Origin of the sequence: Ramlibacter sp., from assembly GCF_035548915.1 — a bacterium.
GTDB lineage: Bacteria > Pseudomonadota > Gammaproteobacteria > Burkholderiales > Burkholderiaceae_C > Ramlibacter.
On the sequence record NZ_DASZSE010000016.1, the window covers coordinates 55,269 to 104,541 of the forward strand.

General features: G+C 67.4%; 48 protein-coding genes. 31 read left to right on the forward strand and 17 right to left on the reverse strand.

Annotated elements, in window-relative coordinates; translation table 11 throughout:
• Positions 1-101: 101 nt before the first annotated feature.
• From rpsO to VHA82_RS03920, 3 genes are all read right to left on the reverse strand, one after another.
• Positions 102-365 carry a 30S ribosomal protein S15 gene (gene rpsO, locus VHA82_RS03910; RefSeq protein WP_325540466.1) on the reverse strand — a complete coding sequence of 88 codons (264 nt, stop codon included), beginning with the start codon at positions 363-365 and terminating at the stop codon, positions 102-104.
• Positions 366-480: 115 nt separating this feature from the next.
• On the reverse strand, positions 481-1,653 hold the full coding sequence (locus tag VHA82_RS03915; RefSeq protein ID WP_325540468.1) for a pyridoxal phosphate-dependent aminotransferase: 1,173 nt from the start codon (positions 1,651-1,653) through the stop codon (positions 481-483).
• 4 nt (positions 1,654-1,657) lie between these two features.
• The gene (locus VHA82_RS03920; RefSeq protein WP_414708619.1) at positions 1,658-2,935 is read right to left on the reverse strand and encodes a branched-chain amino acid ABC transporter substrate-binding protein; all 1,278 of its coding nucleotides are present in this window, start codon (positions 2,933-2,935) and stop codon (positions 1,658-1,660) included.
• Positions 2,936-3,095: 160 nt separating this feature from the next.
• Between VHA82_RS03920 and VHA82_RS03925 the strand changes: the two genes are divergently transcribed.
• Together VHA82_RS03925 and VHA82_RS03930 are read left to right on the forward strand one after the other, a co-directional pair.
• The gene (locus VHA82_RS03925; protein WP_325540470.1) at positions 3,096-3,482 is read left to right on the forward strand and encodes an Hsp20/alpha crystallin family protein; all 387 of its coding nucleotides are present in this window, start codon (positions 3,096-3,098) and stop codon (positions 3,480-3,482) included.
• A 100-nt stretch (positions 3,483-3,582) separates the two neighbouring features.
• Positions 3,583-4,662, forward strand: coding sequence for a hypothetical protein (locus tag VHA82_RS03930; RefSeq protein ID WP_325540471.1), 1,080 nt, complete (start codon positions 3,583-3,585; stop codon positions 4,660-4,662).
• Positions 4,663-4,689: 27 nt separating this feature from the next.
• Here the strand turns inward: VHA82_RS03930 and tsaD are convergent, their stop codons facing one another.
• On the reverse strand, positions 4,690-5,718 hold the full coding sequence (gene tsaD / locus VHA82_RS03935) for a tRNA (adenosine(37)-N6)-threonylcarbamoyltransferase complex transferase subunit TsaD (RefSeq protein ID WP_325540473.1): 1,029 nt from the start codon (positions 5,716-5,718) through the stop codon (positions 4,690-4,692).
• A gap of 49 nt (positions 5,719-5,767) precedes the next feature.
• Here tsaD and VHA82_RS03940 point away from each other — a divergent pair, with 49 nt between their 5' ends.
• The 15 genes from VHA82_RS03940 (at position 5,768) to VHA82_RS04010 (ending at position 22,329) form a co-directional block, all read left to right on the forward strand.
• Positions 5,768-7,000 (forward strand): nitrate- and nitrite sensing domain-containing protein, encoded by a 1,233-nt coding sequence (locus VHA82_RS03940; protein WP_325540475.1) that lies wholly within the window; start codon positions 5,768-5,770, stop codon positions 6,998-7,000.
• A 229-nt stretch (positions 7,001-7,229) separates the two neighbouring features.
• Positions 7,230-8,546 carry a CmpA/NrtA family ABC transporter substrate-binding protein gene (locus tag VHA82_RS03945; RefSeq protein WP_325540477.1) on the forward strand — a complete coding sequence of 439 codons (1,317 nt, stop codon included), beginning with the start codon at positions 7,230-7,232 and terminating at the stop codon, positions 8,544-8,546.
• Between the two features lie 13 nt (positions 8,547-8,559).
• On the forward strand, positions 8,560-9,423 hold the full coding sequence (gene ntrB, locus VHA82_RS03950) for a nitrate ABC transporter permease (protein ID WP_325540479.1): 864 nt from the start codon (positions 8,560-8,562) through the stop codon (positions 9,421-9,423).
• A gap of 12 nt (positions 9,424-9,435) precedes the next feature.
• Positions 9,436-10,278 carry an ABC transporter ATP-binding protein gene (locus VHA82_RS03955; RefSeq protein ID WP_414708620.1) on the forward strand — a complete coding sequence of 281 codons (843 nt, stop codon included), beginning with the start codon at positions 9,436-9,438 and terminating at the stop codon, positions 10,276-10,278.
• The gene (gene nirB / locus VHA82_RS03960; protein ID WP_325540481.1) at positions 10,275-12,716 is read left to right on the forward strand and encodes a nitrite reductase large subunit NirB; all 2,442 of its coding nucleotides are present in this window, start codon (positions 10,275-10,277) and stop codon (positions 12,714-12,716) included. The genes VHA82_RS03955 and nirB overlap by 4 nt, the downstream gene beginning before the upstream one ends.
• A 2-nt stretch (positions 12,717-12,718) precedes the next feature.
• Positions 12,719-13,192: a nitrite reductase small subunit NirD gene (gene nirD, locus VHA82_RS03965; RefSeq protein ID WP_325540565.1), complete on the forward strand. Its 474-nt coding sequence runs from the start codon at positions 12,719-12,721 to the stop codon at positions 13,190-13,192.
• A gap of 15 nt (positions 13,193-13,207) precedes the next feature.
• Positions 13,208-15,991, forward strand: coding sequence for a molybdopterin-dependent oxidoreductase (locus VHA82_RS03970; protein WP_325540483.1), 2,784 nt, complete (start codon positions 13,208-13,210; stop codon positions 15,989-15,991).
• Positions 15,992-16,028: 37 nt separating this feature from the next.
• Positions 16,029-16,934 (forward strand): DNA-binding protein YbiB, encoded by a 906-nt coding sequence (gene ybiB, locus VHA82_RS03975; protein ID WP_325540485.1) that lies wholly within the window; start codon positions 16,029-16,031, stop codon positions 16,932-16,934.
• Positions 16,934-17,701 carry a uroporphyrinogen-III C-methyltransferase gene (gene cobA / locus VHA82_RS03980; RefSeq protein ID WP_325540567.1) on the forward strand — a complete coding sequence of 256 codons (768 nt, stop codon included), beginning with the start codon at positions 16,934-16,936 and terminating at the stop codon, positions 17,699-17,701. The genes ybiB and cobA overlap by 1 nt, the downstream gene beginning before the upstream one ends.
• Before the next feature lie 46 nt (positions 17,702-17,747).
• A complete protein-coding gene (locus tag VHA82_RS03985; protein ID WP_325540487.1) occupies positions 17,748-18,965 on the forward strand; it encodes an NAD(P)/FAD-dependent oxidoreductase in 1,218 nt (405 codons plus the stop codon).
• Between the two features lie 225 nt (positions 18,966-19,190).
• Positions 19,191-19,412 (forward strand): hypothetical protein, encoded by a 222-nt coding sequence (locus tag VHA82_RS03990; protein ID WP_325540489.1) that lies wholly within the window; start codon positions 19,191-19,193, stop codon positions 19,410-19,412.
• Positions 19,409-19,798, forward strand: a complete 390-nt coding sequence (locus VHA82_RS03995; RefSeq protein ID WP_325540490.1) for a hypothetical protein — start codon at positions 19,409-19,411, stop codon at positions 19,796-19,798. The genes VHA82_RS03990 and VHA82_RS03995 overlap by 4 nt, the downstream gene beginning before the upstream one ends.
• 183 nt (positions 19,799-19,981) lie before the next feature.
• Positions 19,982-20,194: a 30S ribosomal protein S21 gene (gene rpsU, locus VHA82_RS04000; protein ID WP_104301834.1), complete on the forward strand. Its 213-nt coding sequence runs from the start codon at positions 19,982-19,984 to the stop codon at positions 20,192-20,194.
• Between the two features lie 80 nt (positions 20,195-20,274).
• Positions 20,275-20,721 carry a GatB/YqeY domain-containing protein gene (locus tag VHA82_RS04005; RefSeq protein ID WP_325540495.1) on the forward strand — a complete coding sequence of 149 codons (447 nt, stop codon included), beginning with the start codon at positions 20,275-20,277 and terminating at the stop codon, positions 20,719-20,721.
• Between the two features lie 213 nt (positions 20,722-20,934).
• Positions 20,935-22,329 carry a hypothetical protein gene (locus VHA82_RS04010; RefSeq protein WP_325540497.1) on the forward strand — a complete coding sequence of 465 codons (1,395 nt, stop codon included), beginning with the start codon at positions 20,935-20,937 and terminating at the stop codon, positions 22,327-22,329.
• 127 nt (positions 22,330-22,456) lie between these two features.
• On the opposite strand, the gene VHA82_RS04015 is transcribed toward VHA82_RS04010, so the two are convergent.
• The 6 genes from VHA82_RS04015 to VHA82_RS04040 all read right to left on the reverse strand — a co-directional run bounded on the left by VHA82_RS04015 (position 22,457) and on the right by VHA82_RS04040 (position 27,444).
• A complete protein-coding gene (locus VHA82_RS04015) occupies positions 22,457-22,819 on the reverse strand; it encodes a hypothetical protein (RefSeq protein ID WP_325540499.1) in 363 nt (120 codons plus the stop codon).
• Positions 22,820-23,075: 256 nt separating this feature from the next.
• Positions 23,076-23,444, reverse strand: a complete 369-nt coding sequence (locus tag VHA82_RS04020; RefSeq protein ID WP_325540501.1) for a response regulator — start codon at positions 23,442-23,444, stop codon at positions 23,076-23,078.
• 12 nt (positions 23,445-23,456) lie between these two features.
• Positions 23,457-25,268: an ATP-binding protein gene (locus tag VHA82_RS04025; protein WP_325540503.1), complete on the reverse strand. Its 1,812-nt coding sequence runs from the start codon at positions 25,266-25,268 to the stop codon at positions 23,457-23,459.
• Between the two features lie 4 nt (positions 25,269-25,272).
• Positions 25,273-25,593 (reverse strand): Hpt domain-containing protein, encoded by a 321-nt coding sequence (locus VHA82_RS04030; protein WP_325540505.1) that lies wholly within the window; start codon positions 25,591-25,593, stop codon positions 25,273-25,275.
• Positions 25,590-26,363 (reverse strand): response regulator, encoded by a 774-nt coding sequence (locus VHA82_RS04035; RefSeq protein ID WP_325540507.1) that lies wholly within the window; start codon positions 26,361-26,363, stop codon positions 25,590-25,592. The genes VHA82_RS04030 and VHA82_RS04035 overlap by 4 nt, the downstream gene beginning before the upstream one ends.
• A gap of 70 nt (positions 26,364-26,433) precedes the next feature.
• Positions 26,434-27,444, reverse strand: a complete 1,011-nt coding sequence (locus VHA82_RS04040) for a cupin-like domain-containing protein (protein ID WP_325540509.1) — start codon at positions 27,442-27,444, stop codon at positions 26,434-26,436.
• Positions 27,445-27,474: 30 nt separating this feature from the next.
• Between VHA82_RS04040 and VHA82_RS04045 the strand changes: the two genes are divergently transcribed.
• The gene (locus VHA82_RS04045) at positions 27,475-27,789 is read left to right on the forward strand and encodes a hypothetical protein (protein ID WP_325540511.1); all 315 of its coding nucleotides are present in this window, start codon (positions 27,475-27,477) and stop codon (positions 27,787-27,789) included.
• Between the two features lie 659 nt (positions 27,790-28,448).
• On the opposite strand, the gene pmbA is transcribed toward VHA82_RS04045, so the two are convergent.
• A complete protein-coding gene (gene pmbA / locus VHA82_RS04050; protein WP_325540513.1) occupies positions 28,449-29,825 on the reverse strand; it encodes a metalloprotease PmbA in 1,377 nt (458 codons plus the stop codon).
• A 56-nt stretch (positions 29,826-29,881) separates the two neighbouring features.
• Between pmbA and yjgA the strand changes: the two genes are divergently transcribed.
• Together yjgA and mog are read left to right on the forward strand one after the other, a co-directional pair.
• Positions 29,882-30,493: a ribosome biogenesis factor YjgA gene (gene yjgA / locus VHA82_RS04055; RefSeq protein ID WP_325540515.1), complete on the forward strand. Its 612-nt coding sequence runs from the start codon at positions 29,882-29,884 to the stop codon at positions 30,491-30,493.
• The gene (mog, locus tag VHA82_RS04060) at positions 30,486-31,061 is read left to right on the forward strand and encodes a molybdopterin adenylyltransferase (protein WP_325540517.1); all 576 of its coding nucleotides are present in this window, start codon (positions 30,486-30,488) and stop codon (positions 31,059-31,061) included. Before yjgA ends, mog begins: the two co-directional genes overlap by 8 nt.
• A 425-nt stretch (positions 31,062-31,486) precedes the next feature.
• Here the strand turns inward: mog and cysE are convergent, their stop codons facing one another.
• From cysE to VHA82_RS04075, 3 genes are read right to left on the reverse strand one after another with little or no spacing between them, the layout of a single operon-like run.
• A complete protein-coding gene (gene cysE / locus VHA82_RS04065) occupies positions 31,487-32,260 on the reverse strand; it encodes a serine O-acetyltransferase (RefSeq protein ID WP_325540519.1) in 774 nt (257 codons plus the stop codon).
• 28 nt (positions 32,261-32,288) lie between these two features.
• Positions 32,289-33,026, reverse strand: coding sequence for an RNA methyltransferase (locus VHA82_RS04070; protein WP_325540521.1), 738 nt, complete (start codon positions 33,024-33,026; stop codon positions 32,289-32,291).
• Entirely contained in the window at positions 33,023-34,015 is a 993-nt protein-coding gene (locus VHA82_RS04075; protein WP_325540523.1) for a hypothetical protein, read from the reverse strand. The genes VHA82_RS04070 and VHA82_RS04075 overlap by 4 nt, the downstream gene beginning before the upstream one ends.
• A 118-nt stretch (positions 34,016-34,133) precedes the next feature.
• On the opposite strand from VHA82_RS04075, the gene VHA82_RS04080 reads away from it, so the two are divergent.
• The 7 genes from VHA82_RS04080 to VHA82_RS04110 all read left to right on the forward strand — a co-directional run bounded on the left by VHA82_RS04080 (position 34,134) and on the right by VHA82_RS04110 (position 44,319).
• Positions 34,134-35,057 (forward strand): inositol monophosphatase family protein, encoded by a 924-nt coding sequence (locus VHA82_RS04080; RefSeq protein ID WP_325540525.1) that lies wholly within the window; start codon positions 34,134-34,136, stop codon positions 35,055-35,057.
• A 25-nt stretch (positions 35,058-35,082) separates the two neighbouring features.
• Positions 35,083-36,198: a mechanosensitive ion channel family protein gene (locus VHA82_RS04085; protein WP_325540527.1), complete on the forward strand. Its 1,116-nt coding sequence runs from the start codon at positions 35,083-35,085 to the stop codon at positions 36,196-36,198.
• A gap of 8 nt (positions 36,199-36,206) precedes the next feature.
• On the forward strand, positions 36,207-36,659 hold the full coding sequence (locus VHA82_RS04090) for an Rrf2 family transcriptional regulator (protein WP_325540529.1): 453 nt from the start codon (positions 36,207-36,209) through the stop codon (positions 36,657-36,659).
• A gap of 136 nt (positions 36,660-36,795) precedes the next feature.
• The gene (locus VHA82_RS04095) at positions 36,796-37,287 is read left to right on the forward strand and encodes a type III secretion system chaperone (protein ID WP_325540530.1); all 492 of its coding nucleotides are present in this window, start codon (positions 36,796-36,798) and stop codon (positions 37,285-37,287) included.
• An 18-nt stretch (positions 37,288-37,305) separates the two neighbouring features.
• Positions 37,306-40,755, forward strand: a complete 3,450-nt coding sequence (locus VHA82_RS04100) for a hypothetical protein (protein WP_325540532.1) — start codon at positions 37,306-37,308, stop codon at positions 40,753-40,755.
• Between the two features lie 46 nt (positions 40,756-40,801).
• Positions 40,802-43,495 carry a DNA mismatch repair protein MutS gene (gene mutS / locus VHA82_RS04105; protein ID WP_325540533.1) on the forward strand — a complete coding sequence of 898 codons (2,694 nt, stop codon included), beginning with the start codon at positions 40,802-40,804 and terminating at the stop codon, positions 43,493-43,495.
• Positions 43,492-44,319: a proteasome-type protease gene (locus tag VHA82_RS04110; RefSeq protein ID WP_325540535.1), complete on the forward strand. Its 828-nt coding sequence runs from the start codon at positions 43,492-43,494 to the stop codon at positions 44,317-44,319. Before mutS ends, VHA82_RS04110 begins: the two co-directional genes overlap by 4 nt.
• 12 nt (positions 44,320-44,331) lie before the next feature.
• Here VHA82_RS04110 and VHA82_RS04115 read toward each other — a convergent pair whose 3' ends face one another.
• The 3 genes from VHA82_RS04115 to VHA82_RS04125 form a co-directional block, all read right to left on the reverse strand.
• Positions 44,332-45,654 carry a protein kinase domain-containing protein gene (locus tag VHA82_RS04115; RefSeq protein ID WP_325540537.1) on the reverse strand — a complete coding sequence of 441 codons (1,323 nt, stop codon included), beginning with the start codon at positions 45,652-45,654 and terminating at the stop codon, positions 44,332-44,334.
• 156 nt (positions 45,655-45,810) lie between these two features.
• Entirely contained in the window at positions 45,811-46,635 is an 825-nt protein-coding gene (locus tag VHA82_RS04120) for an undecaprenyl-diphosphate phosphatase (protein ID WP_325540539.1), read from the reverse strand.
• A gap of 188 nt (positions 46,636-46,823) precedes the next feature.
• A complete protein-coding gene (locus VHA82_RS04125; RefSeq protein WP_325540541.1) occupies positions 46,824-47,315 on the reverse strand; it encodes a hypothetical protein in 492 nt (163 codons plus the stop codon).
• 61 nt (positions 47,316-47,376) lie between these two features.
• On the opposite strand from VHA82_RS04125, the gene VHA82_RS04130 reads away from it, so the two are divergent.
• The 4 genes from VHA82_RS04130 (at position 47,377) to VHA82_RS04145 (ending at position 49,232) form a co-directional block, all read left to right on the forward strand.
• Complete coding sequence (locus VHA82_RS04130) at positions 47,377-48,105, forward strand: RNA polymerase sigma factor (RefSeq protein WP_325540543.1); 729 nt, start codon at positions 47,377-47,379, stop codon at positions 48,103-48,105.
• A 3-nt stretch (positions 48,106-48,108) separates the two neighbouring features.
• Positions 48,109-48,570 (forward strand): cupin domain-containing protein, encoded by a 462-nt coding sequence (locus VHA82_RS04135; protein ID WP_325540545.1) that lies wholly within the window; start codon positions 48,109-48,111, stop codon positions 48,568-48,570.
• Between the two features lie 113 nt (positions 48,571-48,683).
• On the forward strand, positions 48,684-49,004 hold the full coding sequence (locus VHA82_RS04140) for a hypothetical protein (protein ID WP_325540547.1): 321 nt from the start codon (positions 48,684-48,686) through the stop codon (positions 49,002-49,004).
• Positions 49,005-49,007: 3 nt separating this feature from the next.
• Positions 49,008-49,232: a CsbD family protein gene (locus tag VHA82_RS04145; RefSeq protein WP_325540549.1), complete on the forward strand. Its 225-nt coding sequence runs from the start codon at positions 49,008-49,010 to the stop codon at positions 49,230-49,232.
• Positions 49,233-49,273 lie beyond the last annotated feature (41 nt).

Below are 49,273 nucleotides of genomic sequence, written 5' to 3' on the forward strand. Positions count from 1 at the left end.
GAATGACACAGCGCGTATTCGTGACCGGCCTCGTGAAAGTCGAAAGCGCCTGAGCTAGCGTGGAACCAACTCAGGCGCCTTCATGGTTTTTGCGCTTGCGCCTACTTGCGCAGGCCCAGCTTGCCGATCAGAGCCGTGTAGCGTTCGGCGTCCTTGTCCTTCAGGTACGCGAGCAGGCTCTTGCGGCGGTTCACCAGGCGCAGCAGGCCGCGGCGGCCGTGGTGGTCCTTGGCGTGCGTCTTGAAGTGCGGGGTGAGTTCGTTGATGCGCGCGGTGAGCAGCGCGACCTGGACTTCGGGGCTGCCGGTGTCGTTCTGCCCACGCGAGTGGGCGGCCACGATCTCGGCCTTGTTGAGGGCGGTCATTGGTTCTTCCTTGGGTGACTTGCGCTGTCGCGGGAATTCGCTGGCCCAGCGTGCGATCCGCAGGATGCGGAACCTGGGGATTATAGCCGGGGCCGCGCGACTTCGCCTCTTGCGCTCACCGCGCGAGCTCCCCTTGCCCCGCGAGCCACGCGGCCAGCCGATCCACTCCCTCACGAAGCCGCGCCACGTCCTTCGACGCGAAGCACCATCTGAACCACCCCTGCGCCTCCCGCGCGAAGGCATCGCCCGGCGCAAGGCCGAGCCCGGCTTCGGCCACCAGCCGCTTCGCCACCGCCAGCGAATCGTCGCAGCCGCTCAGCTTGAAGAACGCGTACATGCCGCCGCGGGCGGGCTGCACTTCGACGCCCGGCAGCGGCTGCAGCAGCGGCACCAGCGTGTCACGGCAGAGCTTCAGGTGGCTCACCACTTGCGGCGTCACGTCTTCGGTGCGCTCGATGGCGACCTGCGCCGCGCGCTGCGTGAACACGCTCGCGCACGACGTGTTGAACTCGATCAGCTTGCCCATGGGACGCGTCATCGCATGCGGCATGACGAGCCATCCCAGCCGCCACCCCGTCATGAGAAAGCTCTTGGAGAAGCTGTGGACGACGACGAGCCTGTCCTCGGCCGTCGCCAGGTCGAGAAACGAGGGCGCGCAGCGGTTCGGCGTTTCCTCGTAGTAGAGCCGCTCGTACACCTCGTCCGCGAGGATCCACGTGCCCGTCGCCCGGCAGTGGTCGAGGATCGCGCGCTGTTCCTCGCGCGCGAGCGTCCAGCCCGTCGGATTGTTCGGCGCGTTCACGATCAGGACGCGCGTCCGGGGCGTGACCGCATCCAGCAATTCCTGCAGGTCGAGCCGCCACGCGCCCTGCCGCGGCCGCAGCGACACGCGCCGCACGTTCGCGCCCAGGATCGCGGGCTGGGCCGTGAGGTTGGGCCACACCGGGGTCACCGCCACGACCTCGTCGCCAGCGTCCACTAGCGCCTGCACCGCGAGCATGAGAGCGTTCACGCCGCCCGAAGTGATGGCGATGCGCTGCGGGTCCACGCCGCCATGCAGCTTCGCCGTGTATGCCGCCACCGCTTCGCGCAGCTCGGGCAGCCCCAGGTTGTGCGTGTAGAAGGTTTCGCCGCGCCTCAGCGACTCGATGGCGGCCTCGCGGATGAATTCCGCAGTTTGCTCGTCGCTTTCGCCGAACCAGAAGGCCAGGACGTCGCCCCGTCCCATGCCGGCATTGGCGACTTCACGGATCTTCGACTCTTCGAGGTTCTGGATGGCGGTGCGCATGGCCTCAGTTTGAGGCAGGACGCACCATCCTGCACGTGTGGGGCATTTCCGCCTCGGACGCGCTCACCACCTTCACCACGCGAAAACCGTAGCCGGAGCCTTCGACGTCGAACTTCACCCCCGGCGTGCCTTGCCGGTCCATCACGCCCACCATGAGCTGCTGCTGGAACTGGTGGTCCGCCGCGCGCATGGCACCGGACTGCCCGGCCAGCGTGACCCTCGCGTGCTCGAGCGCCTGCGCGACTTCGACGGCGTCGGTCGATCCGGCCACTTCGATCGCCTGCGCGAGCGCTTCGATCATGAGCTGCATGCGCATGTGCACGTAGTCGTCGGCGGGATTGGGAAAGCGCTTGCGAAACGACTGGTAAAACGCCTCGCTCGCCGCACCCGGCGCGTTGGGCAGCCAGTCGGCGACGGCGATCACCTTGCCGATGCCGGCGTCGCCGATGGCCGCGGGAGCGCCCAGCGCGTTGCCGTAGAAGGTGTAGAACTTGCCGTCGTAGCCGGCGTCGCGCGCGGCCTTCACGAGCAGCGTGAGGTCGTTGCCCCAGTTGCCCGTGATCACCGCCTGCGCGCCGCTCGCCTTGATCTTCGCGGCGTACGGCAGGAAGTCCTTGATGCGTCCGACCGGGTGCAGTTCCTCGCCGGCGATGCGCACGTCGGGCCGCTGCAAGGCGAGCTGGCGCTTCGCCTCCCGCAGCACCACCTGGCCGAAGCTGTAGTCCTGCCCGATCAGATAGGCGCTTTTCACCGACTTGTCGTTCTTCAGCAACTGCATGAGTGCCGTCACGCGCATGTCGGAATGGGCATCGAAGCGAAAGTGCCAGAAGCTGCACTTCTCATTGGTGAGGCTCGGATCGACGGCCGCGTAATTGAGGAAGACGACGCGTTTGCCGGGCTCGCGCTCGTTGTGCTTTTCGATCGCTTCGACGAGCGCCGACGCCGCCGCCGAAGAATTGCCCTGCACCACGAAGCGCGCCCCGTCGTCGATGGCGGAGCGCAGCGCGGCCACCGACTCCTCGGCCTGATTCTTGTTGTCGTAGCGTACGAGCTGCAGTGCGCGCGCGCCCTCGCGCGTCTTCACGCCGCCGCGCGCGTTCACGCGCTCCACGGCCCACAGCAGGTTGCGAAAGGCGGCCTCGCCCGTGTTGGCGAACGGCCCCGAAAGGCCTTCGATCATCGCCACCTTGATCGGCGGCAACGCTGTCTGCGAGAACGCGAAAGCGGGCGCAAATAGCGCCAGCATCAGCGATTTCAATACCCACCTGCGCGCGAAATTCATCTCTCGATCTTCCTTGAAAAAAGACACCCGGCGCCCAACTGCCGTGCATGCGGCGATCACGTTCGAAAGCCGCGCAGTGTAAGGGACGTGCCGGTACGAATCCGTGCCGCGAATCCGTGCCGAGTCCGCCGCCCAATTTTTGCCAACAAAGGAGCAACCCATGTCGATGTTCTTCGCCCCCGCCCTTCGCAGCCGTTCCTACAGCCCCGCCCTGCGCGGCTTCGACCGCGGCTTCGAACGCTTCCTGAACGATGCGTTCTTCACGCCCGCGTACTCGAGCGTGAAATTCACCCAGGACGATGCGGCCTACACCGCCACGCTCGACCTGCCCGGTGTGGCGCGCGATGAGCTCGTCGTGAACATCGAAGGCGCCGTCGTGAGCATCGAGACCGCGGCCGCCGCCAAGCGCCAGTTCAAGGGCTCGTACGAACTGCCCGAGGAAATCGATGCCGAGTCGGCGACCGCCAAGCTCGAAAACGGCGTGCTCGTGCTCGTGCTGCCGAAGGCGAAGCCGGTCTCGAAGGCTCGCAAGATCGAAGTCAGGTAAGGGCTGCATTCCCGCGCGGATATCCGTATGGAGCGGATATCCGCGCGTATGTTCCGCGGCGCGGGTTTCCTGAGCAGGATCGGGGCAGGAGGAATACCCGATGCCACAGCCCCCTTCAGGCACTTCGCCCCTGTCGACCCACGCGATCCCGTCGGATGAGTTCGACGTCCGGTTTCATGATGGCCGCTCCACCGCGGCGCTGTCGCAACGGCGGGCGTCGCTGCGCACCACGCTGACCGCGGGGCTTGCGGCCTTCGGGCTGCTCGGCCGGTGTGACGCCGCGCCGTCCGCCTCCCGGCGCAATCCCGCGCAGGCATACCAGGAGACTCTCGCCGCGCTGCCCGCCCGCTTCGTCCTCATGCCGGAGCACCACGAGGCGCCGCACAACATCGCGGTGCTTGGCCTCTCCGTTGAAGCGCTGAGTGGACGGGTCACTGTCTATCGCGAAGCGAACGTGGCCTACCCCGTGCCAACCCTGCGCCGGAGAGAAGCGGATTGCGAGCCGGTGACCCTTGCGTCCGACCGGGCATCGTGCGCCGAATTCGTCGCAGAACAGGTGCGGCCCCGTGACGCCCAGGCACGGCCTCGCCTGGAAGCTGCGCTCGCAAGGCAGGACACCACGTCGAGATTCGCGGTGTTCACCGACCCCGGGATCTTCGACATCGACCGGGCGCTGGACGAACCCCAGGACCAGGACCGGGTGGTGATTTCCGTGGGGTTCCTGCATGCCACCGGTATCTTGCGACCGAACGGCATCGCGGAAGACCTGTGCACGGGATTCGCGACTTACCAGCCTGCCAACCTGAAGATCGGCCCGGCGGGAGAGCAGGCGATGTTCGACGCGTTTCGGCGGCTGGAGGACGAAGACCTGATCGTCGTGATATCCGGTGAGATGTGGGGCGCGATCTCGGAGACCGTTCGCAAAGAACTCGGCCACGATTGGCCCGCGCGAGCCAGGTGCCATGACTATCTTCGGCGGCAGAACTGCCTCGTCGCCGAGATCAGGGTCTCGGACGACCTCAACGTCACCGTGGCGGTGCGCAGGTCGGACGACACCAGCCCGGACTCCGCCGAATCCAGATTGCGCGCATCGGCCAGGAAACATCCAGGTGCGGTGCGCCTCGTGAACGACGAACCGCCAGCCACGACACGACCGCGCCGTCACGCCGAACTGCGCTGAGATCGTCGCTGTCTCGCCCGACCCGGCTCACACGTCGTTCAGGCTCCACCGCGGCTTCACGTCGAAAGCGTACGTCTCGCCGGGCGCTTCCACGCCCGCCTGGATTCGCATCGCGGCGGCCATCGCGATCATGGCGCCGTTGTCCGTGCAAAGGGCAGGTTCCGGGTAGTGCACCCGCACGTCGCGCTTTTCGCACGCCACGTTCAGCTGCTGCCTGAGCAGCCGGTTCGCTCCCACGCCGCCCGCGACGACGAGCCGCTCGAGGCCCGTCTGCTTCAACGCGGAGAGCGCCTTGCGCACGAGCACCTCGACGATGGCGGCCTGCGTGGATGCGGCCAGATCGGCGCGGCGCGCATCCAGATCGGGCCCGAGCCGCTTCGCCTGAGTGAGCACAGCCGTTTTCAGTCCGGCGAAAGAAAAGTCGAGCCCGCTGCCATGCATGAGCGGCCTCGGCAACTTGAAGGCCTGCGGATTGCCGTGCCGCGCGAGCTCCGCGAGCGCCGGCCCCCCCGGGTAGCCCAGGCCCAGCAGTTTCGCGCTCTTGTCGAACGCTTCTCCCGCCGCATCGTCGATGGTCTCGCCGAGGATGCGGTAGCGGCCGACGCCCTGCACGTTCATGAGCTGGGTGTGGCCGCCGGAGACGAGCAGCGCGACGAAGGGAAATCGCGGCGGATCGCGGCTCAGGAACGGCGACAGCAGATGCCCTTCGAGGTGGTGCACGCCCAGCACCGGCTTGCGCAGCGCGGCGGCCATCGCGACCGCGATCCCGGCGCCCACGAGCAGCGCCCCCGCGAGCCCCGGGCCGCGCGTGTAGGCGATGACGTCCACATCGGCGAGCGTGCTGCGGGCATTCGACAGCACCTGTTCGGCCAGAGGAAGCACCCGGCGGATGTGATCGCGGCTCGCGAGTTCGGGCACCACGCCCCCGTAGGCCTGGTGCATGTCGGCCTGGCTGTGCAGGGCCTGCGCGCGCAGCAGCGGCAAGCCCTCTTCGGCGGCGTCGACCAGCGCGACGCCGGTCTCGTCGCAGGATGACTCGATGCCCAGCACTCTCATGCGTCCGAGTGTAAGTGCGCGGCACGGTTGTTGCTGCCGGTTGGCCCGAATGAAGTCCGGATTGAATTTCCTGGTGGCCGCGAGGCAGTGCGAGATCGTCGAGCTCGAACGCCTTGCGCGCACGTGCGAGCTCGCGGGTCGCATCGGCCGCCTCGTCCATGCGCTGCAGCGGGAACGCGGCGTGTCGAGCCTCTATCTCGGCTCGCAAGGCGAACGCTCGGGCGACCAGCTCGCTCGGCAGCGCCTCGCGAGCGACGCGCGGCAGCAAGAAGTGCTCGCATGGTTCGACGGCCTGGAGACCGAAGCCGGCCGCATGCCCAACGGGGCGCGGCTCTTCGCGCGCATCGCAGTCGCGATTCAGGGCTTGCAGATGCTGCCCGCGACGCGCCTGCGCATCGACCGGCTTCAGCCCGGGACGGCCGAGGCCACCGCGGCCTATTCGCGACTCATCGCGCAGTTGCTCGCCGCGGTCTTCGAAGCGGCCGACAACGCGGGCGACCCGGAGATCTCCCGCGCGCTCGTGGCCATGTTCAGCTTCATGCAAGGCAAGGAATTCGCGGGCCAGGAGCGCGCGTTCGGCAGCGCGGTGTTCGCATCGGGCCGCGTGGAGGCGTCCACGCGCCATGACTGGCAGCACCTCATCGACCTGCAGCACGGGTCCTTGCAGGTGTTCCTCGATTTCTGCGACCCGGGCGTGCTCGCGATCGAGCATGCGAGCCACGACGCCGAGCTCGCCGGCGAGATCGAGCGGCTGCGCCGCGTCGGATGGGCCCCGCCGACACCTCACGAAGCCGGCGCCATGCTCGGGCAGACCTGGTATGAGGCCTGCACCCGCCGGCTCGATGCGATGCGCACCGTCGAGGACGCGCTCGCCGCGAACCTGCGGCGCGTGTGCGAAAGGCGCATGGCGCAGGCCCGCGAGGAACTGCGCGACCAGCAGGCGCTCCTTGCCGAACTGGACCGCCGGCAAAGCGAAGCCCCGCCCAACGCACCGCCTTCGCATTACGGCCCCAATCTCGAGCGTTCGATCGTCACGATGGTGCAGGACCAGTCCAGAAGGCTGCAGGCGATGAGCGACGAGCTCGACGCGGTGAAGAGCACCTTGAACGAGCGCAAGCTCGTCGAGCGTGCAAAGGGCCTTCTCATGGCGCACCGCCAGCTCACCGAGGAGGAAGCCCACAAGATGCTGCGCACGACGGCGATGAACCAGAACCGGCGTCTCGTGGACGTGGCCGAGGCGATCCTCACCACGGCGGACGTGCTGCCCGGCCGCACGCGCTGAACCGCGCTTCGTCGCGCACGCAAGGCGTGCGCCGGCGCTCTTTCGTCATCGCTGGCACGCCTCGTGCTTGCCTGCAAGGCAAGGCCCGAGCCAAAGGCGGCACGGGCCCACGGGCCGCCCGTTTCGGCGACCCCGAATGGACAACGGCGTCCATCCCTCGTCTCGCGCTCGCGAGGCGGCGGATGGACGCCTTTTTTTTCTTGACCTTCGCTTGGAGAGGAACCGCACGATGAACCGCAACGCATCTTCGATCACGAGGGCGCCCTCGCGCCGCACGGTGCTGCAAGGCGCAGGCATGCTGGCTGCGGCCGGCGTGGCCGGCCTCCTGCCCGTGAGGCATGCCCGCGCGCAGGCCGCGGCGCCCGAAACCCGCGCGGCCAAGCTCGGCTTCATCGCGCTCACCGACGCCGCGCCGCTCTTCGTGGCCGACGAGAAGGGCTTTTTCAAGAAGCACGGCATGACGGAAGTCGAGGTGCAGAAGCAGTCGTCCTGGGGCGCCACGCGCGACAACATCGTGCTCGGCTCGAAGGCGGGCGGCATCGACGGCGCGCACATCCTCACGCCGATGCCCTATCTCATCACCACCGGGGCCGTGACCGCCAACAACGTGCAGGTGCCCATCAACATCCTCGCGCGGCTCAACCTGGGCGGCCAGGGCATCTCGGTGGCCCGGGAATATCAGGAGCTGAAGGTGGGCGTGGATGCGAAGGCGTTCGGCCACGCGCTGCTTGCCAAGCGCGTGAAGACGGGCAAGCCCGTGAACGCGGCGATGACGTTTCCCGGCGGCACGCACGACCTCTGGATCCGCTACTGGATGGCGGCCAACGCCGTCGATCCCAACCGCGACATCACCACCATCGTCGTGCCGCCGGCGCAGATGGTCGCCAACATGAAGGTGGGCAGCATGGACACCTTCTGCGTGTGCGAGCCGTGGAACCTGCAGCTCATTCACCAGAAGATCGGCTACACGGCGCTCACGACGAGCGAGCTCTGGATGAACCACCCGGAGAAGGCCTTCGCACTGCGCGCGGACTATGTGCAGGCGAATCCCAACGCGACGAAGGCTCTCCTGAAGGCGGTGATGGAAGCGCAGATGTGGTGCGAGGACGCGAAGAATCGCGCCGAGGTGGCCGAAATCTGCTCGCGCCGCCGCTGGATCAACGCACCCGTCGAAGACATCGTCGATCGCATCAAGGGCGACTTCGACTACGGCAGCGGCCGCGTGGAACACAACAGCAGATTCCAGATGCGCTACTGGAAGGACCAGGCGAGCTACCCCTTCCAGAGCCACGACCTCTGGTTCCTCACCGAGAACATCCGCTGGGGCTACCTGCCCCCCGGCCTCGACACGAAGTCGCTCATCGCGAAGGTGAATCGCGAGGACATCTGGCGGCAGTGCGCGAAAGAGCTCGGCGTGGACGCGAAGGACATTCCCGCCTCCACGTCCCGCGGCGTCGAGAAGTTCTTCGACGGCAAGGTCTTCGATCCGGCCAATCCGAGGAAGTACCTCGAAAGCCTCTCGATCAAGTACATCAAGTCGGCCTGAGGAGAAAAGCGCCATGACGACCGCTGAAATTGTCGAGGCCCTGCCGCTCGCGGCCACCCGGCCGCCGGGCGCACTGCGCATCGCGCTCGCTGCCACGCTGCGGGTGTTCGTCGAGCGCGTGCTGCCGCCGCTCGTCATCATCGGCGTGCTGCTCATCCTCTGGCAGATCGCGGGCTCCCGGCCCGGCGCCGCGCTGCCCGCGCCTTCGAAGGTCGTGCAGGACTGCTGGGAGCTGATCGCGCATCCCTTCTACGACCACGGCGGCAACGACGTCGGCATTGCGTGGCAGCTCGCCGCGAGCCTGAAGCGCGTGGCCTGGGGCTACTCGCTCGCCGTCGTCGCGGGCGTGAGCCTGGGTGTGCTCGTGGGCCAGTCCACCTGGGCGCTGCGCGGGCTCGACCCGCTCTTCCAGATCCTGCGCACGGTGCCGCCGCTCGCGTGGCTGCCGATTTCGCTCGCCGCCTTCCGCGACGGCCACCCGTCGGCGATCTTCGTCATCTTCATCACGTCGATCTGGCCGATCATCATCAACACGTCCATCGGCATCCGCAACATCCCGCAGGACTACCGCAACGTCGCGAAGGTGATCCGCCTCTCGGGGCTCGAGTACTTCGGCAAGATCATGCTGCCGGCCGCGGCGCCCTTCATCTTCTCGGGGCTGCGCATCGGGGTCGGCCTCTCGTGGCTCGCGATCATCGCGGCCGAGATGCTGATCGGCGGCGTGGGCATCGGCTTTTTCATCTGGGACGCGTGGAACAGCTCGCGCATCAGCGACATCATCCTCGCGCTCGTCTACGTCGGCCTCGTCGGCTTCGCGCTCGACCGCGTCGTCGCATTCGTCGGCCGCAAGGTCACCCGCGGCACCGCCGCGAGCTGAAAGGGATTCGCCATGACGAAGAGCTACCTCACCCTCTCGTGCATCGACATGACCTTCGGCCAGGGCGCGAGCGCGAATCCGGTGCTCAAGGGCATCGATCTGGCCGTCGCGCAAGGCGAATTCATCACGCTCATCGGGCATTCCGGCTGCGGCAAGTCCACCGTGCTCAACATCGTCGCGGGGCTCCTGAAGGCGAGCGCGGGCGGCGTGATCCTCGACGGACGCGAGGTCGACCAGCCCGGGCCCGATCGCGCCGTCGTGTTCCAGAACCACTCGCTCCTGCCCTGGCTCACCGTCTACCAGAACGTGGAGATCGCGGTCGGCAAGATCTTCCGCGACACGAAGACGGCCGCCGAGCGGCGCGACTGGGTGCTGCGCAATCTCGAGATGGTGCACATGGAGCATGCGCTTCATCGGCTGCCCTCGGAGATTTCGGGCGGCATGAAGCAGCGCGTGGGCATCGCGCGGGCGCTCGCGATGCAGCCGAAGGTGCTGCTGCTGGACGAGCCGTTCGGCGCGCTCGACGCGCTCACGCGCGCGCACCTGCAAGACGAGGTGATCCGCATCCAGGCCGCGCTCGGCAACACCGTCCTCATGATCACGCACGACGTGGACGAGGCCGTGCTGCTGTCCGATCGCGTGGTGATGATGACCAACGGCCCCGCGGCGACCGTCGGCCAGATCATGCAGGTGGACCTGCCGCGTCCGCGCGACCGCATCGCGCTCGCCGAGGACAAGACCTACAACCACTGCCGACAGGAAATCCTCTCCTTCCTCTACGAGAAGCAGCGCAAGGTGGAGTCCATCGCCCGCGGCGCGAAAGCCGCAGGCGTCGCGAAGGCGGCCGCCGCATGAAGAAGTCACGCCTGGTGATGGTGGGCAACGGCATGGCCGGCGTGCGCACGCTCGAGGAGCTGCTGAAGATCGCGCCCGGGCTGTACGACGTGGCCGTGTTCGGCGCCGAGCCGCATCCGAACTACAACCGCATCCTGCTGTCGCCCGTGCTCGCGGGCGAGCAGACGCTCGACGAGATCGTGCTGAACTCATGGGACTGGTACCGCGACAACGGCATCGCGCTGCATGCGGGAAAGAAGGTGATCGAAGTCGACCGGGTGCGGCGCATCGTGCGCGCCGAGGACGGCACCGAGGAGGAATACGACCGCCTGCTGCTCGCCACGGGCTCCAATCCGTTCGTCCTGCCGGTGCCCGGCCGGGACCTGCAAGGCGTGATCGCCTACCGCGACATCGCGGACACGCACGCGATGATCGAAGCGGCCCGCGAATACAGCAAGGCGGTCGTGATCGGCGGCGGCCTGCTCGGACTCGAAGCCGCCAACGGCCTCAAGTCGCGCGGCATGGACGTGACCGTGGTGCACGTGATGCCTTGGCTCATGGAACGCCAGCTCGACGACGTGGCGGGCCGGCTGCTGCAGAAGTCGCTGGAAGACCGGGGCATCCGCTTCATGATCGGCGCGCAGACGCAAGAGCTCGCGGGCGGCGAGGACGGCCGCGTGAAGGCCGTGCGGTTCAGGGACGGCAGCGCGATCGACGCGGACCTCGTCGTCATGGCCGTCGGCATCCGGCCCAACACGGAACTCGCCGAGCGCATGCGCCTGCACTGCAACCGCGGCATCGTCGTGAACGACACGATGCAGACGGTGACCGACGCGCGCATCTATGGCGTGGGCGAATGCGTGAGTCATCGCGGCGTCGCATACGGCCTCGTCGCGCCGCTTTTCGAGCAGGCGAAGGTGGCGGCGAATCATCTTGCGCGGTTTGGCATCGGCCGCTACGGCGGCTCCCTCACGTCGACCAAGCTGAAGGTGACCGGCATCGACCTTTTTTCCGCCGGCGAGTTCATGGGCGGCGAAGGCACCGAGCAGATCGTCATGTCCGATCCGTTCGGCGGCGTCTACAAGAAGCTCGTGATCAGGAACGACAGGCTCGTGGGCGCATGCCTCTACGGCGACACGGTCGACGCGAGCTGGTACTTCAGGCTGCTGCGCGAAGGCCGCAGCATCGCGGACATCCGCGACAAGCTGATGTTCGGCGAATCGAACATCGGAGATGCGGGCCACGAAGGGCGCAGCCAGGCCGCCGCGATGGCCGATGCCGACGAGGTGTGCGGCTGCAACGGCGTGAGCAAGGGTGCCATCTGCAAGGCGATCAAGGAGAAGGGCCTCTTCACGCTGGACGATGTGCGCAGGCACACGAAGGCCAGCGCTTCGTGCGGCTCCTGCACGGGGCTCGTGGAGCAGATCATCATGTTCACGGCCGGCGGCGACTACTCGGCCGCACCGAAGAAGAAGGCGCTGTGCGGCTGCACGGACCACAGCCACCAGGAAGTGCGCGACGCGATCCGCGCGAACCGGCTGCTCACGGTCGGCGAGGCGATGGCGTTCATGGCGTGGCGCACGCCCGACGGCTGCGCAACCTGCCGGCCGGCGATCAACTACTACCTGATCTCGACGTGGCCGAAGGAAGCGGTGGACGATCCGCAGTCGCGCTTCATCAACGAGCGCAGCCACGCGAACATCCAGAAGGACGGCACGTATTCGGTGGTGCCGCGCATGTGGGGCGGCGAGACCACGGCGGCGGAATTGCGCCGCATCGCGGACGTCGTCGACAAGTACGGCATCCCGACGGTGAAGGTGACGGGCGGGCAGCGCATCGATCTCCTCGGGGTGAAGAAGGAGGACCTGCAGGCCGTCTGGCGCGACATCGGCATGCCTTCCGGCCACGCGTACGCGAAGGCGCTGCGCACGGTGAAGACCTGCGTCGGCAGCGAGTGGTGCCGCTTCGGCACGCAGGACTCCACGCGGATGGGCAAGGACCTGGAGCGCGCGCTCTGGCGCATGTATGCGCCGCACAAGGTGAAGCTCGCGGTATCCGGCTGTCCGCGCAACTGCGCCGAAGCCGGCATCAAGGACGTGGGCGTGATCGGCGTCGACTCGGGCTGGGAAATCCACGTCGCGGGCAACGGCGGCATCAAGACCGAAGTGGCGCAGTTCCTCGTGAAGGTGAAGACGTCCGAGGAGGTGCTCGAGTACGCGGGCGCCTTCCTGCAGCTCTATCGCGAAGAAGGCTGGTACCTCGAACGCACGGTGCACTTTGTCTCGCGCGTCGGGCTCGACTATGTGAAGAGGAAGATCGTGGAGGATGCCGCGGGACGCGAGGCACTGTGGGAGCGCCTTCGCTTCGCGCTCGACGGCGAGCCCGATCCCTGGTTCGAGTTGGACAAGGCGGGTGTCGACGTGAAGCAGTTCGCGAGCATCGAGGTGGCCGGGGCATGAACATGGGGGAATGGAAGCTCGTCTGCCGCGTGGCGGACATCCCCGTGCTGGGCGCACGCCGCATCGGCCGGCCGCAGGGGATGGATGTCGCGGTGTTCCGCAACGCCGAGGGCGGGGTCTTCGCCCTGCTCGACCGCTGCCCGCACAAGGGCGGGCCGCTCTCGCAGGGCATCGTGTTCGGCACGAGCGTGGCCTGCCCGCTGCACAACTGGACTGTCGGCCTCGATGACGGTTGCGCGCGGCAGCCGGACGAAGGCCGCACGCCGAAGTTCCGGGTGAAGGTGGAGGACGGCGCGGTGTATCTCGACGCGGTGGAACTCGCGAGCCTGGGGATCGATGCGGCGAAGCCGGTCGCGGGGCCCGAACGCTGTTCGCGGCCCGCTTCCACCCCCAGCTCCGTCGTCCCTTCGAATGCGCGGACCCAGGGCGTCCCGGACACCGAGGAACGCTCTGGATTCCCGCCCTCGCGGGAATGACGGCGCGAGGCAGACGTGAGGCAAACGCGCTCCACCTGCCCCTACTGCGGCGTGGGCTGCGGCGTCATCATCGAATCCGAGGGCGACCAGATCACGGGTGTCCGGGGTGACCCCGATCACCCCGCGAACTTCGGGCGCCTGTGCACGAAGGGATCGACGCTGCACCTCACAGCCGCCGCCGCCGTCACGCGCCAGGCACGGCTGCTGCATCCGATGCGGCGCGCACAACGAGGCGAGGCGCCGGTCCGCGTCGCATGGGACTCGGCACTGGACGGCGCCGCGCACCGCTTCGCACAGGCGATCGACGCCCACGGACCCGACGCCGTGGGCTTCTATATCTCCGGCCAGCTGCTGACCGAGGACTACTACGTCTTCAACAAGCTCGCCAAGGGACTCGTCGGCACGAACAACATCGACACCAACTCGCGCCTGTGCATGAGCAGCGCGGTGGCGGGCTACAAGATGACACTGGGCGCGGATGCGCCGCCCGCGTGCTACGACGACGTGAATCATGCGGATTGCCTCTTCATCGCGGGCAGCAACACGGCGTGGGCGCATCCCGTGCTCATGCGCCGCATCGAGGATGCGAAGGCCGCGCGGCCTTCGATGAAAGTGATCGTGGTCGATCCGCGCCGCACCGACACGGCCGAACTCGCCGACCTGTTCCTCCCCATCCAGCCCGGCACCGACGTGATGCTCTTCCACGCGATGCTGCACGTGATGCTGTGGGAAGGCTGGACCCGGCCCGGCTTCATCGCGGCGCACACGAGCGGGTTCGATGCGCTGAAGGCCACGGTGCGCGAATGCACGCCGCAGAAGGCGTCGCAGGTCTGCGGCGTGAGCAAGGAGGACATCTTCACGGCAGCCCGGTGGTTCGCGGCTTCGCCCGCGACGCTGAGCCTCTACTGCCAGGGCCTCAACCAGTCGTCGAGCGGGACCGCGAAGAACGCGGCGCTCATCAACCTGCATCTCGCCACGGCGCAGATCGGCCGCGCCGGCGCCGGGCCGTTCTCGCTCACGGGTCAACCCAACGCGATGGGCGGACGTGAAGTCGGTGGGCTCGCGAACCTGCTGTCGGCGCACCGCGACCTGGCCGATCCGCGGCACCGCGCGGAAGTCGCCGCGTTGTGGGGCCTGGAGGACGTACCGGCGAAACCGGGCAAGACCGCGGTGGAAATGTTCGAGGCGGCGGCCGATGGCGAAATCAAGGCGCTCTGGATCGCGTGCACGAATCCCGCGCAGTCGATGCCCGATACGAACACGGTCCGGCGCGCGCTCGAGCGCGCGGAGTTCGTGGTGGTGCAGGAGGCCTTCGCAACGACGGCGACGTGCGCTTACGCCGACCTGCTGCTGCCCGCGACGAGCTGGGGCGAGAAGGACGGCACCGTGACCAACAGCGAGCGGCGCATCAGCCGCGTGCGCCCCGCGGTCGCGGCGCCGGGGAGCGCGCGTCACGACTGGCGCATCGCGACCGAGTTCGCAAGGAGGCTGCAGCGCGAATTGCGAAAGACCGCGCCGCGCTTCGACGGCGAAGACGCCGAATCGATCTGGATGGAGCACCGCGAATCCACCCGCGGCCGCGACCTGGACATCACCGGCATGTGCTACGCCATGCTCGAAGCGTCGCCGCAGCAGTGGCCTCTGCCCGAAGGCGCATCCGGCGGCAAGGCGCGGCTCTACGAGGACGGCCGCTTCGCCACGCCCGATGGCAAGGCGCGCTTCGCCGACGTGAAGTACGTGCCCGTCGCCGAACCGCGTGAAGCCCGCTTTCCGTTCTCGCTCACGACCGGGCGACTGCGGGACCATTGGCACGGCATGAGCCGCACCGGCACGCTCGGGCGACTGTTCGGCCACGTGCCCGAGCCCGCGGTGATGCTGCACCCGCAGGACATGGCGCGCCACGGGCTGGCCGAAGGCGACCTCGCGCACGTCACGTCGCGGCGCGGCGCCATCGTGGTTCCCGTGCAGAGGGACGACACGATCGGCCTCGGCCAGGCGTTCATCGCGATGCACTGGGGCCCCGAGTTCCTCGGCGGCTGCTCCTCCACCGGCGAGCCGCTCGGCGGCGTGAATGCGCTCACGACCTCGGCGCGTTGCCCCTCCTCGAAACAGCCCGAACTGAAGCACGCCGCGGTCAAAATCTCGAAAGCGGAGCTGCGCTGGTCGCTGCTCGCGATGGCCTGGCTGGACGCGGACGAAGCCTTGCGCACGCGCGAAGCGCTCAGGGACATGATGAAGGTGTTCCCGTTCGCCGCCTGCGTGCCTTTCGGACGCGAACGCGCAGGCGTGATGTTCCGCGCGGCCGGGTACGAAGCACCGCCGGAAGCATTGCTCGCGAGCATCGAGGCGTGCATGGGGCTCGATGCTCGCGACGCGCTGCGCTATGCCGATCGCCGCCGAGGCCAGCACCGTGCGATGCGGCTGTCGCGCAGCGAGGATGGCGCCGCGAGACTCGAAGCGTTCCTGCTCGCCGGCGACACGAGCGCGCAGGCGTGGATTCGCGCGCTGCTGCAAGAAGAGCTGCCGGCCGGGGCGTATGGCCGCCTGCTGCTCGCACCGGGCGCGAAGCCGCCCGAGGCCGTGCGCGTGCGAAGCCGGCGGGTCTGCGCCTGCCTCGACGTGAGCGAGGACGCGATCCGCGAGCATCTCTCGGCCTCTTCGGGAGCGGACGACGTGCGCATCGCTTCGCTGCAGGCGGCGCTGCGTTGCGGCACGCAGTGCGGTTCGTGCGTTCCCGAATTGAAGCGCCTGGTGCGCGCGGTGCCCGAGGCCGCGAAACCGGTGCGAATCGGCTTATAGCCGCAAGTCATCAGTGGTCTGGGACAATGCGTTCCCGATGGGAATCAGCCAGTACATCAAGGAGATCGGCCGGGGCAAGCGCGGTGCTCGCCCGCTTTCGCGCGAGCATGCGGCCGATCTTTTCGGCCAGGTACTCGATGGAACGGTCACGGATCTCGAGATCGGCGCGTTCTGCGTTGCGATGCGCATCAAGGGCGAAACCACCGAAGAGATGGCGGGCTTCCTCGATGCGACGGCCGCGCGGTTGAACCGCGTGAGCGCGGCGGGCTCGCAGCCGATCGTCGTGCTGCCGAGCTACAACGGCGCGCGCCGCCTTCCCGTGCTCACGCCGCTGCTCGCCTTGCTCGTGGCAAAGCGCGGGCTGCCCGTGATGATCCACGGCACCGCCACCGAATCGAGCCGCGTGTTCGTGCCGGACGTCCTCGCGCAACTGGGCATCCACGCTCGCGCGCGCATCGAGCCGGTCGCCGACGGCGAGGCCGTCTACGTCCCCACCGAACTGCTGTGCCCGGGGCTGAAGCGGCTTCTCGACGTGCGCCGCACCATCGGCGTGCGAGGCAGCGCGCACAGCCTCGTGAAGCTCATGAACCCGTGCGCGAGCCCGGCCGTGATCGTGGCCAGCTACACGCACGCCGAATACGCGGTCTCCATGGCCGCGGTGTTCGAACTGATGAAGTCCACCGCGCTGCTCCTGCGCGGCACCGAAGGCGAAGCGGTGGCCGATGCGCGCCGCCTTCCGCAAATGGATGGGTTCGTGCGCGGAGAACGCGTGACGCTCGAGGCCGGACGCAAGGGCACGGCCGCCGATGTCCCCGATCTGCCCAAGGAGATCGCACCGGAACACACGGCCGCCTATATTCGAAGCGTGCTGGACGGATCGACCCCGCTGCCCGAATCGCTGTCGGTGCAGGTGGAACACATCTTGCGTCTGGCCCATTCATGATGAATCCAGGCAAGGTCACACTGGTCGGCGCCGGTCCCGGTGACCCCGAGCTGCTGACGCTGAAGGCGCTGAAGGCCATCCAGGCGGCCACGGTGCTGCTCGTCGACGATCTGGTGAGCCCCGAGATCGTGGCGCATGCGTCGCCCACGGCGCGGATCGTGCACGTCGGCAAGCGCGGTGGCTGCAAGAGCACGCCGCAGGCCTTCATCGAGAAGCTCATGGTGATGGCCGCGCGCGAAGGCGAGCGGGTCGTGCGGCTGAAAGGCGGCGACCCCTTCATCTTCGGGCGCGGCGGCGAGGAAATGGCGCACCTGCGCGAAGCGGGCATCGAAGTCGACGTGGTGAACGGCATCACTGCGGGCCTGGCCGCGGTGACGTCGCTCGGCGTCGCGCTCACGCATCGCGAGCATGCGCATGGCGTCGTGTTCGTCACCGGGCATGCGAGCGCGGGCTCCGACGGCCTGGACTGGCGCGCGCTCGCGGCGACCGCGCGCGATGCGAAGCTCACGCTCGTGATCTACATGGGCGTGAGCGGCGCAAGCCGCATCCAGCAGGAGCTGCTCGCGGGCGGATTGCCGGGCGAAACGCCCGTGGCGATCGTGCAGCGCGCGAGCCTGCCCGGGCAGCGGCAGGCGGTCGGCACGCTGGCCGCGCTCGCCGGGACCATCGAGCGCGAAGCGATCGCGAGTCCTTCCGTGATCGTGATCGGCGATGTGATCCGCGGGGTCGCGACTCTGGCCGAAGTGCCGCTGCGCCGGGTGGGCTGACTCGCTTCGTCCGCGGCGGGACGACACCCCGCCCTACACTTCGCCGATGCATTCATTCGACGTGGCCGTGATCGGCGCCGGCGCCGCCGGCCTCTTCTGCGCCGGCATCGCGGGCCAGCGCGGCCTGAAGGTGCTCCTCGTCGATCACAGCGAGAAGATCGCCGAGAAGATTCGCATCTCGGGGGGCGGCCGCTGCAACTTCACCAATCGAGACCTCGACCCGCGCGCACCGCACAAGCACTTCCTCGGCGAGAACCCGCAGTTCTGCCGCTCCGCGCTCGCGCGCTACACGCCCGCCGACTTCGTGGCGCTCGTGCAGCGCCACGGCATTGCCTTTCACGAGAAGCACAAGGGCCAGCTCTTCGGCGACCGATCCTCGGAGGATTTCATCCGCATGCTCGTCGCCGAATGCGATGCGGGCGGCGTCGTGCGCTGGCAGCCATGCCGTGTCGGCGAGCTCGCCACGGCGGGTGACGCGTACGAATTGCGAACGGACCGCGGAACGGCCGCGGCGCGCAACGTCGTCATCGCGACCGGCGGCCTCTCGATCCCGAAGATCGGCGCCACCGATTTCGGCTATCGCATCGCCAGGCAGTTCGGCTTGCGCATCGTGCCGACGCGTCCGGGACTCGTGCCGCTCACGTTCGAGGGCGATTCGTGGACCGCATTCGCATCGCTCGCGGGGCTCTCGCTGCCGGTGGTGATCGAGACGGGCCGTAAGAAGGAACGCATGGCCTTCCACGAAGATCTGCTCTTCACGCATCGCGGCCTGAGCGGCCCCGCGGTCCTGCAGATCTCGAGCTACTGGCGCGAGGGCGCGCCGCTTGCGATCGACCTCGCGCCGGACGTCGACCTCTGCGAAGCGCTGGCGCAGGCGAAGCTGCGCTCGCGCAAGTGGGTCGCCAACGAGCTTGCCGCCTTCGTCCCGTCTCGGCTGGCCGACGCGTGGACGCAGCAGGACGCTGCGTGGCAGCGTCCCGTCAACGAAGTGTCGGACAAGGCGCTTCAGCAGCTTGCCCAGCGCCTGAAGCGCTGGGAGCTTACGCCGAGCGGTAGCGAGGGCTATCGCAAGGCCGAAGTCACCGTGGGGGGCGTCGACACGCGCGAGCTGTCCCAGCAGACGATGGAATCCAGGAGAAAGGGCCTCTGGTTCATCGGGGAAGTCGTCGACGTCACCGGCTGGCTGGGCGGCTACAACTTCCAGTGGGCCTGGGCGAGTGCCCATGCGTGCGCGCAGGCGCTCGCGGCGCAGTCCGGGGTGTGATCCGGGGGTGGGCGGTTGCGGGGCGGGGACGACGAGTCTCTACTTGACCAAAGGGCCGATTGGAACTCCGGCTGGCTTCGCGTTACTCACTGGAGTAGTCTCTGCCGTGACGTAAAATGCTGCAACGCAACAGAGAGATGGCGATTGACCTGCGGCAATCAACGCTACGTCCAATCGGGCGTTTTTCCGGTGACGACGCTACTCTTTTTCGATTAAAAGGTGAGCATGGCTGGCACATCCCACAAGATCACGACGGGCGAAGCGGTTCATGAGCTGTTCGCGAGCGAGCCGACTCGACCCTACGTCTTCGGCGAGGAATCTGTTCACCTTGACCGCGGGCGACTGGACAAGGCGATGGCCGCGCCGCACGTCTGCCTGCCTGAAAACGCCAACACGCCCGAAGAAATATGCGCATTTCTAGACGCTGCGTCTAGAGCGCTGAAATGACCTTCACGGTCGATTTCAGTCAAGAGTTTCTCAAGCAATATCCGCAGTTCGACCAGCAGCAAAAGCAGTGCATTGGCGAGTTCGCGTCCTTGGTGAAGGCGCATGGGCTTGATCAAACCAAGCTGCGAGGGAAACTCACCGCGTCATGGTTGAACGCATCCGCCGCGGATCACCAATACGCGTACCAAAACAATCTCTGGCACTATCACGCCGGATATCCGAGTTACCGTCAGAATCCGAATGGCCCAGACACATCGGAGTGGGTGATTCACTTCCAGTGGTTCTACAACTCGACCCACATCGACATTGTTGACTTCTACGCACACTACAAGGCGTGGCCCAAACGCGGCTTCTATCTGCCGCCACGCGATGCGCTGAAGCCGTAAATGGGATTAGCGAGAGTTTGCCCTTTTTGCGCTCGCCGGCAGCCCCAGGTTGCCGGTTTTCCCCATCCGGCTATAATCTACGGCTTTGCTGGCAACCCCCACCGGCCCGACACCATGACCTGAAGGTGGGGAACCCTCGCGGAGAGTCCTCGATCTTCTCTTCCGCAACTGAACAGGAAGTTCATGACGACCATTCGTGTGAAGGAAAACGAGCCGTTCGACGTGGCGTTGCGCCGCTTCAAGCGCACCATCGAAAAACTGGGCCTGCTCACCGAGCTGCGCGCCCGCGAGTTCTATGAAAAGCCCACGGCCGAGCGCAAGCGCAAGAAGGCTGCCGCGGTCAAGCGCCACTTCAAGCGCGTTCGCAGCATGCAGCTGCCCAAGAAGCTGTACTGAGCCCCGGTTCAGCAAACTCCATCGAAAGGCTCGCCCGGGGATGCCCGCGCGGGCTTTTTTTTTGTTCTCCGGAGAACGACATGAGCCTGAAGGATCGCATCAACGAAGACATGAAGGCGGCCATGCGCGCCAGGCAAGCCGAGCGCCTGGGCGCCATTCGTCTGCTCAACGCCGCCATCAAGCAGAGGGAAGTGGATGAGCGCGTCGCGCTCGACGACGCCGCGGTGATCGGCGTGATCGACAAGCTCATCAAGCAGCGCAAGGACTCCATCGAGGCGTTCCAGAAAGCGAACCGGCCGGACCTCGCCGACAAGGAAGCCGCCGAAGTGGCGGTGCTCTCCGCCTACCTGCCCGCGCGCCTGTCTGCCGAGGAGATCGCGGCCGAAGTGAAGGCGATCGTGGCCGAACTCGGAGCCAAGGGACCCGGGGATATGGGCAAGGTGATGGGCGCCGTGAAGCAGCGCCTCGCGGGCAAAGCCGACATGGGGCAGGTGAGTGCGGCGGTGAAGCAGGCGCTGGCGGGGTAGGAAGACGCCAGGGCGATCGCGCAGTTCTTCCGGGTCCCACGCAGGAAATCGACCCGGCACAACCGCGGTCTTGTGCAACTTCCACGGTCGTATTGGCAGGCACGCGTTCCGTGCCTATACGAAAGGCTCGAGTCCCGGTTACGGCCGCAAATCGCGCCGATCCACCACTAACATGCGCGCTCTTTCCGAATCCGGAACCCAAAGGGAGTGCACATGGTGGCATCGCCAACGAACGGCAACGACGTCCTCTTCGGGACGGACATGAACGACAACATCCTCGGGGGCTCGGGCGGCGATACGCTCGTGGGGCTCGATGGCGACGACACCCTGACGGGAGGTACCGGCAATGACGGGCTGGTGGGCGGCGCAGGCAACGACGTCGCATCGTTCTCCGGACCGAAGTCCGACTACTACATCGAATGGACCGGCAACTCCGAGTGGCTGGTGATCGACTCGGTGCCGGGGCGTGATGGCACGGACCAAGCGGTCGACGTCGAGCGCCTTCGATTCGCGGATGGGGAGGTCGAACGCTCCGCCTATACCGGCCCGGCGATCTTCGGAACGACCGCCAACGACACGCTCGTTGGCACGGACTTGTCCGAGGGATTCGACGGCGGTGCGGGCGCGGACCACATCGCAGCCGGCGCAGGGGGCGACTTCGTGATGGGCAATTTCGGCGACGACTTCATCGACGGAGGCGCGGGATCGGACTGGCTGGATGGCGTTGTGGGTAACGACACGCTGATTGGTGGGCCAGGCGACGACTTCCTGGATCCGGGCATCGGCACGGACAGCCTGGTGGGAGGCGAAGGAATCGACATCGCCGTGTTGTGGGACCTCCACGGCGCGACCGTGGACCTGCAAGCGGGTTCGATGCAAAGCGGCGAGTCCAGTGCCGTGCTCGCGAGTATCGAAGGCGTGCTTGGAACATCGTCACCCGATACGATCAGCGGCAACGCCGAAGCCAACCTGCTGGTGGGCGACTTCGGCGCGGACACCCTCTCGGGTGGAGCGGGTAACGACACGCTGGAAGGAGAAGGGGACAGCGACAGCCTCATCGGCGGCGACGGTACGGACGTGGCACGTTGGTCCGAGCCCCGGTCCCAGTTCGCGATTTGGCCTGCCGCAGGCGGCTATGTCGTGAGCCAGATGGGCTCCAGTTATTTCGGTGCCGACACCCTCACCGGAATCGAGCGCCTCGAATTCCAGCACCAAGTGATCGCGATCGACCTCGACGGCAACGCGGGCGAGACAGCGAGGATTCTCGGCGCCGCGCTCGGGGCGGGCAGTGTGCACGACACGTCGCTGGTGGGAATCGGCCTGCACCTTCTCGACAGCGGGTGGACTGCCTCGCAGCTTGCCGACGCGGTGGCACGGCTCGTGTCTGCGGACACATCGGACGACGCTTTCGTAAGCCAGCTGTACACGAACGTCGTTCACGCGGCGCCTTCACAGGCCACAGTCCAGGCGATCACGGAGTTGCTGAGCAGCGGCGCTTTCGACAGGGGTTCACTGCTGTTGATGGCAGCTCACACGCCGGTCAACGAGGAGAGCATCGACCTCGCACATCTTGTGGGGACTGGCTTGCCCTATATTGCATACGGTTGACGCCAGCCCTGCGGCGTTCGCCCACGCAGAAGAGCGGGCACATGCACTCGCTCGCGAGGCTCGCGGTAATCGCCAGCACGTGAACTCACCCGGCAGACCGAACGGGCAAGCGCCGGCATCGACTCGCTCAACGATCAAGCAGGTGCGCGACCTGCGCATCGTCGGGCCACTGGAGTCCTCGCCGGAATCGTTCATGCCAGTACCGCCGCACCTCGGGTTCTTCGATGCGCTCGAAGTGACGGACCAATGCATCGAGGCGTTCGCTGAGCGGGAAATTCTGACCCTGCAGCATGCGCATCAATCGCGCACGCGCGGAGCCAAGCACGTCGAACAGCGGTTGAGCGGCATCGAAGTCAACCAGGCCGATTCGGTGGCAGATGTCGGCGCAGCGCGACTCGTACATGACAAGGCACAGGCTCAGCGCGCGCGAAGCCCGGCGATAGGACGCAAGGTTTTGTTCGAGGACATCGTCCACGTCCCGGAAGTCCATTTTTCAGTCTCTCCCTGCGGGCTGATGTGCCCGGTTGTAGCGGCGGCATCTTAGCGATTCCGATGCCGGATTGCCAAACAATTTTCATCTGCGCGGCGACGCTGACGCTTGCCCAAAAAAGGACCCTGGTTGCGAGGCACGTCCAGCCCCCCACCCGGCCCGACCGGACGAGCGCGCGATCACCGGGGGCGGCTCACTCCACGATCAAGCATGTGCGCGACCTGCGCATCTCGCCGAAGGAGCCGTTGCGCGGCGCCTATCCGCCGCAGAGCCTGCGAATCTGCTGAGGCAACTCGAGCGGATCGAACGGCTTCGCGATCACGCCCACGGCACCTTGCAACTCATGCCGCGCGATCTCCGCGGCCTGCACCTTCGCCGTCATGAAGATGACCGGCGTGCTCGCCGTCTCGGGCAGCGCGCGCAACGCGCGCAAGGTCGCATAGCCGTCCATGTCCGGCATCATCACGTCGAGCAGGATCACGTCGGCCTCGGCCCCGGCGGCGCGATCGAGCGCCTCCCGCCCCGACGAACACGCGGTCACCGTGAAGCCGCCGACTTCCTCGAGCGCCATGAGACCGATGATGCGGATGTCGGGATCGTCTTCGACGTAGAGGATGCGCTGCACTGGCAAGATTCTTCACTCCCCGGCGGGTTGCGCGGGCACCTCGGCGGGCGGGCTGTGCGCCGCGACGACCACGCGCGGCAGGTCGAAGTGGAAAGTCGTTCCGCCTGTCGGCTCGTCGCGAAAGCCGATCGTGCCGCGCATGCGTTCCACGATCGCGCGCGAAATACTGAGCCCGAGCCCCGTTCCGCCGCGCCGCCTCGCATCGGAGCCGTCGGCCTGCGAGAAACGCGCGAAGATGCGCTGGCGAAAGTCCTCGGGCACGCCCGGCCCATGGTCGCGCACTTCGACCCGGAGCTTGCCGTCCACCGCACGCAGGCGCACTTCGACATCCGTGGACGGCGGAGAAAACTTCACCGCGTTCGACACGAGGTTCGTCACCACCTGCACGAAGCGGTCCGCGTCCACGCGCGCGGCGGCCTGCGCGTCATCGCCCGCATCGAGCACGAGGTTCACGCCGTGCTGCCGCGCGAAGCCCTCGTTGGCCGCGACGGCCTGCGCAAGCAGCGGCCCGAGCGGCGTCGCGCGCAGGTCGAGCCGCACCTCCCCCGAATCGAGCTTCTCGATGTCGAGGATGTCGCCCACGAGGCGCACGAGCCGTTCGCAATTGTCGTTGGCGATTCGCACGAGCTGCGCGGCCTTCGGCGGCAGCACGCCGGCCACGCCCGCCGCGAGCAGCGCGAGCGAGCCGCGGATCGACGTGAGCGGCGTGCGCAGCTCGTGGCTCACGGTGGCCACGAATTCGCTCTTGATGCGCTCCAGCTCCCTGGCCTGCGTCACATCGATGCCGAGCGCGTAGACGCCGATCACCTCGCGTTGCTGGCTGCCGCTGCCGAAGCGGGGGATGTAGCGCATCTCGTAGTCGTGCATTCGCCCGTCCCTGCCGCGCAGCGCGCGCTGATACACGACGGTATTGCCGCGAAAGGCCTCCTGCACGTACCCGCCGATGCCTTCGTACAGCGCCTCGCCCAGCACCTCGCGCAAGAGCTTGCCTTCGATCTGCTTGCGAGTGACACCGAGGCTGTCCTCGTACGCGCGGTTGTGAAAGAGAAGGCGCTGGCGCGCATCCACATACCCCATGAGCGCCGGCACCGCGTCGATCATGTCGCGAATCTGCGACTCGCTCGCGCGCAGCGCCTCGCTCACGCGCTTCACCTCCGCGAGGCTGTGCGCGGCCCTCGCGTCGGCGGCGGCACGCCGCCGGGCATACGCCATCACCAGAAGGAAGGCCCAGCCGAGGAGCACCACGGAAATCAGGCCGAGGCCCGCGATCAGCCATTGCACCGCCTGAGCGCTGCGGGCGGTTTCGGTTCGCACCCGCTCCATGAAGCCGCCCTCGTTCGCGTGGATTCGCTCCACGAGCCTGTCGATCTTCTCGCGCAGCCGGCCCGAGGCGCTGCTGCCCACGCGCGCGCCGGCGGCCGGCAGTCCCTCGGCGCCGAGCGTGCGCACGGTGTCGTCCATGTAAGCGAGCCGGGCGCGAATGGCCTCCTCGAGCGAAGCGAACAGCTGCTGGTCGTCGAGCGCCGCTTCGGCGTCGCGCGCCTGAACGACGGCGCGCAGCGTCTCGTCGCGCGCCGTCCTGTAGGCCGCGAGGTCCGCATCGGTGCGCGTGATCACGTACTTGCGCTGCCACGACTCCGCCGTCCTCAGGCGCAGCGCGGCACGCTCCAGCAGCAGCGTCGCCTCCTGCGAATGGCGTTCCTGCCGCGCTTCGGCCAGGAACGACTGGATCGTGAACACCGCCGCGACGCCGAAGAACACCACCAGCGCGAGTCCCATGCCCAGAGCCCATGTGATCTGCACGCGGTAGTCGGCGGCGCGCATCGATTCAATCCTGCCCGCTCGGCAGAAAGCTCCTGAGCGCGTCGACGGCGTGGGCGAGCGCGAGCGGGCGGTCTTCGCCCGCGACCATGGCGCTCGCCGCTTCCTCCACGGCCCTCGCGGCATTGCCGAGTTCGCGAAAACCGTAGGTTCCAGCGGTGCCGTAAAGCGAGTGCGCCGCGCGCTCGAGCTCGCGCAGCGCATCGGCGGAGGTGCGCGCGGGACCCACCAGCGCTTCGATGTGAGCCACCTTCGCGGGAAGCGAGCGCGCGTACTCGACGCGTCCCGCTTCGATGCGGCGCATCAGTTCCTCGCGCGAGATGCTCATCTCGACGGGTGCGTGGACGCCGCGCCGCCGGGGGCGGCGGGCATGCCGAGCACGGTGCGCACCGCCTCGACGAGCGCCTCGGGTTCGAACGGCTTGGTGACGTAGCCGTCCGCGCCGGCGGCGAGGCCCTTGATCACGGAGTCGCGCGTGGCGCGGGCCGTGAGCATGATCACCGGCACTTCCTTGAATGCCGGATGCTCGCGCATGCGTGCGAGCACGTGAAAGCCGTCGACGTCGGGCAGCACCACGTCGAGCAGCACGAGGTCGGGCAGCGGCACCTGCCTGAGCGCTTCGACGATGCCCGCGCGGTCACCCGCCGCGCGCACCTCGAAGCCTTCGAACGTGAGGTAGTGTTCCAGGAACTTCTGCAGCTGCGGCTCGTCCTCGATCACGAGCGCGCGCAGTCGCCCGAGCCCCTGGGCACCCGGCACCGCGAGGCCGGGACGTCGCCGCGCGATGCGCACGAAGTAGCCCGCGCGCCTGAGCGATGCCTCGGCGGCTTCGGCTTCCACGCTCGCCTGCGCAACGAGGGGCGCTGACGGCTCGAAGTTGAACTGGCCCGCGAAGGGGTCTTCCAGCTGCAGCCGCAGCATGCCCTGGCGCACGAGCCGCTCGAGCAGGGCTTCGGTCTGCGGCGCGGCGTCGGCCGGCAGCCCTGCCTTCATCTGGCCGACGCTCAGGCGGCCGTCCACGCGCACGAGCATTTCGAGCTCATCGGGCGAGACGGTCGTGCGCGCCGTGCGAAGCTGCTGTTCTCCCAGGGCGGTCAATGCAAAGATGTCCGAGTCACGCATCAGGCACCTCTTCGGCCTCGCTGATTCTAGAGTGAGCGCGGCGCGCTCACCAATCGGTGATTGTCGGGTTGCGGTATTCGAAGATGTTGTCGGTGGCGAGATTCGAGTACGAGACCGACACGCTCGCCTGAAGGCCCGCGACCTGGTGCCACCAGCCGAGCGGCAGGAAAAGCGTTTCTCCCGGCTCGAGCGTCGTCTCGAGCACCTTCACCTTGGCGAAATCGGGAAACCGCGCGAGGTCGGGCTGGTCGGCATCGACCGGGCTGAACATCTCGTTGTAGTTGTAAAGGCGCGGCGTTTCCAGCGGTGAGACGAGCTTCCAGCGCTTGCGGCCGATCACCTGCGTATGAAGCAGCATCACTGTGTCGTGGTGCAGCGGCGTGCGCGTTCCGGCGGGGCCGAGCCAGAAGTACGACAGGTCTTTCAGCCGCGCGCGGTCGCAGTAGGCGGGCAGCGGCCCGATGTCGTCCAGGAGCGACGCGAATTCGGGCATGCGCAAGAGCTGGTTGTTGGCCGTGAGGTAATAGTCGTTCGTCGCGCCGCCTGTTTCGACCATCTCCACGAACTCGCCGAAGCGCACGGTCTTGCGGTGCAGGGCCTTGTTTTCCTCGAAGCGTGCATCGGCGTTGCGATTGGCCTGGATTTCCACCGGGAGGTGGCCGAAGCGGTCCTTCAGCCGAGGCAGCGTCCACTCGCGCAACGCGGGCCAGCCTTCGGCGAGCCCCGTGAGCACGACAGGCCGGCTGCCGCGCGCGTAGCGTTCCCAGAATTCGTTCACCGGCACTTTCTTGCGGCGTTCGATGACGGTGTAGTTCGGATCGGACTGCCACACTTTCTGCTGGTTCGCGAGCACCGATTCGAGCTTGCGGGTGAGCTGCTGGTGTTTGCGCGCGGCGAGGAAGACAGGATTGGATTCGAGGTCGGACAGGGCCTGGATGCATGCGGCGCGGTCGAGTCCGGCCGCGACCATCGTGTCGAGCATCGACTGCGTGCTGCATTCGCGCAGGCGGTTGTCGGCCATCCATTGCATCCAGTTGGCGGGCAGGGGCGCGTACATGGATCGCGGTTTTACTGGGAGAATGCTTTCATGCCAAGACGAAACAGCAATACCAGGGTGGCGCGGCAGGTGATGGAGCTCGCGTTCGCGGCGCCGCAAGTGGTTGCGCATCGCACCGCGCGCATGGCGCGTGCCGGTGCGCGGCCGACGGCGCGCGACCGGGCGGAGTTCACTCGCATGGGCACGGAGAAGTTCGCGGCCTTTTGCAGCTCGTGGGCGGCGATGTGGGGCGCGATGTATTCGGCTCAGTTCGAGATGATGTCGAAGGTGATGGCCGCTGGGCTCGCGCCGGTGCATACGAAAGCAGTCGCGAATGCGAGGCGGCTGGGGCGCAGGCGGGGGTAGGGGATGGGGGTGCCCCATCTGCCCCCAATTTGTCTCTCTGACCTCGGACTTGGGTTGAATTGCCCTTGCAGGGCGGTGCCTTGATTGCCCATCTCATGGGTGTCGGACTTGGGTTCAATTGCCCTTGCAGGGCAGCACCTCGCTTGCCCTATCTCATGGGTGTCGGACTTGAGTTGAATTGCCCTTGCAGGGCAGCACCTCGCTTGCCCTATCTCTCCCCCCGCCCTCTCTTCCCCAGCGGGGAAGAGAGGGAGCTAACACGGACATCCGATTTGGGCTCGTCGTGCCGACAAAGGGCCGAAGACCCGATGGGTCGGGCGGTGCTCCAAGTTTAGAAACGACTACGAGACCATGCATGTCCGCGGTCGCGCGCACGGCAGTGACGAAGCTACACATGTCGCCCCGCCACCCGACCTTTCGGGTCTTCGGCCCTTTGTCGGCACGACGAGCCCAAATCGGTGTTTGGCTCCCCTCTCTTCCCCGCTGGGGAAGAGAGGGGCGGGGGGAGAGATAGGGCAAGCGAGGTGCTGCCCTGCAAGGGCAATGAACCCAAGTCCGAGACCCATGAGATAGGGCAAGCGAGGTGCTGCCCTGCAAGGGCAATGCAACCCAAGTCCGAGACCCATGAGATGGGCAAGCAAGCCGCCGGCAAAGAAACCCTAACTCCCCGCCACCTTCATCCGGTTCACCAGCAGCGACCCCACAGTCTTAGCACCGTAGTTGTACACATCCGCACCGACCGCATCGATGCCCGCATACATATCGCGCAGATTGCCCGCGATCGTGATCTCCTGCACCGGATACGCGATCTCGCCACCCTCGACCCAGAAGCCGCTCGCACCACGCGAATAGTCGCCCGTCACGTAGTTCACACCCTGCCCCATGAGCTCGATCACGAAAAGTCCCCTGCCGAGCTTCTTCAGCATCCGCACCAGATCGTCCCCCGGGTCCGTGAGCCGCGAGCTGAGCGTGAGATTGTGCGAGCCGCCCGCATTGCCCGTCGTCTTCATCCCCAACTTGCGCGCGGAGTAGCTCGAAAGAAAATACCCAGCGACCCTGCCTTCGTCCACCACCTTGCGCGGGCTCGTGCGCACGCCCTCTTCGTCGAAAGGCGCGCTGCCCTTGCCACGCCTCACGAACGGGTCCTCCGTCACGTCGATGTGATCCGCAAAGAGCGGCTTGCCAAGCGAATCGAGCAGGAAGCTGCTGCGGCGATAAAGCGCCCCGCCACTCACAGCCTGCACGAACGCGCCCAGCAGCCCCGCCGCAAGCGGCGACTCGAAAAGAACCGGACACTCCCGCGTGCTGATCTTGCGCGACTTCAGGCGCGCGAGGGCACGCTCGGCCGCATAGCGGCCCACGGCCTCGGGCGATGCGAGCTCGTCCGCACTGCGCATCGAGCTGTACCACGCATCGCGCTGCATGTCGTCGCCCCGGCCCGCGATGGGCGCCACCGAAATCGAATGGCGCGAGCTCGCATAGCCGCCACTGAAGCCATGCGTGTGCGCACTGAAGAAATGGCTCTGCTGCGCCGACACACCCGCGCCTTCGCTGTTGGCAATGCGCGCATCGGTGTCGAAAGCGGCGCGCTCGCAGCGCAACGCGAGTTGCGCGGCATCTTCGCTCGTGATCGGCCAGGGATGGAACAGGTCGAGGTCGCGCTGGTCCTCGCGCCGCGCGATGTCGCTCTCGTCCGGCAGGCCCGCCACCGGGTCTTCGGCCGTGAACCGCGCGATGTCGTAGGCCGCCTGCACGGTCTGCTCGATCGCGGCGCGCGAAAAATCGGACGTGCTCGCGTTGCCACGCCGCTGGCCGATGTAGACCGTGACGCCGAGCGACTTGTCGCGATTGCGCTCGACCGTTTCGAGCTCGCCCTTGCGCACCGACACACTCAGGCCGCAGCCTTCCGACGCTTCGGCGCCCGCGTCGGTCGCCCCCAGCTTGCGCGCATGCGAAAGCGCGAGACTCACCAGTTCCTCGAACCGCTCGCGCGTGTAGCTGAATCCGGCATTCGTTCGCTCTTGGGCCTTGTCCATGGCGGGCTATGATACTTGGCGCCGCTCGCTCACCATTGCGGGCACTCGCATCCTCCATGTCACGCAAACCGAAAAAGGGCTATTTCGTGCGCGGCCAGTTCGTGGCCGCCGGCAGCGAACTCGACGCCGAACTGCAGGCCGAACGCTCGGGCGGCGAGCCGAGCAAGACCGAGCTGAAGAAGGAAAGCACCGAACTGCAAAAGCTCGGGGAAGCGCTCCTCACGCTTCGAGCCGCCGCATACGAACGGCTCGAGCTGCCCGATTCGCTGCGCGATGCCCTGGCCGAGCTGAAACGCATCACCGATTTCGAAGGGCGCCGGCGGCAGCTTCAGTACGTCGGCAAGCTGATGCGCGCCCTGGACGAAGACGCGCGGCAGGCGATCCGCGATGCGCTCGCTGAACAGCAATCGGGTTCCGCGCAGGAAACGCTCGCGCTGCACGCCGCGGAAAAGTGGCGCGACGACCTGATCGGCGACGACCGGGCGCTCGGGCAGTGGCTCTCGCATCATCCTTCGACCGACGCGCAGCAGCTGCGCGCCCTGATCCGCCAGGCGCGCAAGGACGCGCAGCCGAGTGCGGACGAGGTCGCGAAGGGGCAGGCGCCCCGGCGCGGGCGCGCCTATCGCGAGATCTTCCAACTCGTCAGGGAGCAACTGGAACATGAGTGACGCATTCGACTCCGTGAAGATCGGCATCGTGTCCGTGTCGGACCGCGCTTCCTCGGGCGTGTACGAGGACAAGGGACTGCCCGCCTTGAAGGACTGGCTCACGAGGGCGCTGAAGAACCCGATCGAGTTCGATCCGCGCCTCATTGCCGACGATGCGGCGGCGATCGGCTCGGCGCTTGTCGAGCTCGTGGATGCCGGCTGCGCGCTCGTGCTCACGACGGGTGGCACGGGGCCGGCGCCGCGCGACGTGACGCCGGAGGCGACGCTCGCGATCGCGGACAAGGTGATGCCGGGGTTCGGCGAGCAGATGCGCCAGATCAGCCTGCGGTTCGTGCCGACGGCGATCCTGTCGCGTCAGGTCGCGGTGATCCGGGGCAAGTGTCTCATCATCAACCTGCCGGGGCAGCCGAAGTCGATCCAGGAGACGCTGGAGGGACTGAAAGACGCCGCGCCGGGCATCTTCGCGGCGGTGCCGTACTGCATCGACCTGATCGGTGGCCCTTACCTCGAGACGAACGAGGAAGTGTGCAAGGCGTTCCGGCCGAAGAGTGCGATTCGCGGGAAGTGACGCTGCTGCTGCAGCGATCATCGGAGGCGCAGTGATTGCCGCGGTGGCAATCGGATGCCACCAATCCCGTCGCGGCAATTCGACCCGTCATTGGCAGCGGCAATCCCAGGCCGTCATTCCCGCGATGTCATTCCCGCGAAGGCGGAAATCCCAGGCCGTCATTCCCGCGAAGGCGGGCATCCCAGGCCGTCATTCCCGCGAAGGCGGAATCCAGGCCGTCATTCCCGCGAAGGCGGGAATCCAGTGGCTTTCTGCCGGCTCTGGATTCCCGCTTTCGCGGGAATGACGGATCGGGGGGCACCTCCGATCCCAGCATTCGCGGAATGACGGGTCGGGGCGCACCCTGGATTCCCGCTTTCGCGGGAATGACGGGCCGGGGGGGCCACCCCGGATTCCCGCCTTCGCGGGAATCACAAGTCGAACCGTCACTTCCCCACGAGCTGCGTGAGCTTGTCCGCCTCGAAGTGTTCCTTCAGATGCGCCTCCTCGGGCACGCATTCCTCTCCCGCCTTCGCGTGCTGCACCCGCTCGAGCGCCTGCCACAAGAGTGCGATCTGGTGCTCGTGCGACGACGCGCTGTCGATCAGCCCCTTCATCGCCTGCGACAAAGGGTCGTCGCTCTGCGTCACGCCATAAGCGGAAAAACCCATGCGCGCCGCGGCCGCTTCGCGCCGCTCGCTGTCCTCGGCCTGGATGATGCGTGCCGGAATTCCGACAGCGGTCGCCCCCGGCGGCACCGGCTTCGTCACCACGGCATTCGACCCCACGGCCGCGTTGTCCCCCACCACGAAGCCGCCGAGAATCTTCGCGCCCGCGCCGACGACCACGTTGCGCCCGAGCGTCGGATGCCGCTTCGCGCCCTTCGTGAGCGACGTGCCGCCGAGCGTCACGCCCTGATAGATCGTGCAGCCGTCGCCGATCTCGGCCGTCTCTCCGATCACGATGCCCATGCCGTGGTCGATGAAGACGCCGTTGCCGATCGTCGCGCCCGGATGGATTTCGATTCCCGTGAGCCAGCGCGAGAACTGCGAAACGAACCGGCCGAGCCAGCGCAGCCCGCGCAACCACAGCCGGTGCGCGAGCCGATGCAGCACGAGCGCATGCAGTCCCGGGTAACACGTGAGCACCTCCCACGTGCTGCGCGCGGCAGGATCGCGGTCGAGGATGCACTGGATGTCCGAACGGATGCGGCTGAACATGGCGGCTCTTTGCGGATGCCCGTACAGTCTAGCGGCTAGGCTTGGCGGCTGCAGCAGCCATGGCCTTGGCAACACCACGCAGGATGTGGATTTCCTCCCGCGTGAGCTGCGCCCGGTTGAAAAGGCGGTTGAGCCGCGGCATCAGCTTCTTCGGCGCGGCGGGGTCCAGAAAGCCGATGTCGGTGAGCGACTGCTCCCAGTGCCGCAGCATCCCGGCCACTTCGCTCGCGTCGGCTTTCCCGCCTGCGCCCTCCTCGCCCGCCGAGCCGCCCACGGGGCCGAATCCGCCCAGCGCCGTGCGCCACTCGTACGCCACCACCTGGATCGCGGCCGCGAGATTGAGCGATCCATAGTCGGGCGACGTCGGGATCGTGAGGGCCGCATGGCAGCGGTACACGTCTTCGTTGCGCATGCCGTAGCGCTCGGAACCGAACACGAACGCGACGCTCGACTGCGAAGCCGCGGTGCCCGACAGATGCTCGCGCGGCGTGAACGTCGGCGGTCCGAAATCGCGCGGCGTCATCACGGTCGCACAGAGGTAGCCGATGCCTTGCACCGCCTCGTCGAGCGAAGCGACGATCCGGGCCTTGCGCAAGACGTCCGAGGCGCCGCTCGCGCGATCGATCGCCTCCTGGCGGCGCAACACGTCGGCCCATCGGGGAGCCACGAGCACGAGATCGTCGAAGCCCATCACCTTCATCGCGCGCGCGGCCGCGCCGACGTTGCCGGCATGGCTCGTGTGCACGAGGATGAATCGCGTCTTCAAACGTGAATCGTCAATGTGTTCGCGACGGCCTCGGCGCGCTGCGTGCGGATCACGGCAGCGAGCGCGGCCTCCAGTCGCTCGCGGGAAAACCACAGCGATTCGAATCGCGGCAGCGGCTTGAATCCGTCGGGGCAGAGATACGGGCTCACGATCACGCCCTTTCTGTGCATGGCATGGACGTCGTCTTCCGCGAAAGTCCGGAATCCCGCGGGACGGATGCCCGCGTTCAGCAGCAGGTGGTTCACCAGCGCCATCGTCACACCATGCATCGGCTGATCGAGCAGCGCGCGCATCCCCGGCGGATTCGCGGCCACGATGTGACCGCGCGAGAAAAGCCACTCGACTTCGGACTGCATGAACCGGATGCAGTTCACACTCGCCGCGCCGCGATCCGGAAGCGGCCGGTATCTCGGATGGATGCGTTCGAACTGCGCGGCGTGCTCGCGGCGCGCCTCGTAGCCCGCCTCCGACAGGCGGCCGTGATAAAGCGTTTGCCCACCCAGGCCCAGGATCGACGCCGCGGCGACGACCTGGTCGCAGCGCGTCTTCAAGGGCCCTTCGAGCAGCGCGCGCCAGGCGATCACGGTGTAGGTGTCGTTCACGTCCTGCAGCACGTAGTTCGCGTGTTGCCAGGCACGGACCGGTCCCTTCGAGCTATCGAGCCGCACGCCGAACACGTCGCGGGGGCCCGACTGGGCGTCGCGCCACCATGCGTTGACGCCTTCTGGCATGGCGCCGCCCGTGGCGACGTGGGCCGACTCCATCATCCTCGTCTCGTACGGTTGAGACAGATCGAAGCGGCCCGTCCTCGAGGCGGCCGCCTGGCATTGCACGGCGATCCGGCCCAGGCCTTCAGGCGGAAACGCCGGGTGTGTCTGGGTGACGTACGCCCTCGCCGGCGGCAACTTGCGCGCATGCGCGGCAGGCGGGGGTGGCGAGGTCGAGCCGGCATGGATCACGACGGATCGCCGGCACAAGTTGAAACGCATGGCTCAGGAATTTCCGAAAGAGGCACGAAGGTAAAATGGCCCTCCATTCTCGCAGCCCGCATCGCCGGGCTGCCGTCCTGCGCCGCCGGCCCGAGCGGCGCGCCAGCTCCTGAACAACATGTCGTCGTCCACCCAGCATCCCATGCTCAACATGGCCGTCAAGGCCGCACGCACCGCCGGTGCGATCATCAACCGCGCCGCGCTCGACGTCGAGGCCGTGCGCGTCTCGCAGAAGCAAGCCAACGATTTCGTCACCGAAGTCGACCATGCGAGCGAAGAGGCCATCATCGAGACGCTGCTGGGCGCCTATCCGCAGCACGGCATCTGGGCCGAAGAGTCGGGCCGCACGCACGGCCGGGACAACGCGGATCACATCTGGATCATCGATCCGCTGGACGGCACGACGAACTTCATCCACGGCTTTCCGGTCTACTGCGTGAGCATCGCCCTCATGGCCCATGGCCGCATGGAGCAGGCCGTGATCTACGACCCCACGCGCAACGACCTTTTCACCTCCACGCGCGGGCGCGGCGCCTTCCTGAACGACCGGCGCATCCGCGTGAGCAAGCGCACGCAGCTGAAGGAATGCCTGATTTCCACCGGCTTTCCGTTCCGTCCCGGCGACAACTTCGGCAAGTACCTGCGCATGATGGGCGACGTGATGCAGCGCACCGCCGGGCTGCGCCGCCCGGGCGCGGCCGCGCTCGACCTCGCTTACGTGGCCGCCGGCTTCAGCGATGGTTTCTTCGAAACGGGTCTGTCGCCGTGGGACTGCGCCGCGGGCTCCTTGCTCGTGACCGAGGCCGGCGGGCTGATCGGGAACTTCACGGGCGAATCCGACTTCCTCGAACAGAAGGAATGCGTGGCGGGCAATCCGCGCATCTACGGCCAGCTCGTGAGCATGCTGCACAAGTACAGCAAGTTCGCGAGCGTCGCCGAGAAGGCCGATGCGCGGAAAGCGGAAGAGCAACCGGGCGTGGATGCGACAGCGCAGCTGCCCGACGGCCCACGCGAGGATCCTTCGCCCGACGACCTGGAATGAAGGCCACCGAGACGACGGAGCCCAGGTGACTGAACTATCGCAGCTGCTCGACCAGCACTCCTGGAGCGCGACGCTCGTCGTCGCGCTGGTGGCGGTGCTCGTCGCGATCGCGTTGCATCGCGTGGGCGGCATCCTGCTGCGCCGCGTGGCACGGTACAGCGCATTCGCGCTCACCGTGCTGCGCGCGCTCGACCGCCCCGCGGGCGCCGTGCTGCCTTCGCTCGCGCTGCTGATGGTGTGGGGCCTCGCGCCCGACCAGCTGCCCTACCTCGCACGCGTGGAGCACTTCACCGTGCTGCTGCTCGTGGTCGCGCTCACGTGGCTCGGCTGCGCGGCCGTGGCGGGTCTCGCGAAGGCCATCATCGAACAGCATCCCGTCACGACCTCGGACAACCTGCAGGCGCGCCGCGTGCTCACGCAGACACGCGTGCTGTCGCGCTCGGCCACCACCCTCGTCCTCATCGCGGGCGCATCGCTCGCGCTCATGACGTTCCCGGGTGCGCGGCAAGTGGGCGCGAGCCTGCTTGCGTCGGCGGGGGTCATCGGTATCGTGGGCGGCCTCGCCGCGCGGCCCGTCTTCAGCAACCTGATCGCCGGCCTGCAGATCGCGCTCTCGCAGCCGATCCGCCTGGACGACGTGCTGATCGTGCAGGGCGAATGGGGCCGCGTGGAAGAGATCACCGGCACCTACGTCGTGCTCAAGATCTGGGACGAGCGCAGGCTCATCGTCCCGCTGCAGTGGTTCATCGAGAACCCGTTCCAGAACTGGACGCGCACGAGCGCGCAGATCCTGGGCAGCGTGATGCTGTGGGTGGACTACGCGACCCCCGTCGAGGCGATCCGCGCCGAGGCGAAGCGCGTGGCCGAATCCGCCTCCGAATGGGACGGCCGCGTCTTCAGCGTGCAGGTGAGCGACACGACCGATCGCGCGATGCAGGTCCGCGTGCTCGTCTCCTCGGCCGATTCAGGCAAGTCGTGGGACCTGCGCTGCAAATTGCGCGAGGCCCTCCTCGCGTTCCTCGCGCGCGAGCATCCGCAGTGCCTGCCTGTCGCGCGGCAGGAAAATCGCGGCGAGGCCGCGCCCTCGCGCGGGCATTTGACGACGATCAATGCGCAACCGGGGGACCAAGGTGCATCCTGAATGCATCCATGCGACTCACGAATTTCACCGACTACAGCCTGCGCGTGCTGATCTACCTCGCGGCGCAGCCCGGGCGGCGCGCGACCATCGCCGAAATCGCGAAGCGATTCGGCATCGCGGAGAACCATCTCATGAAGGTGGTGCATTTCCTCGGCAAGGCGGGCTGGCTCTCGACCGTGCGCGGCCCTTCGGGCGGCATCGAGCTCGCCACGGCACCCCAGCAGATCCGCATCGGCAGCGTCGTGCGCTCGACCGAAGGCGCCCCGGTACTCGCCGAATGCTTTGAGGACGACGGAAACTGCGCGATCTACGACATCTGCCGCCTGCGCGGCGTGTTCGATGAAGCTCTGACGGCGTTCTTCGCGGTGCTCGATCGCTACACGCTCGACGACCTCACCGCGAACCGGCGGGAGCTCACGCGCATTCTGTTTCCGATTCCGGCGACATCGCGCGATCAGTGAAGAACCTTCGCGGCATTCCCGCGCAGGCGCCTCCATACGCACGTATAGCCCTCACTCCCCCTCGCAAAAGCTAAGGTTGACTGGTGTTCAACCGTCCGCGCAGCGCCAGGCGACGCGGCCAAGAAGGGCGCTTCCCATGGCTTTGCACCGCACGTCCCACGGCAACGACGCGACCGTGGTCAACCAATGGCTCGACGCCTTCGGCCGCCGAACGGGCCTCGCGCTGCGGCTCGACGATGAAGGCGTCTGCAGCATCGGGCACGCGTGCGGCCTCGACTGCGTGATCGAATCGCCCGGCAACGGCTCGGTCTACCTGAGCGTGGCCATCCTGCCCTGGGAACCCGAAGCGCACCCCGATCTCGCGGAACGCTGTCTGGTTGCCCAATTCATGGGACGCGGCACCCACGGCGCATCGTTCGGCGTGGACCCGATCGATGCGCAACTCGTCGTGTGGCAGGAGCGTCCGATCGTGACGCTCGATGCGGCCGGCTTCGCGCACGCCGTCATGCAACTGCTGGAAACGGCGGTGCATTGGCGCAGCGGCCTTCCCGCCGCCGAGGAAGAAGCCGAGCGGGCCGCCGCGATCGATGCCGAACGCCCCGCCCACTTCAACATGCTGAGGGCCTGAGCCTCACGGACCGCCGACATGAGCCCTCTCAAAGCAGACAACGAGCCGCGAGCGCTCGACACGCCGCCGGACGCCGCCTTCACCCCCTCGATCGACGCGTTCGACGGCATGGACGACCTCGTCGAGCAACTGAGCGCGATCCGTCCTGCCAGGCAGTCGCGCAAGGCGCGCGTGGCCGATTTCCTCTTTCGCAAGACCACCTCGACCCTCGCGCCCGAAGCGTTTCGCGCCGCCAACCGCGCGCATACGTCCCGCTTCTTCCGCGCGGCCGTTTCGGCACGCGCCGGCCACAGCCCGCACGGCCAGGAGCGAAAGAAGCAGGCGATGGACGCGCTGCTCGCGGCCGTGCGGCCCGGCAAGGGCCAGCCCAACGCCGTGTTCGCGCGAGCCAAGGAATTCGCCCGGCCGCCCCGCGCCGGCGAACGGGGCGTGCACGGCACAGCGAAGGATCATCGCGAAGACGTCGCGTGCCTCCTGGCCGATGGCGGCGATGCGTTCCGGCAGGAACTGAAGAAGGCGATGGTGAGCTCCGGCCTCGTGGGCGGCGCGCGAGCCGACAAGCTCGTGGAAGTCATCTACACGGCACTCGTCGCGCAGTTCGCGACCGACAACGAGTCCGAGCGTATGAGCCACTACCAAGCGCGAATCGACGGCTTGCAAGGCGCCGGCCTCACGCTGCCCATGCGCCTGCAGGCACTGAATGCGATCGACGACGAATTGCGCGCAGACACTCGCCTCTCCCCCGCGGGCAAGGCCAAGCTCCAGCCGGGCATCGACGAGCTGCGCCTTCTCATGGAGCACGGCGCCGATACGCAGCATCAGCTGATCGCAGCGGCCACGCGCGGTGTGACCATCCAGACTTCCACCGCGGAACTCGGCCGCCGGCTGGAAGAACTCGCCCAGCACGAGACCTCGATTCACGAGAACAAGAGCCTCGACGGCGTCGCGCGCGAGCGCCTGCTCGCGGCCCTGGGCGAAGCGCGCACGCTGCTCGCGACGCTGCGCACGCGCACGCAGGACCTCGAAGGCCTGGCCGCCCAGCCGCGCCTGCAGAGCGCGCTGCGCCAGCTGGGTGCGCAGGAGTACGTGCAGGCCTGGCAGGGCTTCGTGCACGTGAGGGACACCGTGGCGCCCGCCTGGCGCGAGCCGCTCCTGAAGCGCCTCGACGACATCGTGACGGGTCCGCGCGAAGCGGGCTGGTTCACGTCCATGCGCGCGGGCGACGCCGACATCGTCGACCTCGTGCTGCCCGGTGAAGTGTGGGACGAGCAGGCGTTCGCGCTCAAGGTCGCGGGCGCGAAGCCACGAACGGAACTCGAGCACGTCAACCTGCAGACACAGCACGAGAAGCGCAAGGTCGCCCGCGACCTGGACTATGCGATGCAGTCCGCGGCGTTCCAGTCGTCGGTGCTGAAGCGCGTGGGGGCGAAAGGCCGCGCGGAAGCGCCGCCCGCCAACGCCTTCCAGGCGCTGAAGGCGGACGCCACGCTCATCGGATGGTTCATGCAGCATGCGCCCGCTTCGCTCGGCCAGCGCGATCTGGCCGTGGCCAACTGGATTCGACTGTCGCTGCACGACAGCGCGACGGGCGCGCCCGACCGTGCGAAGTGCGACGAACTCTTCGGTCAGCTGCGCGCGCGCGGGCTCGACACGCAGCAGATCGAACTGCATTCGAAGCAAGGCTTTCGCAGTTCCGCGGACGTGCTCGCGTGCATGAATCAGATTCGCGCGTTCAGCGCCGCGCTGCAGAAGAGCTCCGCGGCCGCCGCGGTCGATCCGCAGGTGCGCGCATCGCAGATCGGCATGCAGCTCCTGCAGGGCCTGGGCATTCAGGCAACCGATCTCCGGGACCCTGCGATCGACGCGCAGGCCGAGCGGCTGATCGAACGCGCGCTGCAGCAGAAAAGCGCAGCGACGGAAGTCTTCCAGACCTTGCGGCGCATCGCCGTGCTGCAAGTCGCCCTCGAGAGCGGCGACCCCAAGTTCACCGTGTCCGGGCGCAGCGCGAACGGCGGCACGCACAGCAGCCTCGTCATGAGCCGGCTGGCCGCGATGGGCATGAACTTCCAGTCGCGCGATCCGGCCATGCAGAAGACCACGCTTCACCTGCTCAGAAAGCTGCCGGCCGACAAGCGCACGCTCGATGCGCTCTGCGACGACTTCGATCGCGCCAGGCTCACGCGCAAGGTCGGCGCGGGCCTGCGTTCCGCATTCGTCGGCAAACCCGCGGGTGCGGCGGCTTCCCCCGCCCCCCTCACGGCACTCAGCCCCGCCCAGAAGCGCAGCGAGGCGAACGAAGCGGCGCTGCGCGGCGCGCTCGCTGAGCTCGAACCCGATCGCAGCATCTCGATCGTTTTCCGCGCGGAAGGCGAGATGTCGGTGTCCACGCCCGTCGCGCCCGGCCTCACGGTGGGCGCGCAGATGCGGGCGGAGCGCCACGGCGGCATCCGCGTCTCGCACGCGGCGGACGGCACGTTCAACGTGGAAGTCCTCGCGGGCACGAGCACGCGCGAAGGCGCATCGGTCACCACGCTCATGGACACGCTGGACGTGCGCCTGGGCGTCTCGCATGCCCGCGACAAGGGGCACCGGCTCACGTTCGAGCGGCGCGAGGACTGCGAGGCGTTCCTGGTCGCTGTCGCGCGCCGGGCCGACGTCGCCTCCGCACTGGGCGCGGCGCGCACTGTCGAATCGGCGGCACGCTCCGCACGAAGCGCGGACGCGAGCGTCACCGCGACGGCCGACCTCACGATCGCGTCGCTCTCCGCGACCTTCGCGGCCGAGGCGGGCGAGAGCCGCACCGTGCACGAAACCGGCGCGATCCGCCGCGAAACCTTCACCCGCGACGTCCGCGCCGAAGCGGTGCTCGGCGCCGCGCTCGCGGGCGATGTGGCCTCCGCCGAAGTCGGCACGGGCATCGACCTCGGCGTGCGCCGCACCGTCGTGCGCGAGCACGGCATGCTCGTGGGCGGCGAACCGGGCAGCGCGCTGGCGGCGCAGATGCCTTCGCTCAGCATGGTGGCGCGCGTGACGCGCGGCAATCTGCAGCGCTGCCTCGCGACGCTGCTGCCCGGCGCCTCCGCGAGCCAGCGGCAGTCGATCGAAGCGCAGCTGGGCGCGGTGGAAGACGGCGCGGAGCTCTTCACGCGCTTTCGCCTGACCGAGACGGCGCGGGTGCAGGCGAACGTGCTGCAGGGGCAAGCCAATGCGGCGCTGCGCGAAGGGCGGCCCGAGGAGGCGCGTCTACTCTTGCGGCGCGCGAACGAGGTCACGCGCGACCCGGCGAACTACGTGCCCGAGGGATTCGGCTGGACGATAAGCGCCACGAGCCAAGTGGAACGCTCGCGCGGCATCTACAAGGAGTCGGCGCAGCGCGACGACGAGCGTACCCGCTTCGTGGCTTTCGACGCGCCCGCCGCAGGGCAGGCGCCCGTTGGAAGGTCCCTCCTGCTCGCGGCCCTGGCCTGAGCATCCGCGAGGATGGCGGAAGGCTTGCCCGGATAATCCCGGCTGCATGAGCCGAAATCCCGAAGCGACCGACCTCTCGCGCCATACGCCGATGATGGCCCAGTACCTCGCCCTGAAGGCGGAGTACCCCGACACGCTGGTTTTCTATCGCATGGGCGACTTCTACGAGCTGTTCTACGCCGACGCGGAGAAGGCCGCTCGCCTGCTCGACATCACGCTCACACGTCGCGGCATGTCGGCGGGTGAGCCCGTCGTCATGGCTGGCGTGCCGTTCCATTCCGTCGAAGGCTACCTCGCACGGCTCATCAAGCTCGGCGAATCGGTCGCGATCTGCGAACAGGTCGGCGACGTCGCGACGAGCAAGGGACCGGTCGAGCGCAAGGTTCTGCGGGTCGTCACGCCGGGCACGCTCACCGACACCGAACTGCTCTCGGACAAGTCCGAAGCGATGCTGCTCGCGATCCACCAGGGCGCGCGCGGGCGCGTCGGACTCGCATGGCTCAGCGTGACGCAAGGCGCGCTGCGCCTCGCGGAATGCGACGCGGACGAAATCGATTCGTGGGTCGCGCGCATCGCGCCCAGCGAGCTGCTGTTCAGCGCCGGCGTGACGCCGGCGTTCGGCAGGTCGATCGAGGCGCTGCGCATGGCGATGCCGCTCACGCTCACGCAGCGGCCGGAGTTCCAGTTCGACGCGGGGCTCGGCCGCCGCAAGCTGATGGAGCAGCTGAACGCGGCATCGCTCATCGCCTGGAGCGCCGAGGAACTCACGCATGCGCACGCGGCAGCCTGCGCACTGCTCGCCTTCGCGGAGCACACGCAGGGTCGCACGCTCTCGCACGTGCAGTCGCTGCAGGTGCAGCGCGAAGGCGAGCTGATCGAACTGCCGGTCACCACGCGGCGCAACCTCGAACTCGTGCAGACGCTGCGTGGCGAAGACGCGCCGACGCTCTTTTCGCTGCTCGACACGTGCATGACGGGCATGGGCAGCCGCATGCTGAAGTCCTGGCTGCTGGAGCCCCGGCGCCAACGCGCGCAGGCATCGCGGCGGCTCGATGCGATCGATGCGCTGAGGGACAACGGGCTGTGGCAGAAGGTGCGTGCCGGGTTGAAGGGTGTCAACGACGTGGAGCGGATCACGGCAAGGATTGCGCTCAGGCAAGTCCGGCCCAGGGAACTGGTGGGGATGCTGGGGTCGTTGGAGAAGTGCCAGGGGGTTGGCGCGGCGCTGCCCTCACCGCAGCCCACGGCCCCCCGAGAAGCAGAGCTTCCCGGGGACCCCGGATCCCCCGCAAGCGCGAGAGGGAGTTTGCTGGCGGAGATTGCGAGGGACTTGCGGCCGCCCGCGGAATGCGTTCAAAGACTTGCGAAGACTCTCCTCGAGGACCCCGCGGCGCTCGTGCGAGACGGCGGCGTGATCGCCTCCGGCTTCGACAGCGAACTCGACGAACTGCGCGCGATCCAGGACAACTGCGACGGCTTCCTCCTGGAGATGGAAGCACGCGAACGCGCGCGCACCGGCATCGCCAACTTGCGCGTCCAATACAACAAGGTCCACGGCTTCTACATCGAAGTGACGCAGGGCCAGCTCGACAAGGTCCCCGCGGACTACCGCCGCAGGCAGACGCTCAAGAACGCGGAACGTTTCATCACGCCGGAGCTCAAGGCCTTCGAAGACAAGGCGCTTTCCGCACAGGAACGCGCGCTCGCCCGCGAGAAATGGCTCTACGAGCAGCTTCTCGACGACTTGCAGCCGCACGTGCCTGCACTCACTCGCCTCGCACGCGCGATCGCCGCGCTGGACGCGATCGCGGCGCTCGCCGAACGCTCCCTCACGCTGAACTGGTGCCGCCCGCAATTCATGAAGGAGCCCGGCATCGAGATCACGCAAGGCCGCCACCCGGTGGTCGAATCGCGGCTGGCCGAAACGAGCGGCGGCGCTTTCATCGCCAACGACACGAAGCTCGGCCCGAAGCAGCGCATGCAGATCATCACGGGCCCCAACATGGGCGGCAAGTCGACCTACATGCGGCAAGTCGCACTGATCGTGCTGCTCGCCTCGATGGGCTCGTGGGTGCCGGCCCAGGCCTGCCGCCTGGGGCCGATCGATGCGATCCACACGCGCATCGGCGCCGCCGACGATCTCGCCAACGCTCAATCCACGTTCATGCTGGAGATGACGGAGGCCTCGCAGATCCTGCACGGCGCGACCGCGCAAAGCCTCGTGCTGATGGACGAGATCGGCCGCGGCACGTCGACCTTCGACGGACTCGCGCTCGCGTCGGGCATCGCGGCGCACCTGCACGACAGGACGCAGGCCTTCACGCTCTTTGCCACGCACTATTTCGAACTCACCGAGTTCCCGGCCAAGCACCACTGCGCCGTGAACGTGCACGTGAGCGCCGCGGAGTCGGGCGCCGACATCGTCTTCCTGCACGAGATCCAGCCCGGGCCCGCGAGCCGGAGTTACGGCATCCAGGTCGCGCGGCTCGCGGGCATGCCGGTGGCCGTCGTGAACCACGCGCGCCACGCGCTCGCGGCGCTCGAAAAACATCAGGAAGAATCGCGCGAGCAGGTAGACTTGTTCGCATCGCCGCCCACCCCGGATTCGAGCGCGGCAAGCACGCCGAGCGCGGTGGAAGCGGCGCTGGCCGCGATCGATCCGGATGCGCTCAGCCCGCGCGAAGCGCTCGATGCGCTCTACGCGCTCAGGAAGAAACTGCACGCGAAAGACAAGCCATGACCTATTGCGTCGGCATCAAACTGAACGCGGGACTCGTGTTCCTCTCCGACTCGCGCACCAACGCGGGCGTGGACAACATCAGCACGTTTCGCAAGATGATCGTGTACGAAAAGCCGGGCGACCGCTTCATGGTGCTCCTCACCGCGGGCAACCTGAGCATCTCGCAGTCGGTGCGCGAGATCCTGCAGGTGGAGCAGCTGAAGGAAACGAGCGAGAGCGACCCGATCACGATCTGGAACGCGTCGAGCATGTTCGACGCAGCTCGCGTGCTCGGGCAGGCGGTGAGGCACGTCTACGACCGCGACGCGGAGTCGCTCAAGCATTCGGGCGTGGAGTTCAACGTCAACCTGATCTTCGGCGGGCAGATTCGCGGAGAGAACATGCGCCTTTTCCAGGTGTATTCGGCGGGCAACTTCATCGAGGCCACGGCCGAGACGCCTTACTTCCAGGTGGGCGAATACAAGTACGGCAAGCCGGTGCTCGATCGCGTGATCACCCCCGACACCGAACTCGACGAAGCCGCGAAGTGCGCTCTGGTCTCGATGGATTCGACGATGAAGTCGAACCTGTCGGTCGGGCCGCCGCTCGATCTGGTGGTGTACGAGGCCAATCGCTTCCAGACCGACAAGGTCGTGTGCATCGACATGCACAATCCTTACTACCGCATGCTGCACGAAGGCTGGGGGCAAAAGCTGCGCGAGGTGTTCGACAGCCTCGAGGACCCGGTGTGGGATGACGCGCACACCGAAGTGCCGCTCAAGATGGACGACGGGCGCAACAAGCCGCTGAAGAAGATCACCCGGCCGGAGGAGAAGCTGATCTGATCGGCCGCGGGCTTACTTGTCGACGAGGTGCAGTCCTTCCGACTGTGCCTTGCCGAGCTTCTCCGTCGTCACCATCAGTCGCTTCACCAGCAAGTCGATGAACGCCTTGTCGAAGCGAATCTGCAGATCCTCCGAGGCATGGCGCAGCGCCTCGTTCTTGATCTCGAGCACCACCACTTCGCTCTCGGCGATCGCGGTGGCCGTGCGGGTCGGCGCCTCGGGCTGCAGATAGGCCATCTCGCCGAGCGTCACCCCCGCCTCGACGCTGTTCAGCCGCTGGCCGCGGCGGCTGATCGACACGGTGCCTTCCAGCAGCACGCAAAACGAATCCCCGGGCGTGTCTTCGGTCATAAGCTCATGGCCGGCGGAGTGGATGTTCAGCATTCCGAGCCGCAGCGCCTCCCACAGCACGGCGTCGTGGAAGCCCGCGAAAAACGGAAGCGCGCGCATCTGCGCGAAGCGTTCGCCGTCGCGGTGCTGCGCCCGCTTGGCGGAATTGGACTTGTTGAGTTGGAGCACCGCATCGGCAAAATCGCTCCAGGTCGCGAAGCGGTCCTGCGCCTTCTTCGCGAGGCCCTGGCTGATGACGGCGTCCAGCCCGGGCGGCAGACCGGGGCGCAGCACGCTCGGCATCGGCGGGTCCTCGTTGCCGATCTTGTAGAGCGTGGCGTAGTCCGAGTCGCCTTCGAACGGGCGGCGCCCGGTGAGGAGCTCGTACATCACCACCGTGAGCGAGAACATGTCGCTCTGGTGCGTGCACTGCTCTTCGCGCACCTGCTCGGGCGCCATGTAGAGCGGCGAGCCCACGAGGCCCGCCACCTGAGTCACGTCGCCCTGGACCGAAAGCGCCGTGCCGAAGTCGGTGAGCTTCACGTCGCCGTTGCTCTGCAGCATGAGGTTGGCGGGCTTGATGTCGCGATGCACGAGCCCGATTTCCTGCGCGTGTTCGAGCGCGCTGCAGCACTTGTAGACGATGTCCAGCACCTGTGGCACGGGCAGGAGCCGGTCGGGCGTGCAAAAGCGCGCGAGCGACGTGCCCTGCAGGTATTCGAGCACGAGGTACGGCGGATCGGCGTCGTCGTCGGCGTCGTAGAGCCGCACGATGTGGGGATGCCGCAGCCGCCCGGCGAGCAGCGCCTCGTTGCGCAAGCCGCGCCTCAGGCGCCGCGCCTGCCGCTCGTCGGCGAGCAGGTGCTGGTGGATGCGCTTGACCGCCACCTGGCGGTTGTTGAACGCGTCTTCGGCCAGATAGACGGCACTGCTCGCGCCGCGTCCGAGTTCACGGATGACGCGGTACTTGCCGATCGTGTGGGGAATGCTGGGCGGACTGCTCATGGGCCTGCCTGGGGGAAGACCCGATATTCGCTGATCGGACGGGCCGCGACAACCACTCATTCGCACGATTTGCGTGGCGGATTGCCGGATGCTGCGGCGCAGCAACGACAGGGCGGTGTGTCCCGCACGCGGACGCCCGCCCTGGCGTGAGGTATCTCAGGGCTGCCAGTGCACCACGCCGGTCCACGCCGAAACCAGCACGACCACGCCGAAGGCGATGCGATACCAGGCAAACGGCGTGAACTTGTGACTGGAGATGTACCTGAGCAGCCAGCGCACGCACAGCCAGGCACTCGCGAAGGAGAACACGAATCCCACCGCGAACATCGGCAGATCGGCCGCGGAAAGAAGCGCCCGCTCCTTGTAGAGGCTGTAGACCCCGGCGCCGATGAGCGTCGGGATCGCGAGGAAGAACGAGAACTCGGTGGCCGCCTTGCGCGACAGGCCGAGCAGCATGCCGCCGATGATGGTGGCGCCGCTTCGGCTCGTGCCGGGCAGAAGCGCCAGGCATTGGGCGAGGCCGACGTAGAGCGCGTCGCGCCAGCGCATGTCGTCCACCTCGTGGATGCGCGCGGCTTCCTGCGGGCGGCGTTCGGCCCAGAGGATGACGAATCCGCCCAGGATGAAGGTGGTCGCGACGAACCAGGGCTTGAAGAGGTGCGCCTGGATCGCCTTGCCGAAGGCGAGGCCCAGGATCACCGCGGGCACGAACGCGACGAGCACGTTGCCCGCGAAGCGCTGCGCCTCGCGTTGCGTGGGCAGGCGCGCGAGCGTGTCGCGGATGCGCTGCCAGTAGACGAGGATCACGGCGAGGATGGCGCCGGTCTGGATCGCGATCTCGAAGACCTTGGCCTTGTTGTCGTTGAAGTCGAGCAGGTCGCCCGCCAGGATCAGGTGGCCGGTGCTCGAGATGGGGAGGAATTCGGTGAGTCCTTCGACGACTCCCATGACGGCCGACTTGGCCAGCAGGATGAGATCCAAATGCGTGCTCCGCGTGAAGAGCGCGGATTATGCCGTGGTCGTGTCTGCGCGGGGGCACTCGGGCGCACCCCGTCAATCACGCGCAGGCGGGGAGTCGGGGCGCGCCGTGAAGTCTCTGGATTCCCGCGTGCGCGGGAATGACGAGGTGGGGGGCTGCAGCGAGGGCGAGGGCGAGGGCGATGGCGACGTTACGCCATGGCCGCGCTCAGCGCTGCCGACGGCCGGTAGTGGCCGCCCTCGATGTCCGCCTTGTCCTGCCGCGCCGCGGCGTCCGTCTCCTTCCACACCTGCTTCTTCAGAAGCGGCGCCAGAAGGCCCATGAAAGGCGGCGTCTGCAGCCTGAGCTTCACGTGCACCTCGGTCCCCGCCTGGCCGCTTTGCAGCTTCGGCTCGAAGCGGAAGTCGATCTTCGCGCCCTTGTTGAAGCCGTCGATCGATTCGTCATGGATCGACCCGTCGTCGTCGATGCGCCGGTCCATGAGATCCGCCTGGCGCATGCCAAGCAGCTTCACCTCCTGCCGATAGCGCGCCCGCCGCGGCTCCTGCGCGAGCAGCTCGTAGCGCAGCTTGGGGTGCACGTTCGCATCGATATGGTGCTGAAGATCGGCGAACTGCGACTGCACCGTCTTCAGGGGTGCCGCAATCCACAGGCTGTAGTCGACTTCCACGGTCTTGCGCATGGCATACCTCCAAGTGAACGATGCCGGAAATACGCGGCGGCCGGAGAGTCGGATGCATGCCATGCATCCGGACGAGTCCGGCAGCCGTAACCGGGGAGTGAACGCCCTCCTTTCTCATCGGCCCGCCAGTGCTTTCGTGCTAGCCTTGCTGCCCTCAGGCATGCAAGAACTTCCGAACGAGCCCCTGGCCGCGCAAGCCACGCGCGACGATACGCTGGCCGGCTGGCTGCAGGCGGCCGCCCGGGGCGATGGCCGCGCGTTCGAGCAGTTCTACGGCGCCACGGCCCGCCACGCACTCGCGCTGGTGCGGCGCATCGCGGGCGACGGCTACGCCGAGGACGTCCTCTCCGACTGCTATTTCCAGGCCTGGCGGAATGCGGCGCAGTTCGACGCGTCGCGCGGCAGCGCCCTCACCTGGCTTCTCACCATGGCCCGCAGCCGCGCGCTCGACCGGCTCAGGCAGGAAACCCTGCGCCACGGCGGCCTGCCGGGCGCGCCCGAGTTCGACGCCGACGAGCACGCCGATGCGCATCCCGTCGGGCCCGACGACCTGCTCGAAAGCGTCGAGGCGCGCCACCGGCTGCACGCCGCGCTCGCGCGGCTCGCGCCCAACGAGCGCTGGGTGCTCGGCCTCGCGTACTTCCGCGATTTCAGCCAGTCGGAAATCGCCTCCATCACCGGTATGCCGCTCGGCACGGTGAAGTCGCTCATGACCCGCTCTCAGCACAAATTGCGCGAAGCGTTGCAAGATGGCGTGGCGGCGCCGCCGGCCGGCGCCCGCCCCAACTGACCCATGGAAGACCGCGACTTCGACCTCGACCCGGACATCGCCCGCGCGCTCACCGAAGCGCAGCGGCCCAGCGAAGCCGACGAGGCGTCGCTCGAGCGCGTGCGCGCGAAGCTCATGCGCAGGATCGCCAACGACTCGGTGCCGCATCACACGTCGATCCATGCCGGGCAAGGCTCGTGGCACGCGCTCCTGCCCGGCATCGAGCGCAAGGTCCTCTTCGAAGAGGGCGGCGTGATGTCGTACCTGCTGAAGTTCGCGCCGGGCGCGGTGCTGCCGGCGCATCGGCACCCTGTCGATGAGGAATGCGTGGTGATCTCGGGCGTCCTGCGCATCGGCAACCTCGTGCTGCCGCCCGGCAGCTATCACCGCGTGCGCCACGACATCATGGATGCGGACAGCACGAGCGACGAAGGCGCCGTGATCTTCCTGCGTGGCGCGACGCCCAGGGCCGATCAGCTGCTCTGAAACTGCCGAGGCAGGGCACCCGGCGGGTCAGCCCCTGCCTACAGACGGGCTCGGCGCGGTCCGCTAGTGCGCCCGTGGCCGCTGCGGTGCAATGCATGCACTGGAGGCTGCATATGAATTCTCACAAGCCCCTCGGTCCGCTCGGCACTCACCCTGTGGGCACCGCCATCGGCGGCGTCACGGGTGCCGTGGCAGCGGGAGCCACAGCCGTCGCCGCGGCGGGAGTCGTCGGCGCGGCCGTGGGTGCCGCCGTCGGCGCGGCCGTGGGTGGCGTGGGTGGCAAGCTGATCGCGGATCTGCTCGATCCGCAGATGGAAGACGCGTTCTGGCGCGACGCCTGGAAGGACGACAAACCGGCCGACCCGGGCGAAGCGTGGCAATGGGCGCACGACCTCGAATCAGACGTGCAGCGTGAACCTCGAACCAAGGAGTGATCGATGAACAAGCAGCAAGTAAAGGGTGTCGCGAACGAAGTGACCGGCGAAGTGAAGGAACACGTCGGCCGCGCGCTGGGCGACAAGTCCACCGAACTGAAGGGCCACGTTCAGGAAATGAAGGGCAAGGCTCAGCAGAAGATCGGCAACGCTCGTGAAGACCTGAAGGATGGCGCCGAGGAAGCCACCGACCTGGATCGCGAGGACCGCAACCTCGACAGGAAGTAAGCCGAAAGAGCGACCGAAGACGCGCCGGGGCGGATGCATTT

Coding starts and splice junctions, on each gene's coding strand:
- rpsO (WP_325540466.1), bottom strand. CDS start 365: ATGACCGCCCTCAACAAGGCCGAGATCGTGGCCGCCCACTCGCGTGGG.
- VHA82_RS03915 (WP_325540468.1), bottom strand. CDS start 1,653: ATGCGCACCGCCATCCAGAACCTCGAAGAGTCGAAGATCCGTGAAGTC.
- VHA82_RS03920 (WP_414708619.1), bottom strand. CDS start 2,935: ATGAATTTCGCGCGCAGGTGGGTATTGAAATCGCTGATGCTGGCGCTA.
- VHA82_RS03925 (WP_325540470.1), top strand. CDS start 3,096: ATGTCGATGTTCTTCGCCCCCGCCCTTCGCAGCCGTTCCTACAGCCCC.
- VHA82_RS03930 (WP_325540471.1), top strand. CDS start 3,583: ATGCCACAGCCCCCTTCAGGCACTTCGCCCCTGTCGACCCACGCGATC.
- tsaD (WP_325540473.1), bottom strand. CDS start 5,718: ATGAGAGTGCTGGGCATCGAGTCATCCTGCGACGAGACCGGCGTCGCG.
- VHA82_RS03940 (WP_325540475.1), top strand. CDS start 5,768: ATGAAGTCCGGATTGAATTTCCTGGTGGCCGCGAGGCAGTGCGAGATC.
- VHA82_RS03945 (WP_325540477.1), top strand. CDS start 7,230: ATGAACCGCAACGCATCTTCGATCACGAGGGCGCCCTCGCGCCGCACG.
- ntrB (WP_325540479.1), top strand. CDS start 8,560: ATGACGACCGCTGAAATTGTCGAGGCCCTGCCGCTCGCGGCCACCCGG.
- VHA82_RS03955 (WP_414708620.1), top strand. CDS start 9,436: ATGACGAAGAGCTACCTCACCCTCTCGTGCATCGACATGACCTTCGGC.
- nirB (WP_325540481.1), top strand. CDS start 10,275: ATGAAGAAGTCACGCCTGGTGATGGTGGGCAACGGCATGGCCGGCGTG.
- nirD (WP_325540565.1), top strand. CDS start 12,719: ATGGGGGAATGGAAGCTCGTCTGCCGCGTGGCGGACATCCCCGTGCTG.
- ybiB (WP_325540485.1), top strand. CDS start 16,029: ATGGGAATCAGCCAGTACATCAAGGAGATCGGCCGGGGCAAGCGCGGT.
- cobA (WP_325540567.1), top strand. CDS start 16,934: ATGAATCCAGGCAAGGTCACACTGGTCGGCGCCGGTCCCGGTGACCCC.
- VHA82_RS03985 (WP_325540487.1), top strand. CDS start 17,748: ATGCATTCATTCGACGTGGCCGTGATCGGCGCCGGCGCCGCCGGCCTC.
- VHA82_RS03990 (WP_325540489.1), top strand. CDS start 19,191: ATGGCTGGCACATCCCACAAGATCACGACGGGCGAAGCGGTTCATGAG.
- VHA82_RS03995 (WP_325540490.1), top strand. CDS start 19,409: ATGACCTTCACGGTCGATTTCAGTCAAGAGTTTCTCAAGCAATATCCG.
- rpsU (WP_104301834.1), top strand. CDS start 19,982: ATGACGACCATTCGTGTGAAGGAAAACGAGCCGTTCGACGTGGCGTTG.
- VHA82_RS04005 (WP_325540495.1), top strand. CDS start 20,275: ATGAGCCTGAAGGATCGCATCAACGAAGACATGAAGGCGGCCATGCGC.
- VHA82_RS04010 (WP_325540497.1), top strand. CDS start 20,935: ATGGTGGCATCGCCAACGAACGGCAACGACGTCCTCTTCGGGACGGAC.
- VHA82_RS04015 (WP_325540499.1), bottom strand. CDS start 22,819: ATGGACTTCCGGGACGTGGACGATGTCCTCGAACAAAACCTTGCGTCC.
- VHA82_RS04025 (WP_325540503.1), bottom strand. CDS start 25,268: ATGCGCGCCGCCGACTACCGCGTGCAGATCACATGGGCTCTGGGCATG.
- VHA82_RS04030 (WP_325540505.1), bottom strand. CDS start 25,593: ATGAGCATCTCGCGCGAGGAACTGATGCGCCGCATCGAAGCGGGACGC.
- VHA82_RS04040 (WP_325540509.1), bottom strand. CDS start 27,444: ATGTACGCGCCCCTGCCCGCCAACTGGATGCAATGGATGGCCGACAAC.
- VHA82_RS04045 (WP_325540511.1), top strand. CDS start 27,475: ATGCCAAGACGAAACAGCAATACCAGGGTGGCGCGGCAGGTGATGGAG.
- pmbA (WP_325540513.1), bottom strand. CDS start 29,825: ATGGACAAGGCCCAAGAGCGAACGAATGCCGGATTCAGCTACACGCGC.
- yjgA (WP_325540515.1), top strand. CDS start 29,882: ATGTCACGCAAACCGAAAAAGGGCTATTTCGTGCGCGGCCAGTTCGTG.
- mog (WP_325540517.1), top strand. CDS start 30,486: ATGAGTGACGCATTCGACTCCGTGAAGATCGGCATCGTGTCCGTGTCG.
- cysE (WP_325540519.1), bottom strand. CDS start 32,260: ATGTTCAGCCGCATCCGTTCGGACATCCAGTGCATCCTCGACCGCGAT.
- VHA82_RS04075 (WP_325540523.1), bottom strand. CDS start 34,015: ATGCGTTTCAACTTGTGCCGGCGATCCGTCGTGATCCATGCCGGCTCG.
- VHA82_RS04080 (WP_325540525.1), top strand. CDS start 34,134: ATGTCGTCGTCCACCCAGCATCCCATGCTCAACATGGCCGTCAAGGCC.
- VHA82_RS04090 (WP_325540529.1), top strand. CDS start 36,207: ATGCGACTCACGAATTTCACCGACTACAGCCTGCGCGTGCTGATCTAC.
- VHA82_RS04095 (WP_325540530.1), top strand. CDS start 36,796: ATGGCTTTGCACCGCACGTCCCACGGCAACGACGCGACCGTGGTCAAC.
- VHA82_RS04100 (WP_325540532.1), top strand. CDS start 37,306: ATGAGCCCTCTCAAAGCAGACAACGAGCCGCGAGCGCTCGACACGCCG.
- mutS (WP_325540533.1), top strand. CDS start 40,802: ATGAGCCGAAATCCCGAAGCGACCGACCTCTCGCGCCATACGCCGATG.
- VHA82_RS04110 (WP_325540535.1), top strand. CDS start 43,492: ATGACCTATTGCGTCGGCATCAAACTGAACGCGGGACTCGTGTTCCTC.
- VHA82_RS04115 (WP_325540537.1), bottom strand. CDS start 45,654: ATGAGCAGTCCGCCCAGCATTCCCCACACGATCGGCAAGTACCGCGTC.
- VHA82_RS04125 (WP_325540541.1), bottom strand. CDS start 47,315: ATGCGCAAGACCGTGGAAGTCGACTACAGCCTGTGGATTGCGGCACCC.
- VHA82_RS04130 (WP_325540543.1), top strand. CDS start 47,377: ATGCATCCGGACGAGTCCGGCAGCCGTAACCGGGGAGTGAACGCCCTC.
- VHA82_RS04135 (WP_325540545.1), top strand. CDS start 48,109: ATGGAAGACCGCGACTTCGACCTCGACCCGGACATCGCCCGCGCGCTC.
- VHA82_RS04140 (WP_325540547.1), top strand. CDS start 48,684: ATGAATTCTCACAAGCCCCTCGGTCCGCTCGGCACTCACCCTGTGGGC.
- VHA82_RS04145 (WP_325540549.1), top strand. CDS start 49,008: ATGAACAAGCAGCAAGTAAAGGGTGTCGCGAACGAAGTGACCGGCGAA.